Annotated in this window: 67 protein-coding genes and 2 pseudogenes (2 of these 69 cut by a window edge); 42 read left to right on the top strand and 27 right to left on the bottom strand. The window is 63.4% G+C overall.

Annotated elements, in window-relative coordinates; translation table 11 throughout:
• Window positions 1-250, bottom strand: the 5' portion of a protein-coding gene (locus RFM68_RS18010) for a hypothetical protein (protein WP_320234333.1). 62 nt of this gene lie to the left of the window's left edge; the window shows 250 of its 312 coding nt (coding positions 1-250); the start codon lies at window positions 248-250; the stop codon falls past the left edge of the window.
• A gap of 38 nt (window positions 251-288) precedes the next feature.
• Entirely contained in the window at window positions 289-702 is a 414-nt protein-coding gene (locus RFM68_RS18005; RefSeq protein WP_320234332.1) for a hypothetical protein, read from the bottom strand.
• A 135-nt stretch (window positions 703-837) separates the two neighbouring features.
• Here RFM68_RS18005 and RFM68_RS18000 point away from each other — a divergent pair, with 135 nt between their 5' ends.
• From RFM68_RS18000 to RFM68_RS17970, 7 genes are all read left to right on the top strand, one after another.
• Entirely contained in the window at window positions 838-1,389 is a 552-nt protein-coding gene (locus RFM68_RS18000; RefSeq protein ID WP_320234331.1) for an isochorismatase family protein, read from the top strand.
• Window positions 1,390-1,560: 171 nt separating this feature from the next.
• Window positions 1,561-2,016: a GFA family protein gene (locus RFM68_RS17995; protein WP_320234330.1), complete on the top strand. Its 456-nt coding sequence runs from the start codon at window positions 1,561-1,563 to the stop codon at window positions 2,014-2,016.
• Between the two features lie 312 nt (window positions 2,017-2,328).
• A complete protein-coding gene (locus tag RFM68_RS17990) occupies window positions 2,329-3,531 on the top strand; it encodes an amidohydrolase family protein (protein WP_320234388.1) in 1,203 nt (400 codons plus the stop codon).
• Window positions 3,532-3,633: 102 nt separating this feature from the next.
• A complete protein-coding gene (locus RFM68_RS17985; RefSeq protein ID WP_320234329.1) occupies window positions 3,634-3,816 on the top strand; it encodes a DUF2934 domain-containing protein in 183 nt (60 codons plus the stop codon).
• Window positions 3,817-3,904: 88 nt separating this feature from the next.
• Window positions 3,905-5,218 (top strand): mechanosensitive ion channel family protein, encoded by a 1,314-nt coding sequence (locus RFM68_RS17980; RefSeq protein ID WP_320234328.1) that lies wholly within the window; start codon window positions 3,905-3,907, stop codon window positions 5,216-5,218.
• Between the two features lie 46 nt (window positions 5,219-5,264).
• The gene (locus tag RFM68_RS17975; protein ID WP_320234327.1) at window positions 5,265-5,690 is read left to right on the top strand and encodes a hypothetical protein; all 426 of its coding nucleotides are present in this window, start codon (window positions 5,265-5,267) and stop codon (window positions 5,688-5,690) included.
• A 204-nt stretch (window positions 5,691-5,894) separates the two neighbouring features.
• Entirely contained in the window at window positions 5,895-6,050 is a 156-nt protein-coding gene (locus tag RFM68_RS17970; RefSeq protein ID WP_320234326.1) for a DUF1127 domain-containing protein, read from the top strand.
• 112 nt (window positions 6,051-6,162) lie between these two features.
• Here the strand turns inward: RFM68_RS17970 and RFM68_RS17965 are convergent, their stop codons facing one another.
• From RFM68_RS17965 to RFM68_RS17950, 4 genes are all read right to left on the bottom strand, one after another.
• On the bottom strand, window positions 6,163-6,459 hold the full coding sequence (locus RFM68_RS17965; RefSeq protein ID WP_320234325.1) for an NIPSNAP family protein: 297 nt from the start codon (window positions 6,457-6,459) through the stop codon (window positions 6,163-6,165).
• 23 nt (window positions 6,460-6,482) lie between these two features.
• Window positions 6,483-6,797, bottom strand: a complete 315-nt coding sequence (locus RFM68_RS17960) for a GYD domain-containing protein (protein ID WP_320234324.1) — start codon at window positions 6,795-6,797, stop codon at window positions 6,483-6,485.
• Between the two features lie 320 nt (window positions 6,798-7,117).
• Window positions 7,118-7,858: a sulfotransferase family protein gene (locus RFM68_RS17955; protein WP_320234323.1), complete on the bottom strand. Its 741-nt coding sequence runs from the start codon at window positions 7,856-7,858 to the stop codon at window positions 7,118-7,120.
• Between the two features lie 167 nt (window positions 7,859-8,025).
• Window positions 8,026-8,301 (bottom strand): hypothetical protein, encoded by a 276-nt coding sequence (locus tag RFM68_RS17950; protein ID WP_320234322.1) that lies wholly within the window; start codon window positions 8,299-8,301, stop codon window positions 8,026-8,028.
• Window positions 8,302-8,607: 306 nt separating this feature from the next.
• Between RFM68_RS17950 and RFM68_RS17945 the strand changes: the two genes are divergently transcribed.
• Window positions 8,608-9,777: an aminotransferase-like domain-containing protein gene (locus RFM68_RS17945; RefSeq protein ID WP_320234387.1), complete on the top strand. Its 1,170-nt coding sequence runs from the start codon at window positions 8,608-8,610 to the stop codon at window positions 9,775-9,777.
• 333 nt (window positions 9,778-10,110) lie between these two features.
• Complete coding sequence (locus RFM68_RS17940) at window positions 10,111-10,656, top strand: YbhB/YbcL family Raf kinase inhibitor-like protein (protein WP_320234321.1); 546 nt, start codon at window positions 10,111-10,113, stop codon at window positions 10,654-10,656.
• A gap of 120 nt (window positions 10,657-10,776) precedes the next feature.
• On the opposite strand, the gene yghU is transcribed toward RFM68_RS17940, so the two are convergent.
• Window positions 10,777-11,646 carry a glutathione-dependent disulfide-bond oxidoreductase gene (yghU, locus tag RFM68_RS17935; protein WP_320234320.1) on the bottom strand — a complete coding sequence of 290 codons (870 nt, stop codon included), beginning with the start codon at window positions 11,644-11,646 and terminating at the stop codon, window positions 10,777-10,779.
• Between the two features lie 256 nt (window positions 11,647-11,902).
• On the opposite strand from yghU, the gene RFM68_RS17930 reads away from it, so the two are divergent.
• Window positions 11,903-12,805: a S1C family serine protease gene (locus tag RFM68_RS17930; protein ID WP_320234319.1), complete on the top strand. Its 903-nt coding sequence runs from the start codon at window positions 11,903-11,905 to the stop codon at window positions 12,803-12,805.
• 12 nt (window positions 12,806-12,817) lie between these two features.
• Entirely contained in the window at window positions 12,818-13,774 is a 957-nt protein-coding gene (locus RFM68_RS17925) for a LysR family transcriptional regulator (RefSeq protein WP_320234318.1), read from the top strand.
• Here the strand turns inward: RFM68_RS17925 and RFM68_RS17920 are convergent.
• Window positions 13,725-14,460: pseudogene (locus tag RFM68_RS17920) on the bottom strand (SDR family oxidoreductase). The gene RFM68_RS17925 and the pseudogene RFM68_RS17920 overlap by 50 nt on opposite strands.
• A 324-nt stretch (window positions 14,461-14,784) precedes the next feature.
• Between RFM68_RS17920 and RFM68_RS17915 the strand changes: the two are divergent.
• The 10 genes from RFM68_RS17915 to RFM68_RS17870 all read left to right on the top strand — a co-directional run bounded on the left by RFM68_RS17915 (window position 14,785) and on the right by RFM68_RS17870 (window position 23,591).
• Window positions 14,785-15,600 carry a transporter substrate-binding domain-containing protein gene (locus RFM68_RS17915; RefSeq protein WP_320234317.1) on the top strand — a complete coding sequence of 272 codons (816 nt, stop codon included), beginning with the start codon at window positions 14,785-14,787 and terminating at the stop codon, window positions 15,598-15,600.
• A 143-nt stretch (window positions 15,601-15,743) separates the two neighbouring features.
• A complete protein-coding gene (locus tag RFM68_RS17910) occupies window positions 15,744-16,412 on the top strand; it encodes an amino acid ABC transporter permease (protein ID WP_320234316.1) in 669 nt (222 codons plus the stop codon).
• Window positions 16,399-17,121 carry an amino acid ABC transporter ATP-binding protein gene (locus tag RFM68_RS17905; RefSeq protein ID WP_320234315.1) on the top strand — a complete coding sequence of 241 codons (723 nt, stop codon included), beginning with the start codon at window positions 16,399-16,401 and terminating at the stop codon, window positions 17,119-17,121. Before RFM68_RS17910 ends, RFM68_RS17905 begins: the two co-directional genes overlap by 14 nt.
• 139 nt (window positions 17,122-17,260) lie before the next feature.
• On the top strand, window positions 17,261-17,857 hold the full coding sequence (locus tag RFM68_RS17900) for a YdeI/OmpD-associated family protein (protein WP_320234386.1): 597 nt from the start codon (window positions 17,261-17,263) through the stop codon (window positions 17,855-17,857).
• Between the two features lie 96 nt (window positions 17,858-17,953).
• Entirely contained in the window at window positions 17,954-18,661 is a 708-nt protein-coding gene (locus RFM68_RS17895) for an SDR family oxidoreductase (protein WP_320234314.1), read from the top strand.
• Between the two features lie 365 nt (window positions 18,662-19,026).
• Window positions 19,027-20,235 (top strand): ABC transporter substrate-binding protein, encoded by a 1,209-nt coding sequence (locus RFM68_RS17890; RefSeq protein ID WP_320234313.1) that lies wholly within the window; start codon window positions 19,027-19,029, stop codon window positions 20,233-20,235.
• Window positions 20,232-21,032, top strand: a complete 801-nt coding sequence (locus RFM68_RS17885) for an ABC transporter ATP-binding protein (protein WP_320234312.1) — start codon at window positions 20,232-20,234, stop codon at window positions 21,030-21,032. The genes RFM68_RS17890 and RFM68_RS17885 overlap by 4 nt, the downstream gene beginning before the upstream one ends.
• Entirely contained in the window at window positions 21,025-21,729 is a 705-nt protein-coding gene (locus tag RFM68_RS17880) for an ABC transporter ATP-binding protein (RefSeq protein WP_320234311.1), read from the top strand. The genes RFM68_RS17885 and RFM68_RS17880 overlap by 8 nt, the downstream gene beginning before the upstream one ends.
• Window positions 21,730-21,736: 7 nt before the next feature.
• On the top strand, window positions 21,737-22,624 hold the full coding sequence (locus RFM68_RS17875; protein ID WP_320234310.1) for a branched-chain amino acid ABC transporter permease: 888 nt from the start codon (window positions 21,737-21,739) through the stop codon (window positions 22,622-22,624).
• A gap of 1 nt (window position 22,625) precedes the next feature.
• Window positions 22,626-23,591 (top strand): branched-chain amino acid ABC transporter permease, encoded by a 966-nt coding sequence (locus tag RFM68_RS17870; protein ID WP_320234309.1) that lies wholly within the window; start codon window positions 22,626-22,628, stop codon window positions 23,589-23,591.
• An 80-nt stretch (window positions 23,592-23,671) separates the two neighbouring features.
• Here RFM68_RS17870 and RFM68_RS17865 read toward each other — a convergent pair whose 3' ends face one another.
• Window positions 23,672-24,364, bottom strand: a complete 693-nt coding sequence (locus tag RFM68_RS17865; RefSeq protein ID WP_320234308.1) for a winged helix-turn-helix transcriptional regulator — start codon at window positions 24,362-24,364, stop codon at window positions 23,672-23,674.
• Between the two features lie 177 nt (window positions 24,365-24,541).
• Between RFM68_RS17865 and RFM68_RS17860 the strand changes: the two genes are divergently transcribed.
• From RFM68_RS17860 to RFM68_RS17850, 3 genes are all read left to right on the top strand, one after another.
• The gene (locus tag RFM68_RS17860; protein WP_320234307.1) at window positions 24,542-24,868 is read left to right on the top strand and encodes a DUF1330 domain-containing protein; all 327 of its coding nucleotides are present in this window, start codon (window positions 24,542-24,544) and stop codon (window positions 24,866-24,868) included.
• 121 nt (window positions 24,869-24,989) lie between these two features.
• Window positions 24,990-25,520 carry a hypothetical protein gene (locus tag RFM68_RS17855; RefSeq protein ID WP_430694879.1) on the top strand — a complete coding sequence of 177 codons (531 nt, stop codon included), beginning with the start codon at window positions 24,990-24,992 and terminating at the stop codon, window positions 25,518-25,520.
• Window positions 25,521-25,665: 145 nt separating this feature from the next.
• The gene (locus tag RFM68_RS17850) at window positions 25,666-25,995 is read left to right on the top strand and encodes a hypothetical protein (protein WP_320234306.1); all 330 of its coding nucleotides are present in this window, start codon (window positions 25,666-25,668) and stop codon (window positions 25,993-25,995) included.
• A 141-nt stretch (window positions 25,996-26,136) separates the two neighbouring features.
• Here the strand turns inward: RFM68_RS17850 and RFM68_RS17845 are convergent, their stop codons facing one another.
• Window positions 26,137-26,610, bottom strand: coding sequence for an Lrp/AsnC family transcriptional regulator (locus tag RFM68_RS17845; protein ID WP_320234305.1), 474 nt, complete (start codon window positions 26,608-26,610; stop codon window positions 26,137-26,139).
• Between the two features lie 106 nt (window positions 26,611-26,716).
• On the opposite strand from RFM68_RS17845, the gene RFM68_RS17840 reads away from it, so the two are divergent.
• The 7 genes from RFM68_RS17840 (at window position 26,717) to RFM68_RS17810 (ending at window position 35,494) form a co-directional block, all read left to right on the top strand.
• Window positions 26,717-27,919, top strand: a complete 1,203-nt coding sequence (locus RFM68_RS17840; protein WP_320234304.1) for a diaminopropionate ammonia-lyase — start codon at window positions 26,717-26,719, stop codon at window positions 27,917-27,919.
• Window positions 27,916-29,151, top strand: coding sequence for a Zn-dependent hydrolase (locus RFM68_RS17835; RefSeq protein ID WP_320234303.1), 1,236 nt, complete (start codon window positions 27,916-27,918; stop codon window positions 29,149-29,151). The genes RFM68_RS17840 and RFM68_RS17835 overlap by 4 nt, the downstream gene beginning before the upstream one ends.
• Before the next feature lie 206 nt (window positions 29,152-29,357).
• On the top strand, window positions 29,358-30,554 hold the full coding sequence (locus tag RFM68_RS17830; protein WP_320234302.1) for a diaminopropionate ammonia-lyase: 1,197 nt from the start codon (window positions 29,358-29,360) through the stop codon (window positions 30,552-30,554).
• An 87-nt stretch (window positions 30,555-30,641) separates the two neighbouring features.
• On the top strand, window positions 30,642-31,823 hold the full coding sequence (locus tag RFM68_RS17825) for a M20 aminoacylase family protein (protein ID WP_320234301.1): 1,182 nt from the start codon (window positions 30,642-30,644) through the stop codon (window positions 31,821-31,823).
• A gap of 288 nt (window positions 31,824-32,111) precedes the next feature.
• Entirely contained in the window at window positions 32,112-34,232 is a 2,121-nt protein-coding gene (locus RFM68_RS17820) for an EAL domain-containing protein (RefSeq protein WP_320234300.1), read from the top strand.
• Between the two features lie 157 nt (window positions 34,233-34,389).
• Window positions 34,390-34,791, top strand: a complete 402-nt coding sequence (locus tag RFM68_RS17815) for a hypothetical protein (protein WP_320234299.1) — start codon at window positions 34,390-34,392, stop codon at window positions 34,789-34,791.
• Between the two features lie 181 nt (window positions 34,792-34,972).
• Complete coding sequence (locus tag RFM68_RS17810; protein ID WP_320234298.1) at window positions 34,973-35,494, top strand: hypothetical protein; 522 nt, start codon at window positions 34,973-34,975, stop codon at window positions 35,492-35,494.
• A 6-nt stretch (window positions 35,495-35,500) separates the two neighbouring features.
• Here RFM68_RS17810 and RFM68_RS17805 read toward each other — a convergent pair whose 3' ends face one another.
• The gene (locus RFM68_RS17805; RefSeq protein WP_320234297.1) at window positions 35,501-35,800 is read right to left on the bottom strand and encodes an AzlD family protein; all 300 of its coding nucleotides are present in this window, start codon (window positions 35,798-35,800) and stop codon (window positions 35,501-35,503) included.
• Window positions 35,797-36,540: an AzlC family ABC transporter permease gene (locus tag RFM68_RS17800; protein WP_320234296.1), complete on the bottom strand. Its 744-nt coding sequence runs from the start codon at window positions 36,538-36,540 to the stop codon at window positions 35,797-35,799. The genes RFM68_RS17805 and RFM68_RS17800 overlap by 4 nt, the downstream gene beginning before the upstream one ends.
• A 168-nt stretch (window positions 36,541-36,708) precedes the next feature.
• Between RFM68_RS17800 and RFM68_RS17795 the strand changes: the two genes are divergently transcribed.
• Window positions 36,709-37,167 (top strand): Lrp/AsnC family transcriptional regulator, encoded by a 459-nt coding sequence (locus tag RFM68_RS17795; RefSeq protein WP_320234295.1) that lies wholly within the window; start codon window positions 36,709-36,711, stop codon window positions 37,165-37,167.
• 30 nt (window positions 37,168-37,197) lie between these two features.
• On the opposite strand, the gene RFM68_RS17790 is transcribed toward RFM68_RS17795, so the two are convergent.
• From RFM68_RS17790 to RFM68_RS33640, 4 genes are all read right to left on the bottom strand, one after another.
• Window positions 37,198-37,515: a plasmid stabilization protein gene (locus RFM68_RS17790; protein ID WP_320234294.1), complete on the bottom strand. Its 318-nt coding sequence runs from the start codon at window positions 37,513-37,515 to the stop codon at window positions 37,198-37,200.
• A gap of 27 nt (window positions 37,516-37,542) precedes the next feature.
• Window positions 37,543-37,761, bottom strand: coding sequence for a hypothetical protein (locus RFM68_RS17785; RefSeq protein ID WP_320234293.1), 219 nt, complete (start codon window positions 37,759-37,761; stop codon window positions 37,543-37,545).
• Window positions 37,762-37,788: 27 nt separating this feature from the next.
• Complete coding sequence (locus tag RFM68_RS17780; protein ID WP_320234292.1) at window positions 37,789-38,283, bottom strand: hypothetical protein; 495 nt, start codon at window positions 38,281-38,283, stop codon at window positions 37,789-37,791.
• Window positions 38,284-38,436: 153 nt separating this feature from the next.
• Window positions 38,437-38,646, bottom strand: a complete 210-nt coding sequence (locus tag RFM68_RS33640; protein WP_430694877.1) for a KGG domain-containing protein — start codon at window positions 38,644-38,646, stop codon at window positions 38,437-38,439.
• 324 nt (window positions 38,647-38,970) lie between these two features.
• Between RFM68_RS33640 and RFM68_RS17770 the strand changes: the two genes are divergently transcribed.
• Window positions 38,971-39,195, top strand: a complete 225-nt coding sequence (locus RFM68_RS17770) for a hypothetical protein (RefSeq protein ID WP_320234291.1) — start codon at window positions 38,971-38,973, stop codon at window positions 39,193-39,195.
• A 55-nt stretch (window positions 39,196-39,250) separates the two neighbouring features.
• Here RFM68_RS17770 and RFM68_RS17765 read toward each other — a convergent pair whose 3' ends face one another.
• The gene (locus RFM68_RS17765; protein ID WP_320234290.1) at window positions 39,251-40,144 is read right to left on the bottom strand and encodes an alpha/beta fold hydrolase; all 894 of its coding nucleotides are present in this window, start codon (window positions 40,142-40,144) and stop codon (window positions 39,251-39,253) included.
• A 107-nt stretch (window positions 40,145-40,251) separates the two neighbouring features.
• Window positions 40,252-40,545: a DUF6894 family protein gene (locus RFM68_RS17760; RefSeq protein ID WP_320234289.1), complete on the bottom strand. Its 294-nt coding sequence runs from the start codon at window positions 40,543-40,545 to the stop codon at window positions 40,252-40,254.
• A gap of 46 nt (window positions 40,546-40,591) precedes the next feature.
• Between RFM68_RS17760 and RFM68_RS17755 the strand changes: the two genes are divergently transcribed.
• Window positions 40,592-41,311: a Crp/Fnr family transcriptional regulator gene (locus RFM68_RS17755; protein WP_320234288.1), complete on the top strand. Its 720-nt coding sequence runs from the start codon at window positions 40,592-40,594 to the stop codon at window positions 41,309-41,311.
• Between the two features lie 4 nt (window positions 41,312-41,315).
• On the opposite strand, the gene RFM68_RS17750 is transcribed toward RFM68_RS17755, so the two are convergent.
• Entirely contained in the window at window positions 41,316-41,615 is a 300-nt protein-coding gene (locus RFM68_RS17750) for a DUF982 domain-containing protein (protein WP_320234287.1), read from the bottom strand.
• Window positions 41,616-41,808: 193 nt separating this feature from the next.
• Window positions 41,809-41,985 carry a hypothetical protein gene (locus RFM68_RS17745; RefSeq protein ID WP_320234286.1) on the bottom strand — a complete coding sequence of 59 codons (177 nt, stop codon included), beginning with the start codon at window positions 41,983-41,985 and terminating at the stop codon, window positions 41,809-41,811.
• 1,162 nt (window positions 41,986-43,147) lie between these two features.
• Here RFM68_RS17745 and RFM68_RS17740 point away from each other — a divergent pair.
• The 4 genes and pseudogenes from RFM68_RS17740 to RFM68_RS17725 all read left to right on the top strand — a co-directional run bounded on the left by RFM68_RS17740 (window position 43,148) and on the right by RFM68_RS17725 (window position 45,007).
• On the top strand, window positions 43,148-43,333 hold the full coding sequence (locus tag RFM68_RS17740; protein ID WP_320234390.1) for a hypothetical protein: 186 nt from the start codon (window positions 43,148-43,150) through the stop codon (window positions 43,331-43,333).
• Window positions 43,279-43,443: pseudogene (locus tag RFM68_RS17735) on the top strand (SDR family oxidoreductase); the annotation flags it as partial. The gene RFM68_RS17740 and the pseudogene RFM68_RS17735, both read left to right, overlap by 55 nt.
• 17 nt (window positions 43,444-43,460) lie before the next feature.
• Window positions 43,461-43,766: a hypothetical protein gene (locus RFM68_RS17730; protein ID WP_320234285.1), complete on the top strand. Its 306-nt coding sequence runs from the start codon at window positions 43,461-43,463 to the stop codon at window positions 43,764-43,766.
• A gap of 203 nt (window positions 43,767-43,969) precedes the next feature.
• Window positions 43,970-45,007, top strand: coding sequence for a YihY/virulence factor BrkB family protein (locus RFM68_RS17725; RefSeq protein WP_320234284.1), 1,038 nt, complete (start codon window positions 43,970-43,972; stop codon window positions 45,005-45,007).
• A 25-nt stretch (window positions 45,008-45,032) separates the two neighbouring features.
• Here the strand turns inward: RFM68_RS17725 and RFM68_RS17720 are convergent, their stop codons facing one another.
• From RFM68_RS17720 to RFM68_RS17695, 6 genes are all read right to left on the bottom strand, one after another.
• Window positions 45,033-45,245 (bottom strand): hypothetical protein, encoded by a 213-nt coding sequence (locus RFM68_RS17720; RefSeq protein WP_320234283.1) that lies wholly within the window; start codon window positions 45,243-45,245, stop codon window positions 45,033-45,035.
• Between the two features lie 112 nt (window positions 45,246-45,357).
• On the bottom strand, window positions 45,358-45,870 hold the full coding sequence (locus tag RFM68_RS17715; RefSeq protein ID WP_320234282.1) for a YciE/YciF ferroxidase family protein: 513 nt from the start codon (window positions 45,868-45,870) through the stop codon (window positions 45,358-45,360).
• A 136-nt stretch (window positions 45,871-46,006) separates the two neighbouring features.
• Window positions 46,007-46,570: a cysteine hydrolase family protein gene (locus tag RFM68_RS17710; protein WP_320234384.1), complete on the bottom strand. Its 564-nt coding sequence runs from the start codon at window positions 46,568-46,570 to the stop codon at window positions 46,007-46,009.
• A 40-nt stretch (window positions 46,571-46,610) separates the two neighbouring features.
• Window positions 46,611-47,153, bottom strand: coding sequence for an inorganic diphosphatase (locus RFM68_RS17705; RefSeq protein WP_320234281.1), 543 nt, complete (start codon window positions 47,151-47,153; stop codon window positions 46,611-46,613).
• Between the two features lie 391 nt (window positions 47,154-47,544).
• Window positions 47,545-48,855, bottom strand: a complete 1,311-nt coding sequence (locus tag RFM68_RS17700) for an NRAMP family divalent metal transporter (RefSeq protein ID WP_320234383.1) — start codon at window positions 48,853-48,855, stop codon at window positions 47,545-47,547.
• 214 nt (window positions 48,856-49,069) lie between these two features.
• On the bottom strand, window positions 49,070-49,303 hold the full coding sequence (locus RFM68_RS17695; protein ID WP_320234280.1) for a hypothetical protein: 234 nt from the start codon (window positions 49,301-49,303) through the stop codon (window positions 49,070-49,072).
• Between the two features lie 341 nt (window positions 49,304-49,644).
• On the opposite strand from RFM68_RS17695, the gene RFM68_RS17690 reads away from it, so the two are divergent.
• The 3 genes from RFM68_RS17690 (at window position 49,645) to RFM68_RS17680 (ending at window position 51,318) form a co-directional block, all read left to right on the top strand.
• The gene (locus tag RFM68_RS17690) at window positions 49,645-49,854 is read left to right on the top strand and encodes a cold-shock protein (RefSeq protein WP_320234279.1); all 210 of its coding nucleotides are present in this window, start codon (window positions 49,645-49,647) and stop codon (window positions 49,852-49,854) included.
• A 106-nt stretch (window positions 49,855-49,960) separates the two neighbouring features.
• Entirely contained in the window at window positions 49,961-50,158 is a 198-nt protein-coding gene (locus RFM68_RS17685) for a hypothetical protein (RefSeq protein ID WP_430694876.1), read from the top strand.
• Window positions 50,159-50,904: 746 nt separating this feature from the next.
• Window positions 50,905-51,318, top strand: coding sequence for an HD domain-containing protein (locus RFM68_RS17680; protein WP_320234278.1), 414 nt, complete (start codon window positions 50,905-50,907; stop codon window positions 51,316-51,318).
• A 46-nt stretch (window positions 51,319-51,364) separates the two neighbouring features.
• Here the strand turns inward: RFM68_RS17680 and RFM68_RS17675 are convergent, their stop codons facing one another.
• Window positions 51,365-51,697 carry a hypothetical protein gene (locus tag RFM68_RS17675; RefSeq protein WP_320234277.1) on the bottom strand — a complete coding sequence of 111 codons (333 nt, stop codon included), beginning with the start codon at window positions 51,695-51,697 and terminating at the stop codon, window positions 51,365-51,367.
• Between the two features lie 268 nt (window positions 51,698-51,965).
• On the opposite strand from RFM68_RS17675, the gene RFM68_RS17670 reads away from it, so the two are divergent.
• Window positions 51,966-52,163, top strand: the 5' portion of a protein-coding gene (locus RFM68_RS17670; protein ID WP_320234381.1) for a hypothetical protein. 48 nt of this gene lie beyond the right edge of the window; 198 of the gene's 246 nt are visible here — the first part of the coding sequence; its start codon is at window positions 51,966-51,968; its stop codon lies beyond the right edge, outside the window.

Here is a 52,163-nt window from a genome sequence, read left to right as displayed (position 1 = left end):
CGCACCAGCCATACGGAAGATCCCACAGTTCACGAAGCGAATTGTTGAACTTTATCATCTCTGACAGACCGACAAGCATGGCGTCGGCCATCTTGAAATCCACGGCCCGGTTCAGAAACTGCCAGGCGCCATCGTCATCGTCGTGAGCCACGTAATCCACAATGTGCTTGCCCCTTATTATCTGGTGTATCGTGAAGACCGCGACATTTGGCGGATCGTCAAAAGGCCAGTCGGGATCAATCGCAGCCACGTGCAAATTCCCGTGAGTTGGCGTATCGATGCTTCCGGTCAGGAAGGCAATGAGGCGAGCCAGGCGTCCCAGCATTCCTGTTGCATTCGTGGAAAGGCAGGCGCCACATCGTGGCCGTCGGCAAAGATGTTGACCAGATCGGTCTCTTTCGGCGGCTGCCCCATCTTCACTTTACAGGCGATTAGCCCCCGGCTCATCTCGATCACCGTTCCTTCCGGGTAGACTCTCCCGCTGGCGCCGTAGCAGAAAGGCAGGAGTCCATCCAATTCAAGTCGCAGGCGAATCTGAAATAGCGCTTCGAAGTAGTCATCCTCTTCGATCTCGATAACCTTGTCCCGATAACTGCAGGTGAGTCGGCATTTTGTCCCCGCATCGTGCAGCATAAAGACGGCCTGCTCGTCATCGCCGAATGTACCTGCCCCGATCAGGAACACGGTGTATTGTTCCATCATCTTCACCCCCATTGCCGGTAATCATAGTTGCATCTCGTTCGTATTTCAACCCTTGATTGTTGGCCTTCATTCATCGGTCGCTTGCGGGTTGTAGCTCGTTCTTGACCCATCCCCCACCCACGTTATCTTGGCGCCATGCCGGACATCACTCCATCCCCCGCCGCGCCGCTCATCGTCATCGATCTGCAGACCGGCATGTTCGACGGCCGTTTCGAACCGCCGATCCATGACGCCGACGCAGTAGCCGGGCGCACGCGCGCCTTGATCGACTGGGCCCGGCGCACCGGCCGCAAGGTGGCGTTCGTGCGCCATGACGGGCCGGACGGCGACCCGCTGGCGCCGGGCGCTTCCGGCTGGCCGGTTTGGCCGCTGCTCGGCCAGGCGGCCGACGAGCCGACCTTCGGCAAACGCGTCGGCAATGCCTTCTCCAATCCCGCGCTTGCCGAATGGGTGACGAGGCAGGGCGCGCGGGACGTCGTGCTCATCGGCGCCCAGACCGATTTCTGTGTCGCCGCCACCGTGAAGGGCGCCTTTGCCGAGGGGCTCGGCGTCACCGTCGTCTCCGACGCGCATTCGACGCTGGACAGCGACAAGGAAAAGGCGCCCGCCATTATCGCCCGCCACAACGAAGCATTCGAGACGCAGGGCGCGCGGATGGCGACGACGGCGGAGCTGGTGGAGGGCTGAGCGCCTTCCCTTCTCCTTCTCCCCTTGTGAGAGAAGGTGGATCGGCACGCAGCGCCGAGACGGTTGAGGGGTGCTCCAGAGGAGTGAGACGCTGGCGTTCTCTGGAACCATCCGTCGCCTTCGGCGACACCTTCTCCCACAAGGGAAGAACCCCAACCCAAGGAGCCCATCTTGTCCACCCTCACTTTACCCGCCGAAGGAGGCTGCCGCTGCGGTCGTGTGCGCCTGAGGATTTCGGCGAAACCCTTGCTCACCATGGCCTGCCACTGCACCGGCTGCCAGTCGATGTCGTCCAGCGCCTATTCGCTGAGCGCGGCGATCCCCTCGGAAGGTTTCGAAATCACGAAAGGCGAGCCGGTGATCGGCGGCCTGCATGGCGCGTCGAAACATTATTTCTGCGCTTACTGCATGACCTGGATGTTCACGCGGCCCGAAGGGCTCGACTGGTTCGTCAATCTGCGCCCGACCATGCTCGACGATCATGCCTGGTTCACGCCCTTCATCGAGACCTGGACGGCTGAGAAATTGCCCTGGGCGGCGACAGCGGCCGTGCACAGCTACGCAGCGCTGCCTTCCTTCGAGGAATATGAGCCGCTGGTCGCGGAATACGCCAGCGCGCAAAGCTGATCAAAAGCGGCGCCAATGAAAAACGGCGACCTGGGCAAGGTCGCCGTTGGTTTTTCCGTCAATGGTCGACGCGGCCGTTGGGGGCGCATTGTTGGGGATGTGCTTGGGCGTCCGCGTCGACCACGGCGGCCTCATACCGCAGATTTCAACATTGCACATTTGCCGCCCGCTGAAACTTCCGCGAAAGCGGTATATGACGGCTTGCCTTCTGCCCTCGTGGGACCTCGTGGGAGGCAAGGGCGAAACACTTTCTATCTCCCGCTGCATTGACCTCGTCCGCCCGACTGGCGACCACTGATGCGTTCACTTTCAATGGATTGCATCTTGAACCAGACTCATTTTCTCAACACCAGGCTCGCCGACGGCACAGTCGCCGACCTCACCGTCACCGGCGGACGCTTCAGCGCCATTGCGCCGGCCGGCAATGCAGCCAGGCTTGGTGCCATCGACCTCGCCGGCCAGCTCGTGCTGCCGGCTTTCGTCGAGGGTCATATCCATCTCGACACCTCCTTCTATGGCGATGCCTGGCGTCCGCACATTCCCTGCACCAACGGTTTTGACGTGCGCGAGCGGGTCGTTTTCCAGATGCGCAACCTCAAGCAGGCCGCGCCGATGGAGGAGCGCGCGAGGAACCAGCTCGAGCTCTGCGTCGGCCATGGCAGCCTCGCCATGCGCAGTCATGTCATGGTCGACGCCGCGGTCGGGCTGCAGCATGTCGAGACGATCCTTGGGGTGCGCGAAAAATACCGCGACCTCATCGACATCCAGCTCGTCGCCTTCCCGCAGAGCGGCATCCTGTCGTCGCCCGGCACGGCGGAGCTGCTCGACGAAGCGCTGAAGCTCGGCTGCGACCTGATCGGCGGGCTCGATCCGGCGAGCTTCGACCGCGACGTGAAGGGCCACCTCGATGTGGTCTTCGGCCTTGCCGAGAAGCGCGGCGTCGGCGTCGACATCCATCTGCATGACGGCGGCACGCTCGGCCTGTTCGAGATCGAGGAGATATGTGCCCGGACAACGGCGCTGGGTTTGCAGGGAAAGGTTGTCGTCAGCCACGCCTATGCGCTGGGCGACATTTCTCCAGATGCGCTGGCCAGGGCCGGCGAGCGGATCGCCGCCGCCGGCGTCGCCATCATGACCAACGCGCCCGGCAATCATCCATTCCCGCCGGTGGCGGCGCTGCGCGAGGCGGGCGTCACCGTCTTCGCCGGCTCCGACAACATCCGCGATTCCTGGTGGCCCTATGGCGATGGCGACATGCTCGACCGCGCCAACATGATCGGCTATCGCTCCGGCTTCTACGAGGATTGGGAGCTGGAAGTCGCCTACGACGTGGTGAGCCATGCCGGCGCGAAGGCGCTGGGGCTCGAAGGCTATGGCATCGCCATCGGCGCCAGGGCGGATTTCGTGGTGTTGAGAGCCGAGCACGTTCCGGAAGCGGTGGTGGCGGTGCCGAAGGACCGCACGGTTTATCGGGCGGGCACCGCCATTGCCAGGGATGGCGCAATGATCGGGTGAGGCGGGGTCGCGCCGAGAAAATTGGCCACCGCCGAGCCTTCGCATGGATCGTTTCGATGGCGCCGACGTTCCTTCAGATGGAACAGAGATCGGGAGGTTTCCATGGCTGACCAGAGCAGGGAAGACCGTGTCCGCCAGCGTGCCTATGAGCTTTGGGAAAAGGAAGGAAAGCCCGAGGGCGCCGACCTGCGTTTTTGGGAACAGGCGATGGACGAAATCGACGCCGAGGACCAACGCAAGGATTCGTCGGACAAAAGCCGGCGCGCCGGCTCGGGCGGCGCATAGCCGCCGGAGCGCCATGAATGCGTGGCCTTGAAACGGGCCTGGAGAAGCGGTTCAAGTTCTTTAGCCCGTTCATGACGGGCGTGTGGCAATGGATGTTCGCGACGCCATGAGCCGAGCGCTGGTCTGGTCCAGCGGATGGATCGACTATGCCGCCACGCCGTGGCTCCTCTATCAGTTCGCTATTATCCTCACGCTGTTCGTCGCGGCCAGGCTCGCTGGGCGGCGCGTCGAGCCGCTCATTGAGGACCGGGCTCGCCAGATCAAAGGGCACCCCGGACTGTTGCGGGTCGTGATCGCCCTGTTGCGGCGGACCGACTGGATACTCTTCGCCCTGTTCCTGCTTGCCGCGCTCAATCTCATGCGCGCTTTCGTGTGGCCAAGCCACCTCTACCTCCTCCATGTCGTGCTTTCTCTGTCACTTGCCTGGCTTGTCGCGTCGGTGCTGTCGCGCGTCCTCCACAATCGCCTCGCCGCTCGTCTGCTCGGCTGGCTGATCTGGATCTACGCGGCGCTTGTCATCCTGGGCATCAGTGACGAAACCGCGGCCTTTCTGGACAGCCTGGCGATCCCCTTGGGTGCGATCCGATTTTCGGCTCTGATGCTGCTCAAGGCGGCGGTGCTGCTGGTCGCCACGGTCTGGCTTGCGGTGGTCATCGGCAACTATGTTGACGAGCGCGTCCGCATCTCCGAGGATCTGACACCCTCGATCCGCGTCCTCGTCGGCAAGGTGGCAAAGATCGGCCTCGTGCTGGTTGCCGGCGCTGTCGTCCTCTCCGCCGTCGGCGTCGACCTGACGGCGCTGACGGTTTTTTCCGGAGCGATCGGCGTGGGTCTCGCCTTCGGGTTGCAAAAGGTCGTTTCGAACTTCGTCTCCGGCATCATCATCCTGCTCGACAAGTCGATCAAACCGGGCGACACCATCTCGCTCGAAGGCACATTCGGCTGGATACGTGAATTGCGGGGGCGCTTCGTCTCGGTGGTCACGCGCGACGGCCGTGAATATCTCATCCCGAACGAGGACTTCATCACCCAAAGGGTCATCAACTGGTCGTTCAGCGACAATCTCGTGCGGCTCGACGTGGACTTTGGCGTCTCCTACGACGCCGACCCGCATAAAGTCAGCGAACTGGCGATAGAGGCCGCGATCAGCGTCGGCCGGGTCGAAGCCGACCGGCGGCCGGTCTGCTGGCTGACGGGGTTCGGCGACTCCTCGCTCAACTTCGTCCTGCGCTTCTGGATACGCGATCCGCAGCAGGGCCTTACCAATGTGCGCGGCAAGGTGCTGCTGGCGCTGTGGGATACGTTCAAAAAGAACGGCATAGGCATTCCCTATCCGCACCGCGAGGTCATCGTGAGGGAGGCCGGGCCGACCGGGCTGAAAGGCAACTGGGCGGCACGTTGAAGCGGCGGCGGGATCGCGGCCACGCGCCTGTTTCTGCCGGAGCTTTGTGAAGGTCACGATGTTCAAAAGCCTTAACCGCGGCGCCAGGGCACTGGGGCTCGAAGGCTGCGGCATTGCTGGAGGCGGCAATGCCGACTTTGTGGCGCTCGGAGCCGAGCATGTACCGGAAGCGGTGGTGTCGTCGTCGGCAAGATCAACTACAAGTTCTAAGCAATTCCAGGAAAAGCGCGTAGCGGCTTTTGATGCCGGTCTTCTGCTTGACAGCCAGTGTGCCCATGCCGCACGGTTCCGTGCAGGTTGGGGACATTGCCATGAAGAAGGAATACTCAAAGCCGACGCTCGTCCGCAAAGGCCGGCTCTCGGCGCAGACCGCGCAGCAGGCCGGATCGGATTCCCAGGCGCCGGAATAAAGCGCGGCCCCCTTTTCGGCGGACGTGAATCAACGCGTCAGGCGATCAGCCCAAGCGTCTGACATTGCTGGCCAAGCAGGCTCGCGCCTTTCGCACGGGCGCATGGTCGATCCCATAATTTAGTTTGCATGCGTATGTTTCAGGCCGCTCCGGCTTCGTGAAGCATTTCACCGTTCGCGCGCAATCCACCGGTTACAGACGCATCGCAAAAGCGGCACCGGGAAGAAGCGGCACCGGTTTTTCGCCGCAGATTTATGGGGGTTTTCATGCTCAAAAGTCTTAACCGAATCCGCGCCGCCTTCGCGCAGGCCAGCAAGCGCCGCCGCACGACGCGCGAGCTCAACGAGCTGCCGACGGAGATCCAGAAGGACATCGGCTGGCACGAGCGGGCCGAGCTCGACGAGATCCGCCTGCCGTTCTGAGGCGGACGCGAATGCGCCGCACCGGGGCGGGGCGGCATGCCGCGGAGCTTTCATGCCAACGACGTCGGCCGGGCGCGCAAGGCGGCCCGGCCGGCGCCAATTGGCAGCGTCCTCAGCCTATTTCCGCAACGACTGTCCCAGACACCGGATCCGTCACGCCCAGATCGCCGCCGAGATCTTCAAGCATCTCGCGGAACGTGTCGAGAATGCCGATCATCATCGGGCGCGCCGCGACGAGACTGTCCATGTCGTTCCACTCGCCGACCATGCAGAATGTGCGCTCGCCGGTCTTGATAAGGGCACCCTTGCGAAAGCCCTTGGCGTTCAGCGAGACCTTCTCATGCGCATCGATGAAGGCCTTTTCCTTGCCTGGCTTGGTGCGAAAGCGGACTACGTTGTAGGCGGTCATGGCGTCCTCCTATCGGTTTGAGATCAGCCGGCCGGCTTGTAGGCGCCGGCGGCCTTGTTGGCGGCGGCGATCACCGATTTCATGTCGAGCTCTTCGAGGACGACGAGATCGCTTACCGAACCGCTTGCCCGCACCGCCAGCGTCATGCCCATCCCGGCAATCTGATCCGGCACCTCGCCATTGACGATGACGTCATAGATGCCGCGCGTGAACATCAGGCTGCTCATCTTGCCGCCCACGCTTTCAAAGAGCGCCTTGATTGCAGCTTCCCGGTTCGATCCTTGCATCAGTCCTTTAGCGGCATGGGGTTCGTAAGTCGCCAGTATGGTAACTTTCATGGGATCCTCCTCCAGATATCACGACCGTCGGCTGCTTTGAGCAGCGCGGATTCGCTCGCTTCTTTGACCTGGTCTGTGGACCGCCTGGACAACGTGGCCAACAACGGTTCAGCCGGAGCCTGGCTTCGGCTCGCAATAATATGCGCCTATTCTAATATAACGACAATCCGGGCATTGTCCCCGGGCCGACTTTTTTGGCCGACGGCGGCTCGAGGGGAGGCACTTGAAAGCAGCATTCAACGATGTGCCGGCCGGTCACCTGACAAGCCCAAGTTGTTCGCGGCAGGAATCCGACAATTGAAGCCGTTGCCAGCGCCCTGTTACCCCAGCCACCACCACAGCCCGCCGACCGCCAGCGCGATCAGGGCCGCCACGCCGGCAAGCATCAGATAGGATCCCGTGATCATCCCGTTGATGATCTTCTTGATGCTGGCGCGGTCGTTGAGGTTGGGGAAGGGCTCGTTGGGCAGCGCGACGCCGAGGAAATCGCAGAGCGGCGCCCAGCCGTCGCTGACCTTGAACACGAGCAGCTTCTCAGGCGGCACCGCCGCCTTCACCTCGTCGATATAGGAATTGTAGCGCGCCACCGCCTTGTCGCGGTCGTTCATCACGCCCTTCAGCGTGCGGCCCCAGACCAGCTTGCGCGACATGTCGCCGAACTTGCGGCCGAACGGCGTGAGCCATTCCAGCACCTTGAACTGCCAGACATTCTCGGTGAAGTAGATCGTGTCGATGGTGCTGTCGTACCAGGCTTCGGCGCCGCGCGGATGCAGCGTCAGAAGCACCTTGGCCTCCGGGTAGGCGGCCATCAGCTCGCGCCACACGCAGCACCCTGGATTGTCGACGGTCGCCCGGTAATTGGCAAAAACCCGGTTCCAGTCCTGCTGTGTGCCGGGCGGGCTGTTCGCCACCTTGCGCCAGAAATCGAGATGGCCCTTGTTGGCCTTGTTGATGATGACTTCCTGCATGTGGTAGCTCGGAAAGCCGAGCCGGTTCAGCGCGGCGAAAGTCGACCACGTGCCGGTGCGGCCGAACCCGGCCCCGATAAGTTCGAGAGTCATGGCCCATCCCATTTTTGGACCGGTATTCTTTTTCTGGCGGTCTTCTGGAATGAGGTTGCATCCGCCTGCGCGTTCGCGCAACGGGTTCCCTCCGCAATCGCTAAAATATTCTTGAACTGCCCGGGTGATCGGGTGGCGGTCCTCTCCAGGGCCGCCACCTGCGCCGATCAGGCGTGGCCGGCCAGCGCGTTGAGCTTCGCGCAGAACTCGGCATGCGGCTTGCTCATCGCCGCGTCCTGGCATTCCTTCATCATCGCCGTCTGGTTCTTCTTCGACATCTTGGCCCAGACCTTCTTCATCTGGGCATCCGACTTCATCGTCTTCATCGTCTTGTCGGTGAAGAAGGGAGCCATCATCTTCGGTTCGTCGAGGATACCGGCGAACGCCGTGCCGGCAATGACCGACGCGGCCAATAGGCTCAGAAATGCAGTCTTGATTTTCATGGCCTGTTTCTCCCATCATTGTAGCCCCGTGGCGGAGCCGCCTTCATCAGTACTACCAACGGTAGTAGAATTAGATGCTGCTGATATTCGGGGTCAGTCACGTTTCAGTGAACGCGATGGGCGGCAGCAGGTTCCGTCAGCAAACAGGTAGGCCGAAAAAATTGGCCTGCGCGCGCTTCGCGCCTTGGCTATTCAACTTGCCGGGAAAGCCTGATAATAGGTCAGCTAAGTTGACCTAAATAAAATACGCCCCGCGGGAGGTGCGCCTTGACCCTGTTGAACCTTCTTGCCTCGCGCTCCTCGCGCATGAAGGCTTCGGAAATCCGTGAGCTGCTGAAGCTGCTCGACCAGCCCGACATCATCTCTTTCGCCGGGGGCATTCCCGACCCGTCGCTGTTCCCGGCGCAGGCGATCGGCGATGCCTACCAGGCCGTGCTCGGCGGCGCCGAGGCGGGCGCTGCGCTGCAGTACCAGGTCAGCGAAGGTTTCCTGCCGCTGCGCAAATGGCTGGCCGGCCAGATGGGCAAGCTCGGTGTTGCGTGCGACGAGGGCAACATCTTCATCACCTCCGGCTCGCAGCAGGCGCTCGACTATCTCGGCAAACTGTTCCTGTCGCCCGGTGACACGGCGCTGGTGACATGGCCGACCTATCTCGGCGCGCTTCAGGCTTTCAACGCCTACGAGCCGCGCTATGACCGGCTGAACACCGCTGGCGGCAACATGACGCCGGAGGCCTATCGCGCCGCTGCCGCGGCCAATGGCGGCCGGGTAAAATTCGCCTATCTGGTGCCGGATTTCGCCAACCCGACCGGCAACACGCTGGACGCTGGGCAGCGCGAGGCGGTGCTCGATCTTGCCGGCGAGCTCGACATCGCGGTCATCGAGGACGCCGCCTATCGCGCGCTGCGTTATGACGGGGAAGGCGAGCCGCCGATCCTGGCGCTCGACTGCGCCCGCTCCGGCGGCATCGACAAGGCGCGCACGCTCTATTGCGGGTCCTTCTCAAAAATCCTGTCGCCCGGCATGCGTGTCGGCTGGGTCTGCGCGCCGCGCCATGTCGTGGAGAAACTTGTGCTGATGAAGCAGGCCTCCGACCTGCACAGCCCCTCGATCAACCAGATGGTCATGCACCGCGTCGCCGAGACCATCTTCGACGCCCAGGTGGAAAAGCTGATCGGCGCCTACCGCAAGCGGCGCGATGCGCTGCTCTCCGCGCTGAAAGCCAACATGCCGGATGGCATTTCCTGGAGCCGCCCGGACGGCGGCATGTTCGTCTGGCTGACGCTGCCGGAAGGCGTTGACGCCACCGAGCTTTTGGCGCGTTCGGTCAAGGAGGCGCGCGTCGCCTTCGTCCCGGGCAACGCGTTTTACGCCGACGGCACCGGTCGCAGCACGCTTCGCATGTCGTTCACGCTTGCCGATGATCGCGCGGTGGGTGAGGGCGTGCCGAGGCTGGCGAAGCTGCTGCGGCGGTAAGGCGCCGACGCCTAAGCTGCCGAAGGGGGTGATTGGACGTCGCGCCAATCTCCGATCCACCTCTTTCGCCGACTATCACCTCTCCCTCGCGCAGGCGTGATTGTTAGTGCGCAGGCGTGATTGTCTGCGCGGCCAGTTCCTCGGCTAGGGTCGCGGCCGATCCAACACCCCCTGGATCGACCCGACCGTGGGGTCCCACCTTCACGGTCCGAACGAAAGAGCCCCGACGGCCTTCACCGGCGGGGCTTTTTCGTTGTCTCGGCAGGCCACGGCGCCGGCTTGCCCTTTTTCGGGCCGTTTTTGCGCTACGTTATGTTGTTCAGGGAGGATAGGATGACTTTGCGTCTCGGCTTCGCCACGCTTGCATTCGTCGCCTTCGCCGCCCAGGCGCAGGCCTTCGAGATCTCCAGCCCGTCGGTCTCCGACGGCAAATGGGATGCGAAATATCTCGGCGACAAGGCCGGCTGCGGCGGACGCAGCGTCTCGATCGCGCTTGCCTGGAAGGACCCGCCGGCCGGCACCAAAAGCTACGCCCTGACCATGTTCGACACCGATGCCAATGGCGGCAAGGGTTTCTGGCACTGGCTGGCCTGGAACATCCCCGCGAGCGCCAAGGGCCTGAGTGAAGGCGCCGGCGCGCAGGGCGGCAAGCGCATGCCCAAGGGCTCGGTGCTGGGCAAGGGCGGCAGCGATCGCGCCGGCTATTTCGGCCCGTGCCCGCCGCCCGGCAGCGGCGAGCATCACTATGTCTTCACCCTCTATGCGCTCAGCGAGAAGACGCTGCGCATACCGGCCGATCCGCTGCCGGAGATGGTCTCGGTCGCCGCCAAGAGTTCGGCGCTCGGCCAAGCGACGGTGACGTATACTTACGGGAGGTAGCGGGGCGCCCTGCCTCCCCTTGTGGGGAGGCCGGACCGAAGGTCCGGGTTAGGGGTCGGCCGCCGCCTCCCAACCCGCTGTTGCGCAGCGACCCCTCCCCACAGGGGAGGGTAGGGAGCTTCACTCCGCCGCTTCGAGCTTGTCCTGCGTCTTCGTCTCGAAGTCGCTGGCGTCGTGGCGCTCGCGCAACTGGAAAGCCGGATCGCCGGACATGCGGTTGACCATGCGCCCGCGCCTCACCGCCGGCCGCGCGTCGATCGCGTCGGCCCAGCGCTGCACGTTCTTGTATTCCTGCACCGAGAGGAACTGGGCGGCGTCGTTGTAGCTGCGGCCCTTGGCGAGCCCGCCATACCAGGGCCACACCGCCATGTCCGCGATCGTATAATCCGGTCCGGCGAGATATTCGCTCTCCGCCAGCCTGCGGTCGAGCACGTCCATCTGCCGCTTGGTTTCCATGGCGAAGCGGTCGATGGCGTATTCGATCTTTTCGGGCGCATAGGCATAGAAATGGCCGAAGCCGCCGCCGAGATAGGGCGCCGAACCCATCTGCCAGAACAGCCATGAGAAGGTTTCGGCGCGCGCCGCGCGCTCGGTCGGCAGGAAGGCGCCGAATTTCTCGGCGAGGTAAGTCAGGATCGAGCCGGACTCGAACACCCGCACCGGCTGCGGCTCGCCGCGGTCCATCAGCGCCGGGATCTTCGAGTTCGGGTTGACCTTGACGAAGCCCGAGCCGAATTGGTCGCCGTCGCCGATCTTGATCAGCCAGGCATCGTATTCGGCGCCCTTGTGGCCGAGCGCCAGAAGCTCCTCCAGCATGATCGTCACTTTCTGGCCGTTGGGCGTGGCCAGCGAATAAAGCTGCAGCGGGTGCTTGCCGACCGGCAGTTCCTTGTCATGCGTCGGTCCGGCGATCGGCCGGTTGATCGAAGCGAACTCACCGCCATTCGGCTTGTTCCAGGTCCAGACTTTCGGTGGGGTATACTGGTTCATGTGCAAAGGCCTTGCGGGTTCGGGGAGGGCGGCGACGTCCGCTGATGGCGATAGACTTAGGTGCGGGTTTGCGCGCGTCAAAGAAAAAAGTTCAATTTTCGTTGAACTAACATTTGTGCCAGCACAGGACTTCCCTTCTCCCCTTGTGCAAGAAGGTGGATCGGCGCGTAGCGCCGAGACGGGAGAAGGGGACGCCCTTGCACCGCGCCCCTTCGGCCATACTTATAGAAAAAGACCCGCAATGCAGGATGGATCGATGACCATCGAGAAAATCTCGCGCTCCGTCGTTGCCGTGCGCGCCACGGTTCCGGACGACGCCTTCACCGCCAATGCGCTAGGCACGCGCCGCGAAGGCAGCGGCGTGGTGATCCGCGACAATGGCCTGGTGCTCACCATCGGCTATCTCATCACCGAGGCCGACGAAGTGTGGCTGACCGACCAGTATGGCCGCGTGGTCGCCGCGCATGCGCTGGCCTACGATCAGGAGACCGGCTTCGGCCTCGTGCAGGCGCTGTCGCCGCTCAATCTTCCCGCTGTCCAGTTCGGCAACGCCAGGAAGGCCAAGATCGGCGCCGCCGTGACGCTCGCCGACGGCATCGGCCAGCAGGTCGACGCCCATATCGTCACCAAGCAGGAATTCGCCGGCTACTGGGAATATCTGATCGACGAGGCGATCTTCATTGCGCCCGCGCATCCGTCCTGGGGCGGGGCTGGGCTGTTCGACAGCAACGGCAAGCTGCTCGGGGTCGGGTCGCTGCGCCTGCAGATGAGCCGCGCCGGCGAGGTCGCCGACATCAACATGGTCGTGCCAATCGATCTTTTGACGCCGATCCTCGACGATCTCATCAAACGCGGCCAGGCGGCGAAGGCGCCGCGTCCGTGGCTCGGCGCCTTCTCGGCCGAGTCGAACGGCATGGTGGTGGTGATGAGCGTTGCCGAAGGCGGTCCTGCGGCAAAGGCAGGTCTGCGTCAGGGCGACATCATCTCCGACGTGCGCGACGGCGAGGTCGATGGGCTTGCCGATTTCTACCGCAAGCTCTGGGAGAATCCGGCCGGCTCGGAAATTCCGCTGCGCGTCGTGCGCGACGGCCGCGAGACCTGGCTGCGCATAAAATCCGCCGACCGCAATTCCTTCCTCAAAAAGCCGCAGCTACAGTAGCGCCGCCGCCCGATGCACCCCAGGCTGCTGAGGACTTTTCTCGCGGTCGCGCGCACCCGCAACGTCACGCGCGCGGCGCAAGAGGTCAATCTCGCCCAGTCGAGCGTCAGCGATCAGCTCCAGGCGCTGGAAACCGAGCTTGGCGCCAGCCTCTTCACCCGCTCGCGGCAGGGGCTGGACCTGACGCCGGCCGGCGAGGCGCTGAAACCCTATGCCGAGGAATTGCTGGCTATTGCCGATGATGCCAGGGCCGCCGTCGATGCCACCAGGGCCGGCACCGCCGGCAACCTATCGATCGGCGCGCTTGAGACGATCGCCTCGGCAAGACTTGCCGGCTGGCTCGCCGCTTTCCGCGCCACTCACGCCGGCATCGACATCAAGCTCAGGATCGCCGGCAGCGGCGAGTTGCTGCGCAGGCTTGGGGAGGGCGAGATCGACGTCGCCTTCTGCTTCGAGCGGCCCCCTGAGCTTGATATCGATGCCGGCGCGCCGGACCAGCGCCTTGCCAGGCGCGTCGTGGCAGTCGAGCCGTTGGCGCTGATCGCGCCGCCCGGCGACAACCGGGCGGATATCGATCTGGCGACGCTGGCCGAAAAGCATTTCGTCGCCACCGGGACCGGCTGCGTCTTCCGCGCAATGGTCGACAAGGCGTTCGCCGAGGCAGGCCTCGGCAAGCCCAGCCTCGCCGCCGAAGCCGGCAGCATCGACGCCATTGCCGGGCTGGTGGCGGCCGGCGCCGGTTTTGGTCTGGTGCCGCGGCTGGCGGTCGCCTCGGCAATCGAACGCGGCGAGGTCGCCGAGCTTGCCTGGCCAGGGCCGGTCCGCTCGGCCAACGTCGTGACGATCTGGCGGCGCCGGCGCGTTCAGCCGCCGGCGCTGAAGGCGCTGCTTACCGCTGTGGATAAGGCGTTCGCGCCGGTCAGACCAGCCGATGGCCGCCCTCGACATGCAGCGTCTCTCCCGTCGTAAAGCCGTTGCCGATCAGGAAGCGGATTGCGTCGGCAATGTCCTCAGGGCCGTCCGACCCGTCCCGCCGGCAGGCGTTTCGCCATGGTGGCAAGCGTCTCGTCCTTTTTCTCACCGGCGACGAACTCCCAGATCGGCGTGTCGACCCAGCCCGGCGAGACGGCGTTGGCGCGGATCGGCGCCAGCTCGACGGCCAGCGCCCGCACCAGCCCTTCCAGCGCCGCGTTGACCGCGGCGACCACCGAGCCGCGTGCCGCCGGCCGGTAGGCGGCAATGCCGGAGACGAAGGTGAGCGAGCCGCTCGGCGGCAGTTTTGGCGCGGCATGCTTGGCTAAAAGCAGCGGCCCGTAGAACTTGCTCTCCACCACGCGCTGCGCGGCTGAAAGCTCGACCTCCGGCAACAGCCGGTAGACGCCTTCGATATCGGCAGCGGTGCTGACGATATGGTCAAGCCGGCCGATATGCTCAAAAAGTGCCGCGACCTCATCCTCGCGGCTGATGTCGACAACCGCCGTTTCGAGCGCATCCGGGCGGCCAAGCTCTTCCCGCGCCGCATTGAGTTTCGCTTCGCCGCGCCCGGCGATGATGACGTTCGCGCCTTCCTCGAGACAGCGCCTGGCGAGCGCCAGCCCCATGCCCGAGCTGCCGCCGACGATCAGGATTGTTTGCCTGTCCATGTCCATGTCCATGCCTTTCCTTTGCATGAACGGAGTTTGGCAGGCTGGCGCGCGAAGCGGAAACGGAAGAAACCGATGGCGCCATCGGAAATTCCGATCGCGAGGGCGGCGGGCTCGCCAAGTTCCGCGGCAGGCTGACATAACCGGTCGCGAGACCTGGCCGCGCATGAAATCCGCCGACCGCATTCCCTCCTGAGGAAACCGCATTAGCGGCAGACTTGACTTGAGCGCCGGCCGATCCAGATGCTCAGTACGGGCTCCGAGTTCATGCATTGCGCACCACTCCCTGATCGTCGACGCGTTCAGCTGACGAATGCCCGTCGAAAGGAGACATCCGTGAACAACAAGTCGCTCATCATGCTGGCCACGTCGCTGGTTTCCGGCCTCGTATTTTCGTTCGGCGCAATGCCAATGGCGGCCGCGCAAAGCGCAGCAACCAACATCGTGGTCGGCGCCGACACGACCTTCCCGCCATTCGAAACCGAGACGAATGGCCAGGTCACGGGCTTCGACATCGACATGATCAAGGCGATCGCCAAGGCCGAGAACATGACGGTCAGCCTGAAGACACTGCCGTTCAACGGGATCATCCCCAGTCTGCAGGCCGGCTCGATCGACGCCGCGGTTGCCGGAATAACGATCAAGACCAGCCGGATGCAGAATGTCGATTTCAGCGACGCCTATTACAAATCCGGCCTTTCGGTGCTGGTGATGAAAGACTCCGGCATCAAGGGTTTCGACGATCTCAAGGGCCATGTGGTTGCCACCAAGAAGGCAACCTCTTCGGTCGACTACCTGACCAGTCACGGTTTCGCGCCGGATTATGTGAAGCAGTTCCAGAGCATAGATGCCGCCTATCAGGCGCTTGAGACCGGTGGCGCGGACGCGGTCATCTTCGACAACCCGGTCAACATCAACTTCAAGGCCGGCCATGACAATGTCGAGACCGTGGGTCCGCTGCTGACCGGCGAATATTACGGCATCGCCTTCAGCAAGCAAAAACCGGAGCTGGTCGAGAAGATCAATGCCGGCCTCGCCAAGATCAGGCAGAGCGGCGAATATCAGAAACTTTTCGAGACATATTTTGGAGGCGATACCAGCGGCGTGGTCAATGGCGTGCAAAAGCCGGCGACCGTTGCGATTTCGGGCTGAAGTTCGTTCGGTTCATCCGAACGGCAGATCGTCAGCCCTCCCGAGCAATTCCGTGAACGGATTCGCAGAGCCGTGGCGCGAGGCCGGTGCCCGTGCGTTTCTTCTTGCGAGGCGGGCGGGAATAGCAATCCAAGGCACGGTTCATGGGCTCCATCTGGCAAAACCTACCCGTCATCCTCGATGGTCTGCGGCTGACCATCCAGTATTCGATCGTCGCCATCCTCCTGATGGTGGTCATCGGCCTGTTCGCGGCGCTGATGCGCCTGTCGGCAGTCGCGCCCCTGCGCTGGCTCGGCACCGCCTATGTCGAGATTTTCCGGTCCACACCGCTGTTGGTGCAACTCTTCTTCATCGTGCTTGGATTGCCGGCGATCCTGCCCGTCAACCATTGGTTCGGGCAACTGACATATCCCATCCTCGCCGCCGCCTTCACGCTCAGCCTGAACGAAGGAGCCTACGTCACCGAGATCATCCGCGCAGGCATTCTCGGCGTCGACCGGGGCCAGAAGGAGGCGGCGCAGTCGATCGCGATGAACGGCTTTCAGACGATGCGCTATATCGTTCTGCCCCAGGCGTTCAAGCGGATGATCCCGCCGCTGGTCAACCAGGCGGCGCAGACGATCAAGGATACCTCGCTGCTGGCGCCGGTCGGCATCGCCGAACTGGTCTACAAGGGCGAGATCGTGATTGCCGAGACCTTTGCGTCTTTCGCGATCTGGGGGCTCATCGCCGCCCTCTATTTCGTCCTCATCTTCTCCCTGTCGAAGTTCTCGTCCTATCTGGAGAGGAGGCTTCAAGTTGATAAACGTTAAGGACCTCCACAAGTCCTTCGGCCACAACGAGATCCTCAAGGGGATAACCACTCATGTGGAGGAAAAGGAGGTCGTCGTCGTCATCGGTCCTTCGGGGAGCGGCAAGAGCACGTTTCTGCGCTGCCTGAACGGCCTGGAGAAGGCAACCAGCGGCGAGATCGAAATCGCCGGGATGACGCTGACCGACCCGAGGACGAACATTCACCAGCTGCGCCAGCATGTCGGCATGGTGTTTCAACAGTTCAACCTGTTCAAGCACCTGACCATTCTGGAGAACGTCACGATCGGGCCGCGCAAGGTCAAGAAGATGCCGACCGAGGAGGCCAACAGGGTCGCGCGCGAGTTGCTGGCCAAGGTCGGTCTCGTCGGAAAGGAAGCGAGTTACCCCGATGAACTTTCCGGTGGCCAGCAGCAGCGCGTGGCGATAGCCCGCTCGCTGGCGATGGGACCGAACGTCATGCTCTTCGACGAGCCGACCTCCGCCCTCGACCCCGAGATGGTAGGCGAGGTGCTTCAGGTCATGAAGACGCTCGCTGTCGAGGGCATGACGATGGTGGTCGTCACCCACGAGATGGGTTTTGCCCGCGAGGTCGGGCATCGGGTGATCTTCATGGATGACGGCATGATCGTCGAGGAAGGAGCGCCGAAGGCGCTTTTCTCGGATCCGCAAAAGGACCGCACACAGAGTTTCCTGGCGAAAATCCTGTAGCCTTCGACCCGCAGCCGGATTTCCTTTGATCGGCCTTGAACGCCTGTTCCTACTGACGGAAACTGGCACTGGGGCGTGGCTACATCGGCTGCGGAATCGGCGAGAATGGCCCCCGATCAGCAATGCGGCAGAGGTGATGATGGCCCCGATCAAGGTCGATCCGGACAAGGTTCGCGAATTTCCCGATGCCGACAGTTTCTATGCCTGGCTGGCCGACAACCACGCCGGCGAAAGCGAGGTCTGGATCAAGGTTCACAAGGTGGGCTCCGGCTTGGCCTCGATCACGCCGAAGGAGGCCATCGACGTCGTGCTTTGCTTCGGCTGGATCGACGCGGTGCGCAAGTCGCTCGACGACAAGAGCTTCCTGCAGCGCTACACGCCGCGCGGCAAGAAGAGCATATGGAGCAAGATCAACGTCGACAATGTCGCGCGCCTGATCGAGGAGGGTCGCATGACCAGGCATGGCCTGCGCGAGGTCGAGGCGGCCAAGGCCAACGGCCGCTGGAAGCGTGCCTATGGCGGCTCGAAGGAGATGACCATCCCGCCCGATCTGCAGGCCGCGATCGACGCCGAGCCGAAGGCGAAAGCGATGCTGGAAAAGTTTTCGGCGCAGAACCGCTTCGCGCTCGCCTTCCGCACCCACAACATGAAGACCGAGGTGGGGCGCAAGAAGAAGATCGAGAGCCTCGTCGAAATGCTGAAGCGCGGCGAGACGATCCATCCTCAGAAACCGTGAAGAGCGATGAAGCCCCCAACGGGCAGTCTTGCTGCGTTCCAACAATTGCAATAGCCGCGCTTGGCGGGAACTCGACCTCGCAACAGGAGGCGCACAATGACCAACAAAACAATTCAATCCGGCAAGGTGGCGCTCGTCACCGGCGGCAACCGCGGCATCGGCCTGGAAACGGCCCGCCAGCTCGCCGAACGCGGCTTCACCGTGCTCATCGGCGTGCGCGATCTCGCCAAGGGCGAGGCGGCGGCGAAGAAGCTCGGCGGCAATGTCGAGGCCATTGAACTCGATGTCGCCGCGCCCGAAGCGGCCGCGCGCGCCGCGGCCGAGGTCGGACGCCGGTTCGGTCGGCTCGACATTCTGGTCAACAACGCCGCCATCCACTACGACCCCTCGGCGCGGGCGCTCAAGCCAGACTGGACGGTGATCCGCGAGGCTTTCGAGACCAATGTCTTCGGCGCCTGGCGCGTAGCGGTCGCCTTCGCGCCACTGCTCGGCGCCTCAGGCCATGGCCGGCTGGTCAACGTCTCGTCGCAAGGCGGCTCGCTCGCCTCGATGGGCGCCGGCGCGCCGGCCTATTCGACCAGCAAGGCGACGCTCAACGCGCTGACTTGCATCCTCGCGGCCGAATTGCGCGGCTTAGGCGTGCTGGTCAACGCCATCTGCCCCGGTTGGGTCGCGACCGACATGGGCGGCCCCGGCGGCCGTCCCGTGGCGCAAGGCGCGGCCGGCATCGTCTGGGCCGCGACCTTGCCTGACGACGGCCCGACCGGCGGCTTTTTTCGCGATGGCAAGAAGCTGCCGTGGTGATGCGACTTCGAGAATTTTCTGGCTAAGTCACTGAAAAATATGACTTTTCCACTCAGTCATTGCGAAATCGCAGCAAGAGTGGAAAAACAAGTCGAGTCAATGCTTTAGCTGGCAATCGGTCGGAATCGGATTCGTAAGCCAGTCATCACCTGACGGTCCATCCTCCATGCTACGAAAATAGCATTCTCGACCGGCGAAATGTGATGCTAGGTTCGCCTTGCATGCAACCCAGGCACCTGGCGGCCCGGTTCCGCAAGAGGAGGAATAGCAGCGGGATCAGGCCAGATCCAAAATCCGAACGGAACTGTTGAACCATTGCAAGGCGGCCGCGTTTCCCGTGGTTGGCAACAAGGGAGGAACCACCAGTGAAAGCATCCTATCTCGTCTCCGCCGCGCTGCTTGCGGCAACTGCAATACCGGCGGCGGCCGGCGAAATCTCCGACGGCAAGGTCAAGATCGGCATCCTAAACGACCAGTCGGGCGTCTACGCCGATTTCGGCGGCAAATGGTCGGTCGAGGCGGCCAAGATGGCGGTCGAGGATTTCGGCGGCAAGGTGCAGGGCGCGCCGATCGAGATCGTCAGTGCCGACCATCAGAACAAAGCGGACATCGCTTCCAACATCGCCCGCCAATGGTACGACACCGAACAGGTCGACGCGATCATGGAGCTCACCACCTCGTCGGTGGCGCTCGCCGTACAAGGCATCTCGAAGGAAAAGAAGAAGATCGACATCGTCACCGGCGCCGCCTCCACCGATCTCACCGGCAAGCAGTGCTCGCCCTATGGCTTCCACTGGGCCTATGACACGCACTCCCAGGCGGTCGGGACTGGCGGCGAACTCGTCAAGCAGGGCGGCGACAGCTGGTATTTCATCACCGTCGACTATGCCTTCGGCTATTCGCTGAAGGACCAGACCGCCAAGCTGGTCGAGGCGAGCGGCGGCAAGGTGCTGGGCGAGGTGCGCTACCCGTTGGGCTCCACAGACTATTCCTCCTTCCTACTCCAGGCGCAGTCCTCCGGCGCCAAGATCGTCGGGCTTGCCAATGCCGGCCTCGACACCTCGAACTCGATCAAGCAGGCGGCGGAATTCGGCATCGTTGCCGGCGGCCAGCGGTTGGCGGCGCTCCTGTTCACGCTGTCCGAAGTGCACGGCCTCGGCCTGCAGGCGGCGCAGGGGGTGGTGCTGACCGAAGGCTATTACTGGGATCGCGATGACAAGAGCCGCGATTTCGCCGAGCGCTACTTCAAGCGCACCAACCGCATGCCCAACATGATCCAGGCCGGCACCTATTCGGCGGTGACGCAGTATTTGAAGGCCATCGACAAGGCCGGCACCGACGAGACCGAAGCGGTGGCCAAAGAGCTGCATGAAATGCCGGTCAACGACGTCTTCACCGCCAACGGCAAGGTGCAGGCCGACGGTTCGATGGTGCACGATATGTATCTCTACCAGGTCAAGAAGCCGGAGGAGTCGAAGAGGGACTGGGACTACTACACCTATCTGGCGACCATTCCGGGCGACAAGGCCTTCATGAAGGCCGAGGACAGCGGCTGTCCGCTCGTCACCAAGTGACGCTCGACGCCGCTACCGCTGTCCGCCCGGGCAGCACAGATGAGACGCCGCGGGTGGTGCTTTCCGCCCGCGGCCTCAGGCGCGACTTCGCCGGCTTCGTCGCGGTGAAGGATGTCGACCTCGACGTCCATCACGCGAAAATCCATGCGCTGATCGGCCCGAACGGCGCCGGCAAGACCACCATCTTCAACCTGTTGACCAAATTCCTGCAGCCGACCAGCGGCAGGATCGATCTGCTCGGCACCGACATCACCCGCACGCCGCCGGCAAAAGTGGCGCGCATGGGGCTGGTCCGCTCGTTCCAGATATCGGCGATCTTTCCGCATCTCTCCGTGCTGGACAATGTGCGCGTCGCGTTGCAGCGGCCTGCCGGGCTGGGCTACCAGTTCTGGCGCCCGGTCTCGTCGCTGGACGCGTTGACGCCAAGGGCGCGCGAGCTGCTCGCCATCGTCGGTCTCGACGAAACAGCGCATCGGCTGGCCGGCGATCTCTCTTATGGCCGCAAGCGCGTGCTGGAGATCGCCACCACGCTGGCGCTGGACCCGAAAGTGCTTTTGCTCGACGAGCCGATGGCTGGCATGGGGCATGAGGATGTCGGCATGATCTCCGGCATCATCCGCTCGTTGGCAAAGGACCGCGCCGTGCTGATGGTCGAGCACAATCTCACCGTCGTCGCCGATCTCTGCGACTGGATCACCGTCATGCAGCGCGGCCAGGTGCTCGCCGCCGGCGATTACGCCACCGTCAGCCAGGACGAGCGCGTGCGTGTCGCCTATATGGGGACGGAGCATGAGTGAGCCACTGCTTGCCGTGCGCGATCTCCACGCCTGGTATGGCGAGGGCCATGCGCTGCACGGCGTCGACCTCGACGTCTTCCGCGGCGAGACCGTCACGCTGCTCGGTCGCAATGGCGTCGGCAAGACGACGACGCTGCGCGCCATCATGGGCCTGATCCGCAAGCGCAACGGCTCCGTCACCTTCAATGGCAAGGACCTGATGCGCCTGCCGCTGCACCGCGTCGCGCATCAAGGCATCGGCTTCGTGCCGGAAGAGCGCGGCATCTTCGCCACCCTCACCGTCGATGAGAACCTCATCCTGCCGCCGGTCGTGGCCAAGGGCGGCATGAGCGTCGAGGAGATCTTCGAGCTCTTCCCCAACCTCAGGGAGCGCCGCAACAGCCAGGGCACGAAACTGTCGGGCGGCGAGCAGCAGATGCTGGCCATCGCCCGCATTCTTCGGACCGGTGTCGAGATGCTCTTGCTCGATGAGCCGACCGAGGGCCTCGCGCCCGTCATCGTCCAGCGCATCGGCGAGCTGCTGGCGGCGCTGAAGAAGCGCGGCATGACCATCCTTTTTGTCGAGCAGAATTTCCGCTTCGCCGCCCGCATCGCCGACCGCTTCTATCTGATGGACCACGGCAAGGTGGTTGAAGGTTTTCCCGTCGGCGAGCTTGCCGAGCACACCGGCAAGCTGCACGAGGTGCTGGGGGTATGATCGCGCCATGTTGACGGTCTTCGGCATCCCCATCCAGGCCTTGCTCGGGCAACTGCTGGTCGGGCTGATCAACGGCTCGTTCTATGCCATGCTCAGCCTCGGCCTCGCCGTCATTTTCGGCCTGTTGCGCATCATCAACTTCGCCCATGGCGCGCTCTATATGCTCGGCGCCTTCGTCGGCTATCTGCTGCTGGTGCATTTGGGCATCGGCTACTGGCCGGCGCTGGTCCTCGTGCCACTCATTGTCGGGCTGTTCGGCATGGTGGTCGAGCGCCTCGCCTTGTCGCGGCTTTACCGTCTCGACCCGCTCTATGGCCTGCTCTTCACCTTCGGCCTGGCGTTAGTGATCGAAGGCGTGTTCCGCTACTACTACGGTGTCTCCGGCAATCCCTATGCCGTGCCGGCGCTGCTTGCCGGCGGCACCAATCTCGGCTTCATGTTCCTGCCCAACTATCGCGGCTGGGTGGTGGTGGCCTCGCTCATCGTCTGCATCGGCACCTGGCTTTTGATCGAGAAGACCAGGCTCGGCTCCTACCTGCGCGCAGCGACCGAGAACCCCGAACTGGTGCAGGCCTTCGGCGTCAACGTGCCGCTGCTGTTGACGCTGACCTACGGCCTCGGCGCGGCACTTGCGGGGCTCGCCGGTATCCTTGCGGCGCCCGTCTACCAGGTCAGCCCACTGATGGGCTCGGACCTCATCATCGTCGTCTTCGCCGTCGTCGTGATCGGCGGCATGGGCTCGATACTGGGGGCCATCGTCACCGGCTACATGCTCGGCCTCGCCGAGGGCCTGACCAAGGTTTTTTATCCAGAAGCCTCGAACCTCGTCGTCTTCGTCATCATGGCGGTCGTGCTTTTGCTGCGGCCGGCCGGCCTGTTCGGAAGGGACGCCTGAGATGAGCGAGGCAACCCTTCACCAGGAACGCGCTGCGGCCTCCGTCAGGCTGGAGCGGGCTCTGGTGGCGCTGGGCATCGTGGCGCTGATCGCCGCGCCCTTCGTGGTCTACCCGATCTTCGTCATGAAGATGCTGTGCTTCGCGTTGTTCGCCTGCGCCTTCAACCTCTTGCTCGGCTACACCGGCCTGCTTTCCTTCGGCCACGCCGCCTTCTTCGGCGGCGCGGCCTATTTTTGCGCCTACGCGGTGAAAGCCTGGGGATGGCCGCCCGAGGCCGGCATCCTGCTCGGCACGGCGGGTGCCGCCGCGATGGGCCTCGTCATGGGTTTCCTCGCCATTCGCCGGCAAGGCATCTATTTCTCGATGATCACGCTGGCGCTGGCACAGATGTTCTATTTCTTCTGCGTCCAGGCGTCCTTCACCGAGGGCGAGGACGGCATCCAGGGCGTTGCGCGTGGAAAGCTCTTCGGAATGGTCGACTTGAACGTCACCATGAACATGTATTTCTTCGTGCTCGCCGTCTTCCTCATCGGCGTCTTCGCCATCTGGCGCATCGTCAACTCGCCCTTCGGCATGATCCTGCGCTCCATCCGCGAGAACGAGAACCGCGCCATTTCGCTGGGATATTCCGTCAGCCGCTACAAGCTCGCCGCTTTCGTCATGTCGGCGGGGCTCGCCGGCTTTGCCGGCGCGACCAAGGCGATCGTCTTCCAGTTCGCCACGCTCACCGATGTTACCTGGCAGATGTCGGGCGAGGTGATCCTGATGACGCTGCTCGGCGGTATCGGCACCATGGTCGGCCCGGCGGTCGGCGCGGGCCTTGTCGTCGGGTTGGAGAACACGCTGGCGACATCCGGCTTCCCGGTGACCATCGCCACCGGCCTGATCTTCATGATCTGCGTTCTGATCTTCCGCCGCGGGATTGTCGGGGAGATCTACGCGCGGTGGCTGGGACGCAAGGGCTGAGCTGGGCGGCTGGCGAAAGCAGCGGTGACGGTCGATCTCCCCCCTTGTGGGGGAGATTGGCAGCTCCGGCGCCGCACCCGCTACGCCGCGCGCTTCGGTTCCACCGCGAACGGGCTGAGGCCGAGCCAGGTCTGCATCTTCCTGCCGATGGCCTTGTCGCCGGTCAACGCGACCTTCGCGCCGGCCTTCTCGACGGTGAGCAGCCCCATCCAGATCGCCGTCATCGTGTGCAGGTCGGTCGAGACGTAGAGGTCGACCTCGAAGCCCGGGTCGTACCAGCACAGATCGACCTCACCATGCTTCTCGACGATCAGCCACCATGAGCGTTTCGAAGCAGGGAGATCCTGATACAGGAACTGTATCACCGTTCGTCCGTCGGGCAGCGGCGACGGGTTCAGGTTGCGCCGCATGTCCCACATCAGCAGCGACGGATCGAGGTTCTTCAGCGACAGCCGCGACTCGACCCATTTCTGTCCCCAGAACCCCATCGCCTCGACCACGGGGCGCAAATCGCGGCCGGCTTCCGTCAGCCGATAGTCGAAGATGCCCTTCTCGCCGGGGACTTCCTTGCGCTCGACGATCCCCGCCAGTTCGAGTTCCTTAAGCCGTTGCGACAGAAGGGTCGGCGACATCTTCGGCACGCCGCGTCGCAGGTCGTTGAAGCGGGTCGAGCCCGCCACCAGCTCGCGCATCAGCACCATCGTCCAGCGGGTGCACAGCACCTCGGCGGCCATCGATAGCGGGCAGAACTGCTTGTATCCGTGCTGAGCCATGATCGGTGTCTCTCCCTCGAAGCTGGAGCGAACATTAGCCCTTCATGAATGGAGCCGCGAGTACAGAAACTGTACCGGACCAGTACAGATCGCGGACTGGTTGTCGGTCGCCCCGTCATGCGAGCCCTTGGCCGGATGCACGGGATATCCCCATGCGCCGCAACCAGGAGACTACCCATGACCGCTTACCTTATCGCTGATATCAAAGTGAAAGACCCGAAATGGATACCCGACTACGCCGCTACCGTGCACGACCTCGTTCACAAGCATGGCGGCAAATATCTGGCGCGCAGCGGCAATGTGAAGACCCTCGAGGGCAAACCGCTCGACACCACGCTGATCGCGCTGATGGCCTTCCCGTCGGAAGCGGCGGCGCGCGCCTTCACCAACGATCCGGCCTACGCGCCCTTCGTGGCGGCCCGCCAGGGCGGCAGCGACAGCCGTTTCCAGCTGATCGACAACACCGATCTGGCCGGAACGATATCGTATCTGCCGAAGGCATGAGCGGTGCCAACCGCATAGAATCCGGGATCATTACGCACAAACAGCCACGGCGCTTGCCTGTCGCGCCGCCGTATTTCCGGCGGCCGGCCAGCCGGGCTTTCTCAGGAAGAACGGAACGAACATGACATCAAACTTTTGGAACAGGCTTCTTATGGCCGCGGCCGCGCTGTCGGTCTGTACAGCTCTTGCGCAGGCGCATCAGGACGCGGCTGCGTCCGTGTCCGGCGCCAGCCCGCTGGCCGAAAAGGTGCAGGCCGCCAACAGCCGGTTTCTCGACGTCAAGGCCGCGACAGCCGAGGGCTATGCGCCCATTCCTTGCGCCAGCGGCATCACCGGCGGTGCCATGGGCATCCACTACGTCAACGGCCAGTATCTGAAGGACGACAAGATCGACATCGGCCGTCCCGAAGCCGTGATGTACGAGCCGATGGCCGACGGGACGCTGAAGCTGGTGGCGGTCGAATATATCACCTCGAAGGGCCCGGCATCGCTCGACGGCCAGCTGTTCAACTTCAACAGCGCGCCCAACCGCTACGGTCTGGGCGAGTTCTATGAACTGCATGTCTGGGCCTGGAAGGGCAACCCGACCGGCACCTTCGCCGACATGAACCCGAAAGTCTCGTGCGAACACGCGATAGCACCGAGCCAGTAAAGGCAGACGCCAGGCGGCGAACCTGGCGATCTCCCCCCAGGTGGGGGAGATGTCCGGCAGGACAGAGGGGGCTGTCCCGCCGGCCCGTCAACTGTGGTGACCGCGCGGCATTGGACATTTTTGCACGTCATGTTAATTCAGCTAGATGTTTTTCCTCATCTTCTCCTTTGTAGAAGTCGCCATATTGCATGGTCTTGAACGACGCTATTTCGCGAGAAAATTTGGGTTCTTTGCAGCGATATTCTGGCTTTTTGTCTTTCAATCCGGCGTTTTATTCGCCGGTGAAGTCATCCTCGAAAATCGGGTGGGCCAATCGTTGCCCAGTTGGGTTAAAGCCGTCGGCTTGACGATTGAGCTATTCGCCTACTTGACGATTGGCATGACGCCAATCGCTGCCGTCCTAGCCGCATTGACAGTCGGGATCGCGATGGCAGCCAAGTCATTCTGGAGAAGGCCCAGGGAAAACTCAAACTGACCTACCACCGACTGCACGTCGGGCAGGTACTTGTTGGCGATGGGCTAGTCAGAAAAGCTGGCGTTCCTTCGCACCCCCCTCTGGCCTGCCGGCCATCTCCCCACTTGGGGGAGATCGGCAGCTCAGGCGTCGCGCCCACTCTCACCCCACCGGCACCTCAAGCCCTACCTTCACCCGGTCCATCGCGACGAACGTGCGAAACCTCTTGACGTTGTTGTTTTCGAAGAACAGCCGCCTGGTCAGCGCCTCATAGTCGGCCATCGTCGCCACGGTGACGACGAGGATGAAATCGGCCTCGCCGGTCACGTAGTAGCATTGCTGCACTTCGGGAACCGCGGCGAAGCCGCGCTTGGCGGCGTCGATCAGCTCGGCGCGCTCGCTCTCCACCTCGACCTCGACGAAGATGGTGATCGGATGGCCGACCTTGGCCGGATCGACCAGCGCGATATTGGCGCGGATGACGCCGGTTTCCTCCATGCGTTTGATGCGCCGCTGCACGGCCGGCGCCGACAGGTTCACCCTCTCGCCGATCACGCGCTGCGGGGTGGCGTTGTCCTTCTGCAGGATGGCGAGGATCGCCCGGTCGAAGGCGTCGAGATCTGGCAAAACAGGCATGGCGTTGTCCAAACGAAACAAACTTGCATCCAAACCGGCAAAACAGAGCGCTTTTATCGGCCGCCGTGCAATAAATTTCAGACATCGAGATGGAGAAAACGGACTCATGTTCCTGCTCAACCGCCACCCGGACCATCGCCAGCCACTGACCAAGGAAGACGCTGCGACGCTCGGCACGGCCGGCGCTGACGCGGCCGAGCGCTTCCTTGCCGCGCGCGACAACCATGCCGAAACGCCGCTGCACGCCTTGCCGGCACTGGCGGGCGAACTCGGCATCGGCGCGCTCCACATCAAGGATGAGGGCAAGCGCCTTGGCCTTGGCAGCTTCAAGGCGCTGGGCGGCGCCTATGCGGTGATGCAGCTGGTGCTGGAGGAGGCCGGCAAGCGGCTTGGTCGCACTGTCGATGTCGCGGAACTGCAGAGCCCCGACGTGAAGGTGATTGCCGCCGGCATGACTTTCGCCTGCGCGACTGACGGCAACCACGGACGCTCGGTGGCGCAGGGCGCCGGTCTTGTCGGCGCGCGGTCCGTCATCTTCGTCCATTCGGGTGTCAGCAACGAACGCGTGGCGGCCATCGCCCGCTTCGGTGCCGAGATCGTGCGCATCGCGGGCGACTACGACCAGTCGGTCAGGGAAGCCGCCCGCGTCGCCGCCGAGCGCGGCTGGACCGTCGTCTCCGACACGTCTTGGCCGGGCTACGAACGCATACCGGGCCTGGTGATGCAGGGCTACACCGTGATCGTGCGTGAAGCGCTGAAGCGCTTGCCCGAGCCGCCCACCCACGTCTTCCTGCAGGCCGGCGTCGGCGGCTTCGCCGCGGCGATGGCCGGTCATCTCGCCGTCATGCTTGGCCAGGGCCGCCCGAGGGCAATCGTGGTCGAGCCCGCGCGGGCGGCGTGTGTCTACGCCACCGCAAAGGCCGGGCGTCCAATCGCGATTGCGCACAGCAAGCCCACGGTGATGGCGATGCTCGAATGCTATGAGCCGTCTTTGGTCGCCTGGCGCGTGCTGTCGCGGATCGGCGATGCTTTCATGACCGTGGACGAAGAAGATGCGGTTTCGGTGATGAACCGCCTGGCGCGGCCTTCGGGCGACGATCCGGCGATCGTCTCCGGCGAGAGTGGCGGCGCAGGGCTCGCCGGGCTGATCCGAGTTGCCGGCGACAAGAAGATGCGCGCGGCGCTTCACCTTGATGCGGGCTCCCGCGTGCTCATCGTCAACTCCGAAGGCGCGACCGACCCCGGCCGTTACGCCGAGCTGGTCGGGATGACGCCGGAAGAGGTGGTGCGGGTGAGGCAGCCGGCATGAGCAATCTGACAATCAATGCCGACCGTCTCATCGGGCGCATCGAGGAGCTCGGCAGCCTTGGCCGCGACGCGCAGGGCCGGCTCGTCCGCGTCGCCGCTTCCGACATGGACAAGCTTGGCCGCGACCGCCTCGTCGGCTGGCTGGATGAGGCGGGGCTCGAGGTCGCCGTCGATCGTATCGGCAACATCTTCGGCATCTGGCAGGATGATGCCAATGCCGGCCAGGCGCCACTCATGCTCGGCTCGCATATCGACACGGTGATCGATGCCGGCATCTATGACGGCTGCTATGGCGCGCTTGCCGGCCTCGAAGCGATCGAGAGCCTGAAGGAAGCCGGCTTCGCGCCGGCGCGCCCGCTCGTCGTCGCCGCCTTCACCAATGAGGAGGGCGTGCGCTATTCGCCCGACATGATGGGCTCGCTGGTCTTTGCCGGCGGCCGGGACCTCGAGGAAGCGCTGGCCTCGGTCGGCACCGACGGTTCGGTGTTGGGCAGGGAGCTGGAGCGTATCGGCTATGCCGGCCAGCACGAGCCCGGCTTCCTCAAGCCGCACGCCTATGTCGAGCTGCATGTCGAGCAGGGGCCGGTGCTCGAGCGCGAGGGCATTGCCATTGGCGCGGTCGAAAACCTGCAGGGCATTTCCTGGCAGCGCATCACGATCGACGGCGAGGCCAACCATGCCGGCACCACGCCGATGTCGATGCGCCGCGATGCCGGCGTCGCGGCCGCGCGGGTGATCAGCTTCCTCGCGGACCGCGCTGGCGCCTCGCCGACGCCGACGGTCGCCACCGTCGGCACCATAGCCTTCGAGCCCAACGCGATTAACGTCATCCCGTCGCGGGCGACCTTCACAATCGACCTTCGCGATCCCGACGAAATGCATCTTCGCGAGGATGAAGCAGCACTCGCCGCCTTCCTCGACCAACTTGCCGCAAGCGCCGGCGTCACCGTTCATGCCGAAAGCCTGGCGCGTTTCGAGCCGGTGACCTTCGATGCCCACGTCGTCTCGCTGATAGAGGATGGCGCCAAAGCCGCCGGCCTTTCCTGCCGGCGCATAACATCGGGCGCCGGCCACGACGCGCAGATGATCGCGCGTATCGCGCCCTGCGCGATGATCTTTGTGCCGAGCCGGGACGGCATCAGCCACAGTCCGGCCGAATTCACCGCCTCCGACGAACTGGTTGCCGGCGCCAATATCCTGCTCGGCGTCGCCGCCCGGCTGGCGGCCGACTGATTGCGGGGACGAAACGCAGATGGGCGTCGACGGAACGGTGCTGCCATGACAAGACACCACCAAAAATAGTCATGTTGGCGGTATCGAGTCCTTCCGGAGCGGACATTCGGCGACATCTGGTCGAAACAAACTTCAATCACTTAACCAGATTAAAGCGCCAGAATCGCGCCCGCCACTGGCGTTCAGTGCCTCGCAGGAAGAATAGCATGCTGCTGCTCAATCAACGTCCCGAACACAACCAGCCGTTGATTGCGGCCGATGCCGAGTCCCTCGGTATGCACGGCGCTGACCGGGCCGAGCTTTATCTCAAGGCGCGCCACAACCATGTCGAAACACCGCTGCACGCCTTGCCAGCAATGGCCGATGAGCTCGGCATCGCGGAACTTCATGTCAAGGATGAGGGCCAGCGTCTTGGCCTGGGCAGCTTCAAGGCGCTGGGCGGCGCCTATGCCGTCATCCGGCTGGTGCTGGAGGAGGCCGGCAAGCGCCTCGGCCGCGATGTCGATGTCGCGGAGATCGGCGAGCCAAAAGTGCGCGAGATCGCATCCAGCATGATCTTCGTCTGCGCCACCGACGGCAACCATGGCCGTTCGGTAGCGCAGGGCGCCGGCCTTGTCGGCGCACGCTCGGTGATCTTCGTCCATGCCGGCGTCAGCGTCGAGCGCGTCGCGGCCATCGCCCGCTTCGGTGCCGAGATCGTGCAGGTCGAGGGCGGCTATGACCATGCGGTGCGCGAGGTCGCGCGCGTCGGCGCCGAGCGCGGCTGGAAGATCGTCTCCAACACCTCCTGGCCGGGTTACGAGCGCGTCCCCGGCCTGGTCATGCAGGGCTATACGGTAATCGTGCGCGAGGCGCTGCGGCATCTGGCTGAGCCACCTACGCATGTTTTCCTGCAGGCCGGCGTCGGCGGCTTCGCGGCGGCGATTGCCGGCCATATGGCGGTTATGCTGGGCGACAGGCGGCCGAAAGCCGTGGTGGTCGAGCCGCGGCGCTCGGCTTGCGTCTATGCCTCCGCTGAGGCCGGGCGCCCGGTAACGATCGCGCATCAGCAGCCGACCGTCATGACGATGCTCGAATGCGCGGAGCCTTCCCTGGTCGCCTGGCGCGTGCTGGCGCGCGTCGGCGACGCCTTCATGACGGTGAAAGAAGAGGACGCGGTCGCGGTGATGAAGCGGCTGGCGCGGCCCTTGGGCAACGATCCGGCGATCGTCTCCGGCGAGAGCGGCGGAGCAGGGCTCGCCGGACTGGTCCGCGCCGCTAGCGACAGGCATATGCGGGCGGCACTCGGCCTCGACACTCATTCGCGCGTGCTCGTCGTCAACTCGGAGGGCGCGACCGATCCCGGCCGCTATGCCGAGCTGGTCGGCGTGGCGCCGGACGAGGTGCTCATGCAGATTGCCTGAAGCAATACCAGGAAAAGTGTGCAGCGGTTAGGCTCGGCTTTGCCGTAGCCTTCCGTCCGGAATTGCGTCAGGAAAAGAGGGCGACCGATGGCCAAACTCGACCAGCAGGCATTGCATCGCGAGATGACGGCGTGGCGGCGCGATCTCCACGCCCATCCCGAATTCGGCCTCGAGGAAAAGCGCACCGCCGCCTTTGTGGCGGAAAAACTCCGCGCCTTCGGCCTTGAAGTTGCCGAGAGCGTCGGCGGTACCGGCGTCGTCGGCACGCTGACACGCGGCAGCGGCAACCGCTCGATCGCGCTGCGCGCCGACATGGACGCGCTGCGCATCGCCGAGCAGGGAACGCAAGCCTGGCGTTCGCAAACGCCCGGCACCATGCATGCCTGCGGCCATGACGGCCACACCTCGATGCTGCTCGGCGCGGCCAAGCTCTTGGCCAGCGAAGGCGGCTTCGACGGCACGGTACGCTTCATCTTCCAGCCGGCCGAGGAATGGGGCAGGGGCGCGCTCGCCATGCTCGACGACGGTCTCCTCGAACGCTTTCCCTTCGAGGAGATTTTCGGGCTGCACAACATGCCGGGCCTGCCCATCGGCCATTTCGAGACCAGGAGCGGTCCGGTCATGTCGGCCGAGGACAATTTCGAGATCGTGCTCAAGGGCTTCGGCGGCCACGCGGCGCGGCCGCATGCGGGCCAGGAGACGCTGGTCGCGGCCTGCGCGCTGGTGGTCAACCTGCAGACCATCGTCTCGCGCCGCCTGAGCCCCGCCGATATCGGCGTCGTCTCGGTGACCGAGCTCATCGCCGACGGCACCCGCAATGCGTTGCCGGGCATGGCGCGCATCCTCGGCGACTGCCGCAGTTTCCGCCCCGAAGTGAGTGCCGCGATCGAGAACGAGATGCGCCGCATCGCCGAAGGCACGGCGCAGGCCTATAACGTCGCGGCTGAAATCACTTACACGCGCGAGTTCGTGTCCTTGATCAACGACGCCGCACTTGTCGACGAGGCGCTTGCGGCAGCGCGCACGGTGCTGGCCGACGATGCCGCCGGCATCGCGGCCGACGACGCTGTTCGCATCGCGGCTGAGCCGATGACGGCCTCTGAGGATTTCGCCCGTTTTCTCGACCACGTGCCTGGATGCTTTGTCTTCATGGGCAATGGCAGTTCCGCGCCGCTGCACAACCCGGCCTATGATTTCAACGATGACGGTCTGCTGCACGGCGCGCGCTTTCACGCGGCGATCGTGAGGCGAAGGCTGGCGATGGGCTAGAACGTCGGCGATTGGCGAAGGCGGTCGAGCGCTAATCTCCCCCCAAGTGGGGGAGATGCCCGGCAGGGCAGAGAGGGGCGCTGTCCCGCCGGCGTTTCAGTTTTTTGCAGTCATAGCCAAGCCGGTTAGCGACCAGCCCCAACAAAATCAACGCCGCGATCCTTCGCGCCCCCCTCTGGCTTGCCGGCCATCTCCCCCACAAGGGGGGAGATTAGCAGCTCCGACCCGGTAACCCTTTCTTCTCTGCTTTCATGCAGTATTGCCGGGACAGGGTGGCAAGAACAAAGAATGGCTGACGACAATAAACGCAACGGCAAGTTCTGGGCGCTGGCGCTCGACCGCGCTTATCTGGGCCTGTGGGACTGGAACCTGTCGACCGGCGATTGTTACTATTCGCCGACCTGGTCGAAGATGCTGGGCTATGCCGAGGGCGAGCTCGCCAACACCTCCGATCTCTGGCTGAAGCTCACCCATCCCGACGACCGCGAGCGCGCGCAGCAGAGCGGCGACCGCCATATCGCCGGCCTTGCCGACTCCATCGAGACCGAGCTGCGCCTGCGCCACAAGGACGGCCATTGGGTCTGGGTGCTGGACCGCGGCGGCATCGTCGAGCTCGACGCCGACGGCAAGCCGCTCAGGCTGATGGGCGTGCAGACCGACATCACCCGGCAGAAAGAGGCCGAGGCGGCGCTCGAGCAGGTCAATATTCGCTTTCGCCTGGCGCTCGCCGCTAGCGGCACCGGCATCTGGCACCACGATATCGGCACCCGGAAGAGCTATTGGGATGCTCGCACCCGTGACATCTTCGGCCTCGCTGCCGACACCGATGAGGTGACGGCCGAGCTGTGGCACACCTATCTTCATCCGGACGACAAGGAAGCCACCGAGCGCGCCCATCTGATCGCGCCCGGCTCGAACGGCGTCGTCGCCTCGCAATACCGCATCATCCGGCGCGACGGCGAGGTCCGCCATGTCGAATCGCTGGTGCGCTTCGTCGCCGATGTCGGTTCGGCCGGCCAGGTGCTCGGCACGGTGCGCGACATCACCGAGGAGAAGACGCGCGCCGAGGAGCTTGCCTTCGCCGCGCGTCACGACGCCCTGACCGGACTGCTCAATCGCTCGGCCTTCGACCGGCTGCTTGCCGAGAACATCGCCATGCCCGGGCGCCTGCCGCTTGCGGTGTTCTATGTCGACCTCGACTACTTCAAGGCGCTCAACGATTATGCCGGCCATGCCGCCGGCGATCTGGCGCTGAAGAGCGTCGCGGCGGGCATCCTGGCCGGCCTGCCCGCGTCGGCGCACGCGGCGCGTCTCGGTGGCGATGAATTCGCGCTGCTGGTGCCCAACTGCAATGACGCCTGTGCCGAGCACCTTGCCCGCGCCGTCCTCGCCGCGGTGCGCGATGCCGATCTCGGCTCGGCGGTCACCTCGCGCAGGCTTGCCGCCAGCATCGGCATCGCGTTTGTGCGCGACCGCAACATGAGCGTGGCCGACGCGCTCGCCTGCGCCGACGATGCCTGCTATGCCGCCAAGGCCGGCGGCCGCGACCGCTTCGCCGTGTTCTCGCCGGAGTCGGTTGCCGGTTCGGGCGGCCTCAACGCCGCGCGGCTTGCCGCCGACCTGGTCGATGCGATGGAAGACGGCCGGCTGAAACTTTACGGCCAGGAGATCCACAGGCTCGGCCGGGCATGGGAAGACAGCCGCCATGTCGAGGTGCTGGCCAGGCTCGAAGGCCGCAACGGCAAGATGATCCCGCCGGGCGATTTCGTGCCGGTGGCCGAACGCTTCGGCCTTGCCGCCCGGCTCGACCGCTGGATCATCCAGACGGCGATGATACGCCACGGCGCGGCGATGCGCGCCGGCGCCATCTCGCTCGACTTCAACCTGTCGGCGCAGACGCTTTCCGATCCGCAGCTGTGGGATTTCGTCGACGAGGCGATCGCCGGAAGCGGTGCGCCGCCTTCGGCCATCGGCTTCGAGATCACCGAGACCGCCGCCGTCACCAATTTCGACGCGGCCGAGGCATTCGTGCGCCGGGCGCGCCAGCGCCATTGCCGCGTCAGCCTCGATGATTTCGGCGCGGGCATGAGCTCCTTCGAATATCTCAGGCGCTTCCCCATCGACGCCATCAAGATCGACGGCTCCTTCGTCGAGCACATCGCCGACAGTCGCTTCGATCGCGAGATCGTCTCGGCGATCACCGGCATCGCCCGCTCGATGGGTGCCGCCGTGGTGGCCGAAAAGATCGAGGAAAAGAACGCGCTGGAGATCCTGCAGGGCATGGGCGTCGCCTATGGCCAGGGCTATTTCCTGCACCGCCCCGAGCCGCTGGAGGCGATCGTGGCGAGAGCCGTCGGCGGCACGATGTCACCGGAATGGCCGCATGCCAGGCTGGGCGGCATAAAATAAGCAGTTGCTAAAATTGCAATCACTCGTTTAAGGGCGCCGTAATCCGATCGGGCAATGATCCTGAAGCAATTCCAGGAAAAGTGTGAGCGGTTTTCCGTCCGGAATTGCGTCGAGACAAGAGACAAGAGACAAACGACAAACGGATCGGAGCGCCTGGATGAAGACCCTTCCCTTGCTCGCGGCAACCGTGATCGGCCTGCTCGGTATCTTCGCCGCGCAGCCATCCCACGCCGGCTCGGATAACGGCGGCGGGCTGACGGCGGCGTCCACGGCCGACGATGATGACGATCAAGTCAATACATCCAGCGTCGGCGACGGCCACGAGGCTGCCGAGAATGACGAGGGCGGGCACAAGGGTGACGGCGCCACTTCCGGCTCGCATGAAGGCGACCAGGACGGCGATCATCAGGGCGACGATCACGACGGCGACCACGAAGGCGGAGACAGTGGCAGCCATGACGGAGGTGGCGACAGTGGTGGCCACGACGGTGGCGGGGACAGCGGTAGCCATGACGGCGGCGGGGACAGCGGCGGCCACGATGGCGGCGGCGGCGACTGACCTTCCGGGTTGAGCCCAACAAAGAGATGGCGCGGCTCATCGTTAAAAGATGAACCATCGTTCTATCGGACTCTTAGGACAATTGGGCTACTGCCCGTGAAACGTTCTGCTCGGGACATGATGTCTTGGCTCGACTGTCCGGCGTCCGATCCATGACGGACGGGCGCCTGCGAGACCAGCCATGTCTTCGACGCTCGACAACGCCGCTCTTGTGATCCTGCACCAGCAACGCCTGCCGCCAACGGCCAGACCGGCCGCGGACGGTCTGGTCGCGACCATCGACAGCGCCTCCGGCTCCCCAGGTTCGCCGCTCATGCAGGTGGAGCCCGCGGTCTCCGCATTCGTGTTCAGCGTCGACAACCTCAATATCACGGCGACGAAGGTCCGGCTGATGGAGCGCGCGGGCAAGGAGTTCGGCCTCGATCAAACCGATTACGATTCCGTGTTTTCCTATGGTTCGGCGATCAAGAATGCCGTCGAAGCGTTGAAACGGCAATCTCCCTCGGCGATCGCCGAGATCGAAAGACAGCTTGGCCTGGACCAGCTTGGCGTTTCGCTCGATACGCTCGTCGACGCGATCGTCGGTCCGCAAGGCAGCGACCACGACGGGTTGGATGCCGCGTTGAAGCAGCACGCGGGCGGGCACGGCGAAAGCGAGGCCGCCTCGGTCCAGCTGGACGAACTCGGGTTCTACGGCGGCTGAGGCCGGCTACCCCATCAGCCATCTCAGCACGCCAGCCGAAGCGACCCCGATCACCACCGTCGGCAGCATCGATAGCCGGGTCGCCGCAAGCACCGTGATAGCAAGCGCCGTCAGGTCGGCGGGGTTCTTCGAGACGAAGTCCGGTGCGATCACCGAGATCAGCACGCAGCCGGGCGCGGCTTCCATCACCGCCGTGGCACGGGGGCTCAGCGTGCGGTTCCTCAGCACCACATAGCCGCCGATACGGGTCAGGTACGTCACCCCGGCCATAGCCAGGATGGTGAGCACGGTCATCGGATCGATCATTTGTCACCTGCAAGGAACCACGCGGCCAGCAGGCCGGACAGCGCGCCGGCCGCCACGTACCAGGCACCCGGGACGACGAGATAGGTGAGCGCCGCCACCGCCAGACTGACCAGCCAGGGCCGCGCCGCGGCAAAGCCCTTCCACATGCCGCTGAGCAGCACCAGGAACACGGCCGGGAAGGCCATGGCGAAGCCGTATTTCTCGACATCGCCAAGCATCGGGCCGAGCGCCGCGCCGCAGGTCGTGAACGCCACCCAGGCGAGGTAGAAGGGCAGGGCGGCGCCCAGATAGAAGGGCAGGCTGAAAGGCGGCCGCGTGCCGGCGGCGGCGCGGCGGCGCGCATCCGCCAGGCCCACCGCCCAGCTCTCGTCGCACATCAGGAACAGCGCCGGAAAAACCTGGCGCTTCGGCAAATGCTTGATGAGCGGCGCGAGTGCCGCGCCCATCAGGAAATGCCGGCTGTTGACCAGCAAGGTGATGGCCGCGATCAAAAGGATATGCGGCGTTGAGGTCCAGAGCTGGATGGCGGCGAATTCCGAGCCGCCGGCGAAGTTGAGGCCGGTCATCAGCGGCACCTCGATGACGCTCAGGCCCTTCTGCGCGGCCTGAGCGCCAAGCACCAGCGCATAGGGGATGATGCCAAGCAGCACAGGCGTCGAGGCGACAAGCCCGCGCCGGAACTCGGCGCCCTGCCCGTTGGCGGTCTGGCCCTCGGCGAGAGCGATCTCGGAAATGCTCATGGCTTTGCCCCGGCTGGCCTCGCGGCCACCCTTTTCCCGGTCGGTTGTCGGTTATCGGTGGCCGGACCATAGCCGAAAGGCTCGGCAATCGGGTTGCGAAGATGCGCCGTTTCTGACAGGATTTGGCATCCGATAGCGTGTTCAGGCAAAAGATTGGAATTTGGAACCATGAAGCTGGATGAGATCGATAGGCGCATCCTGCGCGCCTTGCAGCGCGACGGCCGCATGGCCAACAACGATCTGGCCAAGGAAGTCGGCCTGTCGCCGTCGCCCTGCCTGAGGCGCGTCAAGCTTTTGGAGGAGGCCGGCGTCATCGACCGCTATGTCGCGGTGCTCAATCCGACCAAGATCGGCCGCGGCCAGACCTTCTTCACCCGCATCTGGCTGAAACAGCAGGACGAGGACACGATCGAGCATTTCGCCGCCGAGGTGGCGAAGTTCCCGGAGGTGATGGAGTGCTATCTGATGCTGGGCGACTGCGATGCCATGGTGCGGGTCGTGGCAGCCGGCATCGACGACTACCGCCGCTTCCAGTCCGAACATCTAAGCCGCATCAGGGGCGTGCAGAACGTCAAGACGGACGTGCCCAGCCAGACCATCAAGCAGACCTCCGAGATGCCGCTGTAAGCCCCTTCCTTCTTCCAAAAGGGGAAGCCATCAATGATGCGCGTGCTCCACATTGTGCTTGCGCGTCGCCGCCGCCTTCTTCGCGGAAGCGGAACGCTCCGCCGCGGAGCGCTCGCCCGAGGCCTTGCCGCCGATCCTGCCGCCCTTGTGCGCGGCCGGGTTACCGGTGTGCTTGCCGCGGCCGGAGCCGCCTTCCTTCCTGCCGCCGGCGTCATCCTTGTTGATGGTCGCCCAGGCGCGCCGTTCGGCCTCTTTCTCCGAAACGCCGCGATGCTCATAGCCCTCGGCGATATGGTCGGCCTTGCGTTCCTGCTTGCCGGTGTATTTCGATTTGTCGCCACGTGGCATTTTTCTTCTCCCGTGATTGGAGGCAGGTCAGCTCTCCGCCTTCATGGTTCGTGCGATCTGGAGCAGCTTGTCGCGATCGTGTCCGTGCTCGCGGATCAGCTCGCGCGCCTGCTTCGGCGACAGATCGGTGTTCTCGGCCAGGAAGCGCACGTCGGGATCGCCGCCGCCCTTGGTCGGCAGGTTGCCGGTCGGCGGCGCATGTGCGGCGCCCGGCCGGTGCGGGATGTTGTCGTTTGCCTGGGTCATCGCAGGCTTCCTTCTATCTGCGCCGTATCAGCTTGCCGTCTTCGACTGCCTGCGGCGTGCTTCCTTCTTGCGGTGCAGCACCTCGTCGGTGCCGACAATGTTCTTCGAGCCGCCGGTGATCGAGGTCGAGACCACGGCCGGCGGGTCGCTTGCCGGAAAACTGTCCTCGAGGCCGGACTGCAACTGTTCTTCCAGCGTTTCCGGATTCTCCGAACGGCCCTCGGTGCGCCGGCCGTCGATCTCTTCCAGATCCTGCTTGGCGTCGGGATGCTCACGCACGTTGCGCAGCGTCGACACGACGAGCTCGATCGCGAATTCCTTCATCGCCTCGGCCTGCGGGGCGGCAACGTCGGTCTCCTCGACCAGCCGCAGCAGCGACTGTTCGACCTTGTCCAGTTCGCGCATGCCCTGGCAGCGCGCCAGTTTTTGGATCACCGAATGGATCAGCAGGGGACCGAAGGTCGAATAGGCCTGCATGCGGGTCTCATCGACGCGGTCGGGATGAAGTGTATGCAGGGACATTGGTGCCTCCATTGAAACATCCTGCGGCGACAGCTGCCCTCGAGGCGGCCGGTCCAGAAGGAACTGGAGGACGGGGAAGAGGTTCCATCGCGGGGTGGAACTCGCGGCAAGGGAAAATGGCGCCCGTAACGGGCACGGACGCCATTTTTGAACTCAGCGCTGGCCGCCCTTTCGGCCGGCCTCCGAGGCGCGTTGGCGATCCTCGGCGAAGTTGCCGCTGCCACCCCTATGCTGGCCTGCGTTCTGCTGACCCATGTTGCGGTCCTCGGCCTGTTGCTGTCCGCGATGCTGGTCGTCGCGGTTCTTGTGGCTCTGCTGGCCGGCCTTGACGTGCTGTTCGTGAGTTCCGCCTTGATTGGGCATGTGGAATTCTCCGTTGCTTCGGATTTTTCTTGAGGGTGAATTCAAGGACGCATTCGGCATCCTCGAGTAAGGGGAACAGGTGCCTGCATCCGATGTTCCGGCCGAAATATTTCGTGACTCGGTCAGACTGAAGTCCGATCTGTCCAGCGCATTGGGCTGGCTTGTGCAACCAATGTGCTTTCTGCGAATTGGTGAGCGGTCGACGAGAAGCCCCTCCTCGCCGGCCATCTTGGTGCCCGCCGATCGCCCCCCGCGCAATTCCGGCGGGTACCAATATCCATAAACAAGAAGGCCGCGCAGCCGGCTTCGGAGCGAGACGACGTTTTGACCTATATTTCCGCAAAACCCGCCCGGCAGCATGCCGAAAGCCTGCCTGCCAATGACAACGACCGTGCCACGCTTGCCGATCTTTCGTTCCTCGACGTCATCAACGACGAGGACACGGTCGCCGACATCGCCAGACGCGCGGAGCGTCTCGGTCATGCGACGCTCATCGCCATGGCTATCGGCCTGGCGGCCCTGCCGTTGCTTTGTCTGATGCTTGTGTGAGCCAGGCCGGCCTGCCGCCTGGCTGGCCGGCGCCATCTTCCGGAAAGAGGTATTGCTATCTCCCGGAAAAGAACGCGTCGAGCGTGGCCGCCGTTTCGATCGGCGATTCCTCCGGGAAGAAGTGACCGCCGGGCAAGGCGCCGCTGCTTGCATCGTCCGCCCAGTTTCGCCACAGCGCCAAGGGTCCGCCTTCCTGGGCGTACCATTCGGCCAGCGCCCCATGCTCGCTCCATAGCGCCAGCATCGGGCAGGCGATGCGCCGGCCTGCCTCCCTGTCGTCATGGTCGTGCTCGCGGTCGAGGGAAGCCGCCGCGCGATACTCCTCGCATATCGCATGGATATGTGCCGGGTCGCGTAGCGCATCGACATAAGCCTGCCGCACGCCGGGCGGGAACGCGTCGGGCGCGGATCCCCAGCCGGAAAGCGCATTGTCGACAACCGCTTCGGCCCCGGCCGCCAGCATCGTCTCCGGCAGCGGTTCGGGTTGCGCCAGCAGCGCCCATGGCCAGTAGCCGAGCGCCAGCCTCGCATCGGCCCGGTCCCAGGCCTCGGCCGTCGGGACGATGTCGAGCACGGCAAGCTTTTCGACGCGGTCCGGATGGTCGAGCGCCAGCCGGTAGGCGACGCGCCCGCCGCGGTCATGACCGGCGACCAGGAAACGCTCGAAGCCGAGCGTGTCCATCAGCGCCAGCATGTCGGCGGCCATGGCGCGCTTGGCGTAAGGAGCATGGTCGGCGGCCGATGGCGGGCAGGAGCTTTGCCCATAGCCGCGCAAGTCGGCGCAGACGACGGTGAAATCCCGCGCCAGGCTGGGCGCCACGTCGCGCCACATCACATGCGTCTCGGGAAAGCCGTGCAGCAGAAGCAGGCCAGGCCCGGAGCCGGCGCGGCGGGCGAAGATCCTTGCCTCGCCGGTGTCGATCTCGCGGCTGTCGAAATCGTCGAACATTGCTTGCCTCCGCGGCTGGAGTGGACCGCGCCGACCGCCTCAGGTCCAGACGGATTCGAGTGTCAACGACGCCTCGAAGATCTGGTCGCGCTTTTCGTCCAGCACTTTCACTGTGCCAGCACTTTCACTGTGATTGTCAGATGCCTGCCGTCCGGCATCTCGTCGCGGGCGACGTCGTGCAGGACGTGCAGCGCCTCCATGCAGGCGCGTTCGCGGTAGGCAAAGAGCTGCCCCTCCTGGCTGTGCCCGGTGTTGTACGGGTCGAAGTGGAAGCGCTGCATCGGCACTCGATCCCCGGCGATTTCGAGGTTCAATTCACGAACGCGGCCATGGTTCCAGGCGACCGATCCTGAGGGGAAATCCGCGCTGGGCCGGCCCTTGCGGCACGCGGCCGCCTGCAACCAGCCCCGGTCTGCTGCGTTAGCTGTTGCGAATAGAGGACGCCGGATGCTGGAACCGCTTTATCTCAACCTTGGCGCGCACGACGCCCTCTCAGAGGAAGAGAAGGCGCTGCTCGCCGCCACCCTGTCCATCGAGAGATATGTGGACGTCGGCGAGGACATCGTCTCGGAGGGAACAAGACCGAGTTACAGCACGCTGATCATCGACGGGCTTGCCGCCCGCTATAAAGTGCTGGAGGACGGTGGCCGCCAGTTCACCTCGCTGCAGGTCGCGGGCGATTTCGTCGACCTGCATGCCTTCCTGCTCAAAACCATGGATCACGGCATTGTCGCGCTGTCGCCCTGCCATGTGGCCGCGGCGGAGCATGGCAAGCTCAAGACGATCACCGAACAAGCGCCGCATCTCACCCGGCTGCTGTGGCTGGACACGCTGGTCGACGGCGCCATCCATCGCGAATGGATCGTGGCCATGGGCCGCCGCTCCAAGCTCTCCCATCTCGCGCATCTGATCTGCGAACTATTCGTCAGGCTTCAGGTGGTGAAGAAGACGAGCGACATGAGCTTTTACCTGCCGCTGTCGCAGGCCCAACTCGCCGATGTGCTCGGCCTTTCCGTCGTCCATATGAACCGGGTGATCGGCACGCTGCGCCGCATGAACGTGATCAACTGGACAAGCCATATGATCACGATACTGGACTGGGAGCGGCTGGTTGGGATCGCCGAGTTCGATCCGACCTATCTCAGCATGGCGCGCGAGCCGAGATAGACATCTAGCCGGGCGGCATCTTGGAACGCGACCAGAGCTGGTCCAGCATGGTGAGCGCCGCACTTGGCCGGGCAGGCTTCAGCAGGCCCTGTTGCACGGCGGCCTTCTTGAAGGCGGCAAACGCGATCGCTGGCCGGCACGTGCCCGCGATCGCGTCATCAACCAGTCGTGCCGCTTCGAGATAGGCCGGCGCCTCCTTGTTCTTCCAGGTTCCGGCAAGCGCCTTCTTGGCCTCGGCGACCGTGGTGACCACCATCGTGCCGCCGCCGATGAAGTGGATGGTGAGCGGCAGGAAGCGGCTCATCGGTCTTTCACCATCCGAGCCATTCGCGCGTGCGCAAGGCAAGGCCGATAAAGGGCACGGCTGCGATCATGGCGGCGGCGAGGACAAAAAACGGGCTGTTCAAACGCAAGGATTTCATGGTGCACCACAAGATTTGAGATGGCCGTAAACGATGAGGCCGTCGGCCGGTTGCATCCGGCCAGCAGGTCCGAGGCTACATATTGCTCGCGGGCCGGATCGGCGGCGCCGGCCGGTGCGGCGGCCTGGGGCGCGGCCGCATCGGCACATCGGCGAGCGAAGCGCGGATCACCCTGACGGGAATTGGTGGTGCGGCGGCACGCCGGCGCAGCAATGCGGCCGAGAGGCTGCCGATGAGATTTCGAACGTCCATGGGACTCTCCTCCTGAAGAGTCCCCCCGATAGGTGTAGGGTTAGCACCGTGGCCGAGCGCCCGCATTTAACTTTGATGTAGCCGCTGCTGCTCGTTTGGTTCGGGAAGCGGCATCTCGCAGGCGCAAGCCCAAGATCTCATCGAGCCGATCTGGGGCCGATTGGGCCGCGTTCTGGTGCCTGGGGCCGGAAGTGGCTTTCATAGGTGCTCTACGTTTTGTAAATTGCCTTGGCCATCGGGTTCGCGATCGGTTGCCAGCGGCTCGGTTCGCTCGTCTGAAAAGCGGCAACAAAAGCTCCCGGACGAATGGGCCGGGCCGTGTCCAGGCCCCTGAGAATCCCCGATCATTGTTGCCGCTGAGCTACAGCGCCGTCTGCCGGATATGTACTATAAGCACTCTCGTGCTGAGGGTTTCCTGGATATTTTCGGCGGACCATCCAGGAAAGGGGCGCAGTTTGAGGGAAGATAGCCCGTCGGCTTCGGTCGGCGGGTTTTTCTTTGGCAATTCGGGTCAGGTGGCCGACGCCTCTCGTTGAGGAGATTGCCTGAAGCGGGCGTCGGCCTGGCGAACTATGTCCGCCGCATATGCTAGATAGCTAAAATACGCCGGTGCGATATGGCGCGATCGCGGAAGACCTCGAAGGAAACGGTGTATAAGGGGAGGGGATGACCCGGATCACCCTATCCTATTGGTTGCATTCCGGCGCCGCCGTCAGGTGCTTGTGTGCTTCGAAGATCCGAAGCTTTTCCGGATAACCGAGTCGAAGCGTTTCCTGGCAGCTTGGGCAGCTGAAAGTCGCGATCACCTTAAACCATGAGCCCTTCCGGACGATCGGGTGCTTGCACTTCGGACACTCGAAGCTGAGAAGCGCATCTTTCATATATTCAGGAATCGGCATCGCTGCACCATGGGTTATGCCTGTTAACGGGCAGTGATAGCTGGCGTGCTGACCACGAAGAATTTCATGGCCGCTAACAATGCAGTTGATGAAATGTTTCGCTATTCGGACCTAAGAGTTCCGTCCTAAGACCTTGGTCTCGGGGACCGCGACAGTCGCCACGCGCAAGCATCCTTGGGCCTCACGCGATCGCGCCATCCAACCTGCCGGTTATCAACCTTTTCAGCCGGCATGCGTTGTCCTTCGAACAGAAGGAGACAGTCATGCCGACGAAATCCGCCGCCCGGCCGAAATCGGACACGGCACGCAGGCAGCGCGGCGTTCAGCGCAAGGTCGATGCCACGGACCGCAACGAGCCGAAGCCGAAATCGCCGGGCGCCATGCAGGCCGGCGCCCGCCGATATCCGAGGCGGAAGACGTTTCGCAGTTCGGCGCCAAGACGCCGATGAAGCGGCCCGCCCAGCCAGAGGAGATCGCGCCGGCCTATGTGTTCCTGGCCTCACCGCAATGTTCGAGCTACATCACCGGCGAGATCGTGCCGATCATCGGGGGTTACTGATCCATCAGGAGGATCCCATGAAGAAAGCGCTTCTCATCGCAGTCGTCACCCTGATCCCGGTGCTGCCGGCGGCGGCACAGACCGCCGCGCAGCCGAAGGATCAGCCGACGGAGAACTGCCAGGCGAAGCCTGACGCCAACGACCAGCAGCAAAAACAGAAGCAGCAGGCCGACACGGATGAGCTGTCGGAAAAGCTCAACAATTGCGGCGGCGTGCTGAAGCCGCCGCCGACCGGTGATCAGAACGCCAAGACGCCTCCGCCGACCGGCAGCGACATGCCGGTGATCAAGCCGGGTCAGGTACCGCCGCAGAATTCGAACTAGCAGGTGTCGGCACCCGCGTATCGAATGTCGTTATCCTGGGGCGGAGCCACGAGCGAAGCGACGCGATGCCGACAAGGCTGTCCAGGCAGAAGTAATGAACGCCGTGCTCGCCCTGGCCGAGGCGGTCGAGAAACGGCGGGCAGGGGAGTTTCCACCATCGGCGCCGGCCTCGAGGATCCGCGTCCGAAATAGGTGAGGGCAAGATGCCGGGCTGGGTTCGCGAAGGCTGGGTGCTATTGCGGCAGAGTGGCGCCGGCTACGTCAACGACAATGCGCTGAGCCACGGCGCGGCGATCGCTTTCTATGCCACGACTTCACTGGCGCCGATCCTTCTCATCGTCGTGGCGATCGCCGGTTTCGTCATCGGCAACGATGCCGCGCAGCTGGCGCTGTCGGCCGAGATATCGGGCGTCATGGGACCGCAGAGCGCCGATCTGCTCAAGGCAACGATCGAGAGCGCGGCGCACCGCTGGTCAGGCACGCTTGCGACGCTCACAGGGCTGGTCACGCTTTTCGTCACCGCATCCGGCGTTTTCGGCGAGATGCAGCAGTCGCTCAACGAAATCTGGAAGGTGAAGCCCAACGGCGTGTCGCTGTCGCGCCTGGTGCGGGCGAGGGCGGCGAGCCTCGGCCTGGTGGCGGCGCTCGGCTTCCTGCTCCTGGTGTCACTCGCGGCGAGCACGGCGATCGCCGCGCTAGGCGAATTGATCAACCGCAGTCTGCCGTTCGGGGAACTGATCGTGAGCTCCATCAACACGGTCGTCTCCTTCGCGCTGATCGCACTGCTCTTTGCCGCAATTTACAAGGTCCTGCCGGATCGCACGCTCGAATGGCGCGACGTCGGTGTCGGTGCGGTTGTCACGGCGCTGCTCTTCACCATCGGCAAGTCGCTGATCGGCTGGTACATCGGCACCAGCGCCATCGCCACCACCTATGGCGCCGCCGGCGCGCTGATGGTGGTGCTGGTCTGGGTCTACTACTCGGCGCAGATTTTTCTCTTCGGCGCCGAGATCACACGCGCTTATTCGGTGCGCCGCGGCAGCCGGCGCGACCTCGCGCCGGTCGTGGCGGACGCAAGCGACCGGGCTGCGCCACCGGACGAAACAATGCCGGCCAACGCTAGCCATTTTGGGGCCGAGGCGCCTCGGGCAACGGCATTCGGCGACCGGATCGGCGTATGGATTGTCGTCAGCAGCCTGATCACGCTGCTCGTCGCGCGGGTTTTGCGCCGTAGAGGCTGACGCCAACGTCGCCGGCCTGGCGATCCTACCGCCGTTCTTCCTGCCGTTTCTCGATCTCGTAGGAAAGCCAGCGGCAGAACATGCCGATGATCGAGGTGGCGGCTCCGCCGAGCAGACAGGCGATCAGCAAGGGGCTTTTCGATGCATTCTCCCAGCTGACGATCGCCAGCAGGGTCACGCTCACGGTTGAGATCAGATAGCCTGTGCCCTTGAGCAGATGAAGCGACGATCTGGTCATGCTGGCCCGCCTTCCAACTGGAACATTTGACCGTGACCCGAGGTTCCATTTGCGCGGGTGTCCCTCCAGGATAGCTGGATCGAGGGAAGGTCCTGCCGTCCGCTGATCGCCGCTATGCAGCCTCGGCCGCGACGTTGACGGCGGATTCGGCAAGCTCGGTGAGCGCGGCATCCGTCTCCTTTTCCTCGGTCAGCGTCTTGTCGAGCAGGTTGACTGCTTCGGTGAGGCCGAGTTCGGAAGCCCAGGTTCTGAGCGTGCCGTAACGCGAAATCTCGTAATGCTCGACGGCTTGAGCTGCGGCCAGCAGCCCGGCATCGAGTGAGGGCGAGCCTTTGTAATCCTCCATGATCTCAGCGCCTTCCTCGGTGATGCCCATGATGGCAGCACAGGTCTTGCCCGCTGGCTTCTTGTCGATCACCTCGAAGACTTCTTCGAGACGCGCGACATGTTCCTCTGTCTGGGTGCGATGCTTTTCGAAGGCTGCCCTCAGGGCCTCGTCCTGCGCGGCCTTGGCCATCTTGGGCAGTGTGGTGAGAATTTTCTTCTCGGCGAAATAAATGTCTTTCAGCGTATCGTGGAAAAGTTCGTTCAGGCCCTTCTTCGAGGCCGCTTTGGTCGTCGCCATTTGCGCATCTCCTGGTGGGTTGGATCATTTTCAACACGGCCGCCCGCAAGTTGTTCCGAACAGTTTTTTTGCCGGCGGGGGCCGTGATTGATCAATTGTTATTGACGAAGTCACGCTGATCTTTCTGACGCTTCGACTAGGCCCAGGACTCCAGGATTTCGTCCACGGGAGCGACCTCGACATGGTGCGAATATCTTTTGGTGAACAGCTTTACGATACTGTCATAGGCTTCGTCGGAGGTGCTGCAAATCGCGTCCTCGGCTAGGATCGTCCGAAAGCCGAAATCGATGGCTCCAAGGAGCGTCGCCAGAACGCACATGTCGGCCTCGCCTCCGCTGATGACAATCGTGTCGACATCCTCCACTGCGAGCGCGCGTCTTAATCTACCTCCGAACCAAGGCGAATAGACAGGTTTGTCGAACTGTCGGGCCGGCGGAACGAAATCCTTCAGCTCCGGCGCCAGCTCGATGACGTCCATCCCTGCTTTTTCGAGTGTCATTTCTGCCCAATGTTCATAATACCTAACCCACTGGCCATGCCCGTCTCCTGCCCGTAGCGCCGGAATGAAGCGGGTGAAGATGGTGCGCGCCGGCCACCTCTCGGTGAGTCGAAGCACTTTGGGCAGAGTCTGGGGAAACCACTCGACCGCCCACGGTCCGGGAGGCATGAACATGCGCTGCATGTCGACGCAGATATGCATGGCGTTTGGAGGAATGGGGCCGGAGATAGGCATCCGCCGTTCACTGGTCGGCGAATTTTCGCTTGAAGGATTTCATCCCTTTCGTCAGCGAAAGCTTGGCTTCGGCAGCGTTCTGCCAGCCCTTCAGCTTGATTTTCTTGCCGGTGCCCAGCACCGACGAAAGGAAGAATTGTTCTATTTCCCGGCGAAGATCCCGCGGGACATCGGCGGTAGCCACTGGCTCATCCGGCGCGTCTTCCTTGTGAGGGCAGAAGATATACCTGTCGTTACGAACCTTCGTGCCGTCGGGATCACGCTGCTTCACCCTCAGTGCGCCCAGTAAGTTGCACTTGATGACGACGCCCGGCGCCGCAGCCGCCTGGTGGATGACCAGCCCGTCCAGCGGATCTCCGTCGTCGCCCAACGTCGAAGGTACGAAACCCCAATCGTAAGGATAAGTGTTTCCGACAGGAAGAGGCCGAGAATATTCAAACACGCCGGTCTTCGGCTCATAGGCAAGCTTTGCCGCAGACCCGCGCGGCGTTTCAACGATCACACGAAACAGATTGCGGCAGGTTGCCGGGAGTCTCAGATAGTCCGCCATGGCCAAGCTCGATCGAAGTCATGCTTGGCAAGAGAACCTTGCAGCGGCGCGAATGTTCCCGCCCATCCGATGGCCGTTCGCTAAGCGCGACGCGGGCGTATTGCGAGCCTTAATTCATTTCGCTTGGAGGACTGCGGTGACGCTACCATCGCCAAGCAGCACGACAATTTCTGCAAGATGACTAAGGAACTCGGCGGCGCGAACTGACGCCGGTCGGTCGGCGGCAAGGAACGGCGGCTGTTCGGCCGCCGTTTTTATCGTTGACGCGTCGGGAGGATACGCAGGCTCATTGGAATCTCGAGAACAGTAAGCCGCCGTCTAGCCGCAAACGGAGGCAGGGCTCCGCCCCGATGTCACCGCTGTCGATCCGAATTGGGTCGTAGCGACCCCTCTACAAGACCCATTGCGCGACGAGGCCCGCCGACGAAGCCGCCATTGTCGATGTCGCAAGCCAGCCGAGCGCGCGCAACCAGCCTTGAACCGGGCATTCCCCCATGATGTCCTTGCGGCCGGCCATCAGCATCATGACGACCATGACGGGGACGGCGCATATGCCATTGATCACGGCGCTCCAATAAAGCGCCTTGATCGGATCGATCGGGGTAAACATGATCCCGGTACCAAGGGCGGTCGCGGCGGCGAGCGTCGCGTAAAACGCCACCGCTTCCTTCGGCTTGCGCTGAAGCCCGACCGGCCAGCGCAGAGCCTCGCCGACGGCGAAAGCCGCCGAACCCGCCAGCACTGGCACCGCCAGAAGACCGGTGCCGATGATCCCAGCCGAGAAGATGATAAAGGCGAATTTTCCGGCCGCCGGCTCCAATGCCTTTGCAGCATCTGTGGACGACGCGATGTCCGTCACTCCCGCTTTATGAAGCGTGGCGGCGGTGGTGAAGATGATTGCAAGCGCAATCAGATTCGAAAAGGCCATTCCGACGAGCGTGTCCGCGCGTATTCGCCCGAAGGCCCTGGACGCTTGCCAGGGAGCCCATCGCAGCGGCTTGGCGGTTGGCTTGAGTTCTTCCTCTTCGACCTCCTGCGAGGCTTGCCAGAAGAACAGATAAGGGGAGATCGTCGTGCCAAGGATCGCGAGCAGCGTGGTGAGGAAAGTGCCGCTCCATTCAATGTGCGGGACGAACAATCCTATGGCCGCATCAGTCCAGGGCACATGCGCCGCAAACATCGCAATGACATAGGCAAACAGGCTCAATGTGGTCCACTTGAGGACTTTCACATAGCGGGTGTAGTCGAGGAAGACGATCGCGCAGACACAGATGATTGCGAAAGCGATGACATAGAGCGGGCGCGGTCCGCCGATGAGCAGTTTCAACGCGTCCGCCATGGCGCTGAGATCGGCGCCGATGTTGATGACGTTGGCGGCGAACAGAAGCATCACCACAAGGTAAAGCAGCGAAGCCGGATAATGCCGGCTGAGGTTGCCGGAGATACCCTTGCCGGTGGTGCGTCCGATGCGGGCGGCGATCTCCTGGATCGCCGCCATCAGCGGGAAGGTGAACAGCATGGCCCAGCCGATGTTGAAACCGAGTTGGGCTCCAGCCTGGCCGTAAGTTCCGATGCCGGACGGATCGTCGTCGGATGCCCCGGTGATGAACCCAGGTCCGATCGTGCGCAGGAATCGCTGGAATGGGCCCTTTGCCAGCGTGTTGCTTTGTTCTTTCTCGATTTGCGAACCGACCTCGGTCATCATCTGTCTTTCCATGTCCGCGCGCAGGCCGGGGAACAGCCGTCGAGGCAAGGACGACGGGTCGGCACGACCTGCACGATAAGTTGAGGAAGGCACTGCCGAATAATAAGCAATGGCTAACGAAGACATCCGGTAACCGGCAGATATGATTTCGGTTCCAGGGCGGTCGTTGCCTTGGCATCTCGGACCGAGGTCCTCATCGACATTTGTTTGGCTAACCCGCCCAGGTTCGGCGCCCCACAGCCCGGAACTCGAACGTGCCGGGCCGAAGCCTTGTCGGCGGCCTGCCGGTCAGTTCGACCACGCGGATCCATTTCTCGGCATCGCCGCGCAGCGTGACTTCGACGCTGAGCGCTTTCTGGGCAGCCTCATATGGCGCCATCGCCTCGACGGTGTGGCTCGATAGCACAGCTTGGCCCTCCATCTCGTCGACGCGATAGGCCTTCATTCGGCGCTCCAGAAGAAGACGCTAATTTAGAGAGGTGAAGATCGATACCACATTTGATATTGGCGGCCGACTTTTCTGGGTCGCGGGAACCGGCCAGCCCGGGTTTATCCATTCGGAACCGTGGGTTCTGCCAGGCGCCGAACGAGGCTGCCCGCGTAAATATATTCGGCTCGCCTTGCCGGGAACCAGATTAAACGCTATATCTATGCACATCGATCTTGTTGAACGAACGTTGTTTCAGCGCTTTGCGCCCTGACGATCTTCCCTCTCAATTTCGAAAACTGTGACGTTTGGCCTGTTGCCAAGCGGCGGCAATTTGTGTCGATTTGAAAGGAAATCGTATGACTACTGGAACTGTGAAGTTTTTCAACGCCACCAAAGGCTTCGGCTTCATCGAACAGGGCAACGGCCAGCCGGATGTGTTCGTTCATATCTCCGCCGTTGAGCGCGCCGGGATGCGTTCCCTCGTCGAAGGCCAGAAGGTAAGCTTCGACGTCGTCAAGGATGCTCGCAGCGGCAAGAGCGCCGCGGAGAACCTCCAGGCGGCCTAAACCATGCGTCGGCGCCTATGACCACGGATGCACCGGCATTGGCGCCGAGGTTTTGAGGGGAGGTCGGGTTCGCCCGGCCTTTTTCATTTGTATAGCGAGGTAGCACATGGCTGAGATGAATGTGTTCAAGCCGAAAGGCGACGCCAAGAACGAGGCAACCACCAAGACGGCGCGCGCCATCATCGACAACGAGGCCGCGGCCAGGATCGCAAAGACCGCCCGGCTTCGCGCTGCCAGAGAGGCGCGTGGGCCGGTGGTCGTGGAGCCGGTGAAGAAAGCGAAGAAAAAGGCTGCCGGCAAGTAAGCAGCGGCTCGCTGGATCGACCTTCCAGCCGGCGGGCCGGATGCGCGTAAAACTCGGACGGTCGCCTCATCCTGTCTTCGCGACTGGCCTCTCTTCGCGATCGGCTTGAGCCAGACCTCTTCAATGACCTTTGCCGTCGTTGGCGGAACCGCCTCGTCCGTTTCTTCGCGCAAGCTTGTCCAGCAGGGTTCGAAGGCGATCGGGAAGCTTGCGGTCTGTCCGGAAAAACGGCCACGCACGGAAATTCCGCCTCAACGTGTCGTTGGAAAATTGCCTTCTAAGCAGCCTGGCAAGAACGTCGTTCCGTTTTCGATCCTGGGCCATATTTCACACATGTCCTATCCTTGCGAAACAGACCGGAGGTCGACTTGTTCCCGGCGCGATTTGATTGTGGTCTCGGGCATCGGCGCATGGCCTGCGCGGGCCGGATCGCCCAGCGCTGCCGCTCCGATGTCACGCCTTTCTGGAAGCGACGCAAGCCGGCGCGCCAGCAGCGTTTGTCTCCATTTTTGGGGTGATGGAGCTCTAACGGATGCTGGCCTTGAGTGTTCCTGTGGCGGCGTTGGCGTCAGGGAAAATCGCGAAGCAACGGGAACATTCGCCCGACGCCGTTGTTCTTGAACGCAGATGGCGCGCAGCCCCGCTCCCCCCGCGAAAGGCGCGCCACCGACCGGGTTAAGACCCGCAGGCCCGCCTCGGCCGTCCCTCGCCGGGGCGGGCTCTATTTTGACGAGATCGGAAGGACCATGCTTCACGAAGCAGCACAGATCGCCGCGGACGCCCATCGCGGCCAGAAGGACAAGACCGGCCGGCCCTACATCGAACATCTGAGACGCGTTGCCGACGCGGTCGAAACGCTCGACGAAAAGACCGTCGCCTACCTGCATGACATCGTCGAGAAGGGCGAGGGCTGGAGCCTCGACCGGTTGCATGGCGCCGGCTTCGGCCTGCCGGTCGTGGCGGCGGTAGACGCGCTGACGAGGCGTATGGATGAGAGCGAGGAGGGCTTCATCTGCCGCGCCGCCTCCAACGAGCTTGCCTTGCCGGTGAAGATAGCCGACCTGCGCGACAATCTCTGGCAGGCGCATCAAGCGGGCGTCGCCCCGGACCGGTACGAGACGGGGCTCGGCATTCTGGACGAGCTGGCCGCCAGGGACTGACCCCAGCCTTGTCGGGCCTATGTCCGCCTTTTGGCGGTGACGCCAGCTATCCGATGAGTTGCAGCAGATCGACCGGCCCGTTCGCCATCGACCGCTCCCGCAGCGCCTTTTCGAGGTCGTTGCGCTTGTCGGGGCCCAGAACTTCGGGAAGGTCGAGCGCCGTCAGGGCCTGATCATCGAACTCGATCGGCGCCCCGTAGAGCTGCGCGATCTGCATCACCAGGCTTTCGATGTCCTCGCGGGCGATGTTCTCGCCGAGGTTCTTGAGCCTGATCTCTTCCGAAAGCCGGATGATGTTGACGATTCCGCTGGTTCGCAAGGCGTGTTGGACCTCGCTGTGAGCGTCATCGCGCAGCCGGTTTGAAAATTCTCGCAGCATCGGAAAAACCTCCTTTCGCGGGGCTTATCCCTCTGTCGTCACCATGCGCCCGGCGAAAGGCGAATGGCAACACACAAATGTTAAAAACGATAAATAAATCAGCTGGTTAGCATAGTTCATCAAATGCGGCTCCGCCGCATCCTTAGCAAGGTTAGCTTGATCACTGATTCGCAAATCACCCCTCTTGACGCTTTATGCGCTGTTTCCTATTTCTACTCACAGTGAGTGACATACTAACTCACAGTATTTGGGTCTGATGGAGGCAGAGGTGGCTGAGCTTGAACGGCCGCAACGGTTGCAGATCATGCTGACCGACGAGGAGCTGGCGGCGTTGGAAAACTGGCGTTTCGAAAAACGGATGCCGAGCCGCTCGGCCGCGGTGCGCGAGCTCTTGCGCCGCGGGCTGGCGTCGGATGGCTTTTTGACCGCTGACGCAGGCGCGAAATCGCAGGATTTCGGCGTAATA

It is taken from the genome of Mesorhizobium montanum, assembly GCF_033977145.1.
In the GTDB taxonomy this organism is placed as follows: domain Bacteria; phylum Pseudomonadota; class Alphaproteobacteria; order Rhizobiales; family Rhizobiaceae; genus Mesorhizobium; species Mesorhizobium montanum.
This window is presented reverse-complemented; position numbering and strand designations above follow the sequence as displayed.

Excerpts from the sequence above, each read along its gene's own strand:
- RFM68_RS17720 (WP_320234283.1), bottom strand. The coding sequence starts at position 45,245 with ATGACCAGATCGTCGCTTCATCTGCTCAAGGGCACAGGCTATCTGATC.
- RFM68_RS17730 (WP_320234285.1), top strand. The coding sequence starts at position 43,461 with ATGAAGAAAGCGCTTCTCATCGCAGTCGTCACCCTGATCCCGGTGCTG.
- RFM68_RS18005 (WP_320234332.1), bottom strand. The coding sequence starts at position 702 with ATGATGGAACAATACACCGTGTTCCTGATCGGGGCAGGTACATTCGGC.
- yghU (WP_320234320.1), bottom strand. The coding sequence starts at position 11,646 with ATGAACCAGTATACCCCACCGAAAGTCTGGACCTGGAACAAGCCGAAT.
- RFM68_RS17845 (WP_320234305.1), bottom strand. The coding sequence starts at position 26,610 with ATGCCTGTTTTGCCAGATCTCGACGCCTTCGACCGGGCGATCCTCGCC.
- RFM68_RS33640 (WP_430694877.1), bottom strand. The coding sequence starts at position 38,646 with ATGCCCAATCAAGGCGGAACTCACGAACAGCACGTCAAGGCCGGCCAG.
- RFM68_RS17965 (WP_320234325.1), bottom strand. The coding sequence starts at position 6,459 with ATGACCGCCTACAACGTAGTCCGCTTTCGCACCAAGCCAGGCAAGGAA.
- RFM68_RS17985 (WP_320234329.1), top strand. The coding sequence starts at position 3,634 with ATGGCTGACCAGAGCAGGGAAGACCGTGTCCGCCAGCGTGCCTATGAG.
- RFM68_RS17795 (WP_320234295.1), top strand. The coding sequence starts at position 36,709 with ATGAAGCTGGATGAGATCGATAGGCGCATCCTGCGCGCCTTGCAGCGC.
- RFM68_RS17875 (WP_320234310.1), top strand. The coding sequence starts at position 21,737 with ATGTTGACGGTCTTCGGCATCCCCATCCAGGCCTTGCTCGGGCAACTG.
- RFM68_RS17990 (WP_320234388.1), top strand. The coding sequence starts at position 2,329 with ATGGATTGCATCTTGAACCAGACTCATTTTCTCAACACCAGGCTCGCC.
- RFM68_RS17870 (WP_320234309.1), top strand. The coding sequence starts at position 22,626 with ATGAGCGAGGCAACCCTTCACCAGGAACGCGCTGCGGCCTCCGTCAGG.
- RFM68_RS17850 (WP_320234306.1), top strand. The coding sequence starts at position 25,666 with ATGTTTTTCCTCATCTTCTCCTTTGTAGAAGTCGCCATATTGCATGGT.
- RFM68_RS17690 (WP_320234279.1), top strand. The coding sequence starts at position 49,645 with ATGACTACTGGAACTGTGAAGTTTTTCAACGCCACCAAAGGCTTCGGC.
- RFM68_RS17725 (WP_320234284.1), top strand. The coding sequence starts at position 43,970 with ATGCCGGGCTGGGTTCGCGAAGGCTGGGTGCTATTGCGGCAGAGTGGC.
- RFM68_RS17710 (WP_320234384.1), bottom strand. The coding sequence starts at position 46,570 with ATGCATATCTGCGTCGACATGCAGCGCATGTTCATGCCTCCCGGACCG.
- RFM68_RS17980 (WP_320234328.1), top strand. The coding sequence starts at position 3,905 with ATGGATGTTCGCGACGCCATGAGCCGAGCGCTGGTCTGGTCCAGCGGA.
- RFM68_RS17755 (WP_320234288.1), top strand. The coding sequence starts at position 40,592 with ATGCTGGAACCGCTTTATCTCAACCTTGGCGCGCACGACGCCCTCTCA.
- RFM68_RS17780 (WP_320234292.1), bottom strand. The coding sequence starts at position 38,283 with ATGTCCCTGCATACACTTCATCCCGACCGCGTCGATGAGACCCGCATG.
- RFM68_RS17800 (WP_320234296.1), bottom strand. The coding sequence starts at position 36,540 with ATGAGCATTTCCGAGATCGCTCTCGCCGAGGGCCAGACCGCCAACGGG.
- RFM68_RS17840 (WP_320234304.1), top strand. The coding sequence starts at position 26,717 with ATGTTCCTGCTCAACCGCCACCCGGACCATCGCCAGCCACTGACCAAG.
- RFM68_RS17865 (WP_320234308.1), bottom strand. The coding sequence starts at position 24,364 with ATGGCTCAGCACGGATACAAGCAGTTCTGCCCGCTATCGATGGCCGCC.
- RFM68_RS17880 (WP_320234311.1), top strand. The coding sequence starts at position 21,025 with ATGAGTGAGCCACTGCTTGCCGTGCGCGATCTCCACGCCTGGTATGGC.
- RFM68_RS17900 (WP_320234386.1), top strand. The coding sequence starts at position 17,261 with ATGGCCCCGATCAAGGTCGATCCGGACAAGGTTCGCGAATTTCCCGAT.
- RFM68_RS17945 (WP_320234387.1), top strand. The coding sequence starts at position 8,608 with ATGAAGGCTTCGGAAATCCGTGAGCTGCTGAAGCTGCTCGACCAGCCC.
- RFM68_RS17960 (WP_320234324.1), bottom strand. The coding sequence starts at position 6,797 with ATGAAAGTTACCATACTGGCGACTTACGAACCCCATGCCGCTAAAGGA.
- RFM68_RS17740 (WP_320234390.1), top strand. The coding sequence starts at position 43,148 with ATGCCGACGAAATCCGCCGCCCGGCCGAAATCGGACACGGCACGCAGG.
- RFM68_RS18000 (WP_320234331.1), top strand. The coding sequence starts at position 838 with ATGCCGGACATCACTCCATCCCCCGCCGCGCCGCTCATCGTCATCGAT.
- RFM68_RS17910 (WP_320234316.1), top strand. The coding sequence starts at position 15,744 with ATGGGCTCCATCTGGCAAAACCTACCCGTCATCCTCGATGGTCTGCGG.
- RFM68_RS17810 (WP_320234298.1), top strand. The coding sequence starts at position 34,973 with ATGTCTTCGACGCTCGACAACGCCGCTCTTGTGATCCTGCACCAGCAA.
- RFM68_RS17940 (WP_320234321.1), top strand. The coding sequence starts at position 10,111 with ATGACTTTGCGTCTCGGCTTCGCCACGCTTGCATTCGTCGCCTTCGCC.
- RFM68_RS17895 (WP_320234314.1), top strand. The coding sequence starts at position 17,954 with ATGACCAACAAAACAATTCAATCCGGCAAGGTGGCGCTCGTCACCGGC.
- RFM68_RS17930 (WP_320234319.1), top strand. The coding sequence starts at position 11,903 with ATGACCATCGAGAAAATCTCGCGCTCCGTCGTTGCCGTGCGCGCCACG.
- RFM68_RS17855 (WP_430694879.1), top strand. The coding sequence starts at position 24,990 with ATGACATCAAACTTTTGGAACAGGCTTCTTATGGCCGCGGCCGCGCTG.
- RFM68_RS17745 (WP_320234286.1), bottom strand. The coding sequence starts at position 41,985 with ATGGACGTTCGAAATCTCATCGGCAGCCTCTCGGCCGCATTGCTGCGC.
- RFM68_RS17860 (WP_320234307.1), top strand. The coding sequence starts at position 24,542 with ATGACCGCTTACCTTATCGCTGATATCAAAGTGAAAGACCCGAAATGG.
- RFM68_RS17830 (WP_320234302.1), top strand. The coding sequence starts at position 29,358 with ATGCTGCTGCTCAATCAACGTCCCGAACACAACCAGCCGTTGATTGCG.
- RFM68_RS17705 (WP_320234281.1), bottom strand. The coding sequence starts at position 47,153 with ATGGCGGACTATCTGAGACTCCCGGCAACCTGCCGCAATCTGTTTCGT.
- RFM68_RS17675 (WP_320234277.1), bottom strand. The coding sequence starts at position 51,697 with ATGCTGCGAGAATTTTCAAACCGGCTGCGCGATGACGCTCACAGCGAG.
- RFM68_RS17955 (WP_320234323.1), bottom strand. The coding sequence starts at position 7,858 with ATGACTCTCGAACTTATCGGGGCCGGGTTCGGCCGCACCGGCACGTGG.
- RFM68_RS17685 (WP_430694876.1), top strand. The coding sequence starts at position 49,961 with ATGGCTGAGATGAATGTGTTCAAGCCGAAAGGCGACGCCAAGAACGAG.
- RFM68_RS17950 (WP_320234322.1), bottom strand. The coding sequence starts at position 8,301 with ATGAAAATCAAGACTGCATTTCTGAGCCTATTGGCCGCGTCGGTCATT.
- RFM68_RS17680 (WP_320234278.1), top strand. The coding sequence starts at position 50,905 with ATGCTTCACGAAGCAGCACAGATCGCCGCGGACGCCCATCGCGGCCAG.
- RFM68_RS17700 (WP_320234383.1), bottom strand. The coding sequence starts at position 48,855 with ATGACCGAGGTCGGTTCGCAAATCGAGAAAGAACAAAGCAACACGCTG.
- RFM68_RS17815 (WP_320234299.1), top strand. The coding sequence starts at position 34,390 with ATGAAGACCCTTCCCTTGCTCGCGGCAACCGTGATCGGCCTGCTCGGT.
- RFM68_RS17825 (WP_320234301.1), top strand. The coding sequence starts at position 30,642 with ATGGCCAAACTCGACCAGCAGGCATTGCATCGCGAGATGACGGCGTGG.
- RFM68_RS17695 (WP_320234280.1), bottom strand. The coding sequence starts at position 49,303 with ATGAAGGCCTATCGCGTCGACGAGATGGAGGGCCAAGCTGTGCTATCG.
- RFM68_RS17750 (WP_320234287.1), bottom strand. The coding sequence starts at position 41,615 with ATGAGCCGCTTCCTGCCGCTCACCATCCACTTCATCGGCGGCGGCACG.
- RFM68_RS17790 (WP_320234294.1), bottom strand. The coding sequence starts at position 37,515 with ATGCCACGTGGCGACAAATCGAAATACACCGGCAAGCAGGAACGCAAG.
- RFM68_RS17820 (WP_320234300.1), top strand. The coding sequence starts at position 32,112 with ATGGCTGACGACAATAAACGCAACGGCAAGTTCTGGGCGCTGGCGCTC.
- RFM68_RS17835 (WP_320234303.1), top strand. The coding sequence starts at position 27,916 with ATGAGCAATCTGACAATCAATGCCGACCGTCTCATCGGGCGCATCGAG.
- RFM68_RS17785 (WP_320234293.1), bottom strand. The coding sequence starts at position 37,761 with ATGACCCAGGCAAACGACAACATCCCGCACCGGCCGGGCGCCGCACAT.
- RFM68_RS17765 (WP_320234290.1), bottom strand. The coding sequence starts at position 40,144 with ATGTTCGACGATTTCGACAGCCGCGAGATCGACACCGGCGAGGCAAGG.
- RFM68_RS17715 (WP_320234282.1), bottom strand. The coding sequence starts at position 45,870 with ATGGCGACGACCAAAGCGGCCTCGAAGAAGGGCCTGAACGAACTTTTC.
- RFM68_RS17970 (WP_320234326.1), top strand. The coding sequence starts at position 5,895 with ATGCTCAAAAGTCTTAACCGAATCCGCGCCGCCTTCGCGCAGGCCAGC.
- RFM68_RS17805 (WP_320234297.1), bottom strand. The coding sequence starts at position 35,800 with ATGATCGATCCGATGACCGTGCTCACCATCCTGGCTATGGCCGGGGTG.
- RFM68_RS17925 (WP_320234318.1), top strand. The coding sequence starts at position 12,818 with ATGCACCCCAGGCTGCTGAGGACTTTTCTCGCGGTCGCGCGCACCCGC.